A 56,316-nucleotide genomic window follows, 5' to 3' on the forward strand; every position below is an offset into this window, starting at 1 on the left:
TCCGTCGACCAATCTCCTGCTCCGAGAGCCGGCGACCGGGGCCTGGGTGCCGTTGCGTCTCACGCTCGCCGACGGCGAGCCGGATGCCGTCGCCCAGCGGAGCTTCCTGTGGCCGGCGTCGATCCTGGCGCCCCGCATCCGCGTCGCCCGCAGCCGCAGTCTCGGAACGGGGTGCTCGTCGACAGTGCTCGTGGACGACCGCGTCGCACAGGTGCGGTGGCTGTTCGCGACAACCGGGAAGTCGTTCTTCGCGACGCTGGGACCGGTGGCTCCCGCACTGCTGGCCATGGCCGCCGCACGGGTCGAGATCCTCCTGGACACCGTTCAGATCGGCGGCGCTCCCTGGGCGCCCTCGGACCACTTCGACCCCGACGCCCTCTCGCGGTCCGGTGTCGAACCGGAGTCGTTGTGGCGGATCTGACTCCTCCTCCGGCGACGGCGTACGCTCGGGCGGCCCGTACGTGGGAGCCGCTGGACTGGTGGAAGCTCGAGGCGCGTGCGCTGCACCACCTGCCCGCTCTCCGGCGCGCTCTCGCGGTCTTCGCCCCGCCGGCGGCGTGGAAGGACCTCGCCAAGAACGCCGCACCCGCATGGGGATGCCTCCTCACGCTCTCGCACATCGCGAGCTTCGTCCTGCCCGTGATCGCAGCGTTCTTGCTGGTTCCGTGGATAGGTGATCGCGAGGGGACCGCTCCGGTGGGCACAGCAGGGATCCTGGCCGGCGTGGCCGCCCTCATCGGGGGCAACGGTCTGCTGACCGAGATCCGGGAATCCCTCGGCAACGATCCCTCCATCCACCGACTCCTGGGCGCGCTGCACCTCGTGCCCTCGGCCGCGGCGACGGCTGTCGCCGGACTGGCGATCGCCGACGGTGCTGCGGCGGCGCCTCTCGGGATCGCCGGCCTCATCGCCGATGTCGTCGTCGGCATCCTCCACTTCGTCCTCTTCCGCGGCCCGGCGCATACCGGCAGTGACCGCTGGCGACGCAATCTCCTGAGGCTGGAACAGGCGGTCGAGGGCATGTCGCCGCAGGAGCGCGCGCGAGTGTACGCCGATGTGCAGGGAGCTCTGGAAGTCCTGGCGGAGCGCGGACTCATCAGCACCGCCGAGTGGGAGCGGGCCCGCGAGGTGCGCATCGGACTCCTGGGCATCTCGATGGCGCCGCGGGGAGACATCACCCCCGGCGGCGGCAAGGGCGCGGACTCCGCCTCGAGCGCCTGATCTGACGGGATGGCGGGTGGGGTTGTCAAGAGGGGAGTCCTCCCCATTGGCCTATCCGTTGGGCTTTGGTTGACTCTTCTCGTCGGCCCGGTCGGGTCGGTTTCCGGATTCTTGTGGAGGTGTGGACGATGGCCGATTTCGGTGCGTCTTATGCGGAGATGGAGCAGGTGGCGTCGTCGCTGTCGCAGGCTCGTGATGACATCCAGGGTCAGCTGGACTCGCTGAAGTCCCAGGTGGACAACCTGCTGGGTGAGGACTTCAAGACGCAGCACGCGTCGGGCAAGTTCGGTGAGGGGTACGGGGAGCTGACGACCGGTCTGAAGAACGCGGTCGACGGTATCAACGACATGTCCGAGGCTCTGCTCGGCATGATGCGCGCGATCCAGGACCTCGACCAGCAGCTCGCCGGCGGCTGAACCGCATCCGTCCTTCCGACGAGTGGGCGCCGATCCGGCGTCCACTCGTCGTCGTTCGTGCGGACATCGGACGGATGCCGCGATGACCGTCCCGGACTCGGTTGTCAAGTGGGGAGTCCTCTCCATCGACCGATCCGCGGGGGCCGGATAGCGTGACACCTGGCATCGACACGGAGCGTCTCCGGGCGCGACAGGGGAGGGATGAAGATGACGGATGCGGTCTGGATCAACTTCTCGACGCTGCAGCGGACGAGTGAACGACTGCGGAACATCGTCGGCGAGCTCGAGGACGCCGGGGACCTGGCCGAAGAGCTCGCCTCTGCCGTCGGCCGGCCCTACGGGAAGAACGCCCTCGCGAACAAGGTCGGCGACTTCGAATCCCGGTGGGATGACCGGCGCCGAGACCTGATCCGCGACGTCACGAAGATCCAGGAGCACGTCCAGGGTGTGCTCGACGGCTTCTCGGAGTGGGACGCGGAGACCGCATCCCAGATGGACATCGACGCGTCCGGCACGACCGACGCGACCCGGCCGAGTGCCGCCTGAGACGGAGGGACGACAGTGGAACACTCACCGGCGGGCCGCTCGATCGAGAACCTCGAGGGCGACCCGGAGACCATCACGCGGCGCGGACGTCGCATCGAATCCATCGGCGGGCAGATGATCGCGAGCGCGAACGTCCTCGAGCAGCTGGTCGGCGAGGGTGATGACCAACGCGGTGAGGCGATCGAGAAGATCCGCGAGATCGTCGGCGACACGCACAGCGAGCTCCGCCGTGCCGGCAACATGTATCAGCCGACGGGACCCGTGCTCGTGCGTTACGGCTCCGCGGTCGCGGACGCCAAGCCCCGCATCCGCACCGCTGTCGACGCCTGCGAGGACGCCTGGGCGCGGTACTCCGCAGCACCCGGCCAGCGGTTCGAGCGGTTCATGCCGTCGCCCGTCGAGGAGGTCGCGGAGCAGCAGGCCGAGGATGACGAGCAGAAGCGTCAGCTGTACGACGAGTTCCTCCTGCAGGCCCGCACCTTCGATTCCGAGGTCGACACCTGGGAGGACGCGTTCGACGCTGCCGTCGACGGGATCGGCGACATCCTCGACGGCGCCATAAGGGACAGCTTCTGGGACAACGTCGACGGGGCCGTCGAGGTCGTCCTCCAGGTGCTCACGGTCGTCTCGATCATCGTCGCGATCGCCGGGATCATCATCGGTGGTCCGCTCTTCGCCCTCATCGGTGCCGTCATCGGGGTGGCGACGCTGCTGCTGACCGCGTACCAGGTGCTCCGCGGCGATGCGGGCATGGAGAAACTCGTCATCGCCATCATCGGCGTGATCCCGATCGGCAAGATCGGGCTCCTCTTCCGGGGCAGACCCGGCCTCCTCTCGTTCGGCGCGGAGATGGTCACCGCCTTCCGTCCCTCCTCCTGGTCGGCCGCCGCGGGTCAGCTCGGCAACATCGGGACCGTGTACCGCCTGGCCGGGGGAGGATGGCTCGGCATCCGCTCCGGTCTCGCCGGCGCGTTCCGGCTCCAGAACCCGACGGGCATCGGCGACATCATGACCCGCTTCATGTTCGGCAAGAACACCACCCAGCTCACCGAACTGGCCGAGTCGGTCGCCGGAGGGGCGAACGGGTGGTGCAACTCCACGGTCTTCGCCGCGGGATGGGAGATGGCGTACACCACCGTCCGCGGTGCGCGTCGAGCGGTCGACAACATCGCCGGCTGGACCGGCAACCCCGACCGCAGGATCAGTTCGCAGTACCCGTGGGTGGGAGCCTTCCTGTGACCGACACGTTGAGCCCCGTCGTCGGTGACGACGAGCGGATGCCGGAGGGCTGGGGTGCCGGTTCCTGGCGGATCACCGGTCACAGCGAGGTGCCCGGATGGCTTCTCATCCCGGCCGACCCCGGCAACCGCGACGAGTGGGTCGCCGGCCGCGCGGACGAGATCCGCGCGGCGTGGGGCGAGCACTGGGACGACCGGTGGCACGAGACCGTCCCGGCGCTGCTGAGCGCGGGGCTCGACGCACGGCCCGCGGAGGCCGCGCTCGCCTTCCAGATCTGGCCGGTCCCTGCGCCGCTTCTCGCTCAGGTCAGCGTGTTCTTCGGCGAACGGCCTGCCGTGCTGCCCGAGGAACTGGCGGCCGGCGACCGCTACGTCGCAGACGGTCTCGGTGCGGGCGTCGCGCTCGTGCGGACCGTGGACGACCCGGTGACGGGGGCGACCCTCGTCGGATGGGAGCTCTCCTTCTTCGGTGAGGAGACTCTCGTGGTCGTGCGGTTCGAGCCGACGGTCGCGGAGCTGTTCGGGATGCTGGTCGGCCAGTTCCACGCCTTCGTGCACACCCTCGAGTTCCTCGACCCGGAGGGGCTGCCGGTCGTGGCATCCGTTCCGGCCGACCTCCCGGCGGCCCGCACCGACGAGGACTGGGTCGAGGGGGCGAGTGCACCGTGACCTTCCTGCACGAGAACGCGCGTGAGTGGGCGACGGACCACTCCGCGGCGGCCGATGTGAGGTTCGGGCGCCTCGAGACGATGGCGTTCCAGCGGCATCCCGAGATCTACGGCGCCTTCGGCGCGGACGGCGCGGCGACGGCGTCACGGACGCAGCGACCGGCGCCGACAGCGGGAAGGCGGGCGCTGTTCTGGGTGACGGTGGTGCTCGCGATCATCGGGGCGCTGGCTCCGATCGCGGCGATCGCGGTCATCAGCGGCGACCGGTTCGACTTCTTCCGCATCGACGCCGAGACCTCGGTCCCCGTCGCATCCGTCTTCTACGGCATCACGGTGGTCGCGCAGATCGCGGTCCTGGTGTTCTGGGTCGTGCGCGGAGCGCGCTGGGACGGTGTGATCGCCGCCGTCGTCCTGATCGCCGTGATCTTCTCGGGCTTCGGATTGGTCGCGGTGCCCAACATCTCGGCGGTGGACGGCTTCACGCAGTGGCAGCCCTGGTACCCCGCCGTCGTCGTCGCGTTCGCCGTGTCGCTCATCGCCACCGTCGCGGTCTTCGTGCGCTTCCGGGTGCGCGACGAGCCCGTCGATGTCGCAGACGAGCCCGTCGAAGCCGCGGATCCGCGCGCCGTGCGCGCGGCCGTCGATCGTCTGCCGGCGACGGAGCGGGATGCGATCCGCGCCGACCGTGACGACGCCCTTGAGATCCTGCATTCGCGAGGATTGGTCGACGAGACCACGCTGGAGCGCGCGCTCGCCCAGGAGCTCGGCACGCTGTATCTGCTGGATGACACGACCGGAGGTGCCCGATGACCGGACAGGACGGACTGCAGGCGGGATCGGAGCGGGTGAGCCTGCGTTCGCTGCTCGGCGCGTCGGCCGACCCGGGCTTCACGCTCGCCCTCCCGACAGGGTGGGTGCGGCGGGAGGCGAACGAGGCGGAGCGAGAGGCGCTCGACGATCAGGTGAGGACGCGGCTGCGCGACGCGCACCGCCCGGACCTCTACGCGATCATCCAGCCCCTCCTCTCCGACGCCTTCGCCCGGATGGCCGACGCATCGGTCCTCGCGTTCTTCGCGCCCGCCGCAGGGGACGACGACGCGCTGGCGATTCCTGCGTCGCTGGTGGCCTCGGTACGCACGCCCATGAGTCCGGGGGACACACTCGACCCGCTCGTGCAGGCGCTCATCCGACAGGAGGGGGCGACGCCGCTGCTCGGGGACAAGCGCTTCCTCCGCCTCGAGCGCGAGACGCGTCAGGAGTTCCAGGACGCGCCCGTGCGGGTCACGCAGATCGTCTACCTCACGCCGATTCCCGGGACCGGGCGTCGTCGGGGCCTGCAGTTGACGGGTGCGGTCATCCGCCCCGACGACGCGCCCGCCGATGATCGTCCCAACGTGATGATGAAGACGCTGCTGGACCTGTGCGTCTCGTCGCTCACCTGGCAGCTGGAGCCGGCCGCGGTCTGAGCCCGTCCGACCCTGCGGGGAGGCGGCGCGGACGCGGCCCACCGCCGTGTCCGATTTCCGCGAGCCGGTGTCTGCGGAGCATGTCAGGCTGGGGTCATGACGATCGCGCCGATGACCTTCGACGAGCGCTACCGCGCCATCGACGCGAGGGACGTGCGCTTCGACGGGCAGTTCGTGACCGCGGTCCACTCGACCGGGATCTACTGCCGGCCGAGCTGCCCCGCCCGCACGCCGAAGGCCGCGAACGTCAGCTTCTTCCCGACGAGTGCTGCCGCGCACGAGGCCGGCTTCCGGGCGTGCAAGCGCTGCCTCCCCGAGGCGACGCCCGGCTCGCCGCAGTGGAACCTCCGCGGCGACGCCGCGGGGCGCGCCATGCGGCTGATCGCCGACGGTGTCGTCGACCGCGAGGGCGTGCCGGGTCTCGCGCGGCGCCTCGGCTACTCGGAACGGCACCTCACACGCCTCCTCGCGAGCGAGCTGGGTGCCGGACCTCTCGCCCTCGCGCGAGCCCATCGCGCACACACCGCCCGGACCCTGCTCGTGGACACCGACCTGCCGATGGCCGATGTCGCATTCGCGGCGGGCTTCGGCAGCATCCGCCAGTTCAACGACACGATGACGGAGGTCTTCGCCCTGTCGCCGTCCGAGTTGCGCGCACGCCGACGGAGCGCGTCGTCGACCGCGGGCGGACGCATCGACCTCGTCCTGCCCGTGCGCGAGCCGTTCGACGCCGTGGGCCTTTTCGGGTGGATGCGCGCGCACGCGATCCCGGGTGTCGAGGTCGGTGAGGCGGAGGCGTTCTCGCGCACCATCCGGCTCGACGGCGGACCGGCCTGGTTCGAGGTGCGACAGGACGGCGCGGGACGGATGCGGCTGCGCGCCGAGCTCGCCTCGCTCCGCGATCTCGCCCCTCTGATCTCCCGCGTCCGCCGATTGTTCGACCTCGACGCGGACCCGGTCGCGGTCGACTCCGCTCTGGCCGAGCACGCCGAGCTGCGTCCGCTGGTCGCGCGCGTCCCCGGGGTCCGGCTGCCGGCCGCGATCGACGCCGACGAGATGCTCATCCGCGCGATGATCGGACAGCAGATCAGCGTGGCGTCGGCACGCACCATGATGGGACGCCTCGCGGCCGCCCTCGGCGAGTCCATCGAGACGCCGCGGGGACCGGCGCTGCTGTTCCCGACCCCCGAGGTCGTCGCCGAACGCGGCGTCGAAGTCCTCCGGGGGCCGGGGGCGCGGATCCGTGCGATCGTCCACGCCGCGGGAGCCCTCGCGGACGGGGCGCTCCGGTTGGGACCGGGGGACGACACCCTCGAGCAGCGCGCCGCCCTGCTCGCCCTCCCCGGGGTGGGGCCATGGACCGCGGACTACGTCCGGATGCGGGTGCTCGGCGACCCGGACGTGCTGCTCCCCGGCGACGTCGCCGCGCGCGCGGGAGCAGCGGCCGCCGGCGTCCCCTCGGACGCGGCCGGGCTCACGGCGTGGGCGACGCGGACGGCGCCCTGGCGCAGCTACCTCATGGCTCACCTCTGGTACGCCGCCCCGGTCACGCAGGCCTGGCGTGCCGCAGACATCGACCCCTCATCCCGGAAGGCCGCGTCATGACCGCGATCCTGCAGACCCTCGACACCCCCGACGGGCCGTTCACGATCCTCGAGGAGGACGGACGTGTCCTCGCTTCGGGATGGACGGACGACCCGGAGCGCATCCTCGGTCGTCTCCGCTCGGACCGGGTGCCGCCGGATGTGGCATCCGGGCGCGCATCGTCGGCGGAGCATGTCACGGCCTACTACGAGGGCGACCTGCATGCCATCGACGCCGTCCCCGTCGCGCAGTACGGCACGGCGATGCAGTCGTCGGGGTGGGAAGCTCTGCGCCGCATCCCCGCCGGTCGTCCGCTGACCTACAGCGAGTTCGCGGTGCACCTCGGATCGCCGAGCGCAGTCCGAGCCGCGGCATCCATCTGCGCGCGCAACGCGGCGGCGCTGTTCGTGCCGTGCCACCGCGTCCTGCGCACCGGGGGAGCGCTCGGCGGATTCGCGTGGGGACTGGACGTGAAGAGGAGCCTGCTGCAGCGCGAGGCGGCGGAATGATCGATCGATCCGAGTAAGCGCTTGCTTACAGCGAATTGACAGGGATATCCTGGAGGGCTCCCGCACGCCGCGGGGGCCCTGTCCGGCCCCATCAAGGAGGAAGCCATGTCCACGGAGATCGTCTACACGAAGTCCGCCGCCTTCCTCGTCGCCGGACGCCCTGTCCGTCGGGGATGACGACCGAGGTCTGACCTCGCGCGGAAGCTTCCCGCGCCCCTCATCGTTCTCCCTCGACGGGTCACCGCGCCCCTGATCGTCCGCGCCCCTGTGCGCTCCTCGCCGCTTCGGCATCCGCTCCTCACCTGTGCAGGATCATGACCTCCTCGACGCATCCCCGCTTGTCCACCGCCCGCTCCCTCGCCCGCCTGATCCCCTTCGCGAAGCCCGTGCTGCCGCGTCTGGGACTCGGTGCCCTCAGCGCGCTCATCGCGAGCCTGCTGGGTCTGACCATCCCGCTCGTCCTCGAACAGATCGTCGGCACGAACGGCCCCATCGCCTCCGGTGACCCGTGGCTCATCGCCCTCGGCGGCGGCGCCGTGCTGCTGCTCGGCCTGCTCGAGGCCCTCATGGTGTGGGCGCGTCGGTGGTTCGTCCTCTCACCCGCGACCGCCGTCGAGTACGAGCTGCGCACCGACTTCTACGCACGGTTGCAGCGACTGCCGGTCGCCTTCCACGACCGCTGGCAATCGGGCCAGCTGCTCAGCCGGATGATGCAGGACATCGGCCTCATCCGACGCTGGATGGCATTCGGTGTCGTCCTGCTCGTCGTGAACATGATCACGATCGTCGTCGGCTCGGTGATCCTGTTCAGCTGGCACTGGCTGCTGGGGACCATCTTCGTCGTGGTCTCCGCGCCGCTGTGGGTCGCCGGCTACGTCTTCGAGAACCGCTACGGCATCCTCTCCCGCCAGAGCCAGGACCAGGCGGGCGACCTGGCCACCGCCGTCGAGGAGTCGGTCCACGGCATCCGCGTCCTCAAGGCCTTCGGCCGTGGCAGTCACGCCCTGCGCAAGTTCACCCGGCAGGCCGAGACGCTCCGTCAGACCGAGATCAGCAAGGCGAAGGCGGTCGGCTGGATCTGGTTCTGGCTCGTGCTGCTGCCCGACATCGCCTTCGCGCTGTGCCTGGGCGCGGGCATCTACCTGGTCTCGACCGGGCAGATCGACACCGCCGCGCTCATCGCGTTCTTCGCGATGGCGACCATTCTGCGCTGGCCCGTCGAGTCGATCGGCTTCCTGTTCTCCTTCCTCGTCGATGCCCGCACCGCGACCGACCGCATCTTCGAGGTCTTCGACGAGCAGAACACGATCGTCGATCCGGAGAACCCGGCGACGATCAGCGAACCCCGAGGGGAGCTGGTCTTCGAGGGGGCGCGCTTCCGGTATCAGGATGCGGCGGCCACCGAGCGCGACCTGCTCGACGGCATCGACCTGTCGCTGCAGCCGGGGGAGACCATGGCGCTCGTTGGTCTGACCGGGTCGGGGAAGACGACACTCACGACGCTGCCGGGACGTCTGTACGACGTCACCGGCGGGCGCGTCCTGCTCGACGGCGTCGACGTGCGCGATCTGTCGCTCACGGAACTGCGCCGTCACGTCGGCATGGCCTTCGAGGATGCGACGCTGTTCTCGCAGACCGTGCGCGAGAACGTGCTGCTCGGCCGTGAGGACCTCGATCCGCGCAGCGCCGAGGGCGAGCGCGTCCTGCGCGAAGCCCTGCAGGTCGCGCAGGCGGCATTCGTCGACGACCTCCCCGACGGTGTCGACACCGTCATCGGCGAGGAGGGGCTCAGCCTCTCGGGTGGCCAGCGTCAGCGTCTCGCGCTCGCTCGCGCGGTCGCCGCGCGGCCCGCCGTGCTGGTGCTCGACGATCCGCTGTCGGCGCTCGACGTCGACACCGAGGCGCTCGTCGAGGACGCATTGCGTGTCGTCCTCGCCGAGACCACGGCGCTCGTCGTCGCTCACCGGCCCTCCACCGTCACGCTCGCCGACCGCGTCGCACTCCTCGAGGAGGGGCGCATCACCGCCGTCGGCACGCACTCCGAGCTCCTGCGCACCAGCGAGCACTACCGGCACGTCATCTCGAGTCTCGAGGACGAGCAGGAACGTCAGCACGAGAGGGAGGTGTCCCTGTGAGCACCGTCACGGGCACCAGCGGCGAAGACCGCTCCGATTACACCCGCGAGGAGAGTCGGCAGATCCGGCGCCGCTCGCTGCGACTGCTCGGGTCGCTGGTCACACCGCTGAAGATGCAGCTCGTCCTCGCGGGGATCGTGCTCGTGGTCTCGACGGTCCTGCGTGTCGCGGGCCCCGCGCTGGTCGGCTGGGGCATCGCCAACGCCCTGCCCGCCGTCCAGAAGGAAGCCGACTGGATGCCGACGATCGCCGTCGTGGCGGTCTTCCTCGTCTCGGCGGTCGGCGGTGCCGCGCTCATCGGCTGGTACGCCGTCGTGGTGGCCCGGCTGACGCAGGCCGTGATGCTCGACCTCCGCAAGCGCATCTTCCTGCACACGCAGAAGCTCAGCCTCGAGTTCCACGAGTCGTACACGTCGGGGCGCATCATCTCGCGGCAGACGAGCGACCTCGACACGATCCGCGAGCTCCTCGACGGCGGACTCAACGAGCTCGTCTCGGGCCTGCTCTACGGCGGTTTCACCCTCGTCGCACTGATCCTGCTCGACTGGCAGTCCGGCCTCCTGCTCGCGTTCATGGGCATCCCGCTGTTCTTCCTCATGCGGTGGTTCTACCTGCGCTCGCAGGTCGTCTACCGCGAGTCCCGCGTCGTGAGCGCGAAGGTGATCGTCAAATTCGTCGAGACCATGACCGGCATCCGTGCCGTCAAGGCGTTCCGCAAGGAGCCCGCCAACGACGGCGAGTTCGGTGGTCTCGCGAGCGACTACCGCGACATCAACATGCGCTCGATCCGCCTGTTCGGCACCTTCGAGCCCGCGATGATGGCGCTCGCGTCGTTCGCGCTGGCCGCGGTCGTCCTGTGGGGCGGTCTCCGCGTCGTCAGCGGCGCGCTGGAGCTCGGCTTCCTGCTGTCGGCCGTCCTGTACGTGCGCAACTTCTTCGCGCCCATGCAGGAGGTCGCGTTCTTCCTGAACTCCTACCAGTCGGCAACCGCCGCGCTGGAGAAGGTGTCGGGCGTGCTGGAAGAGGACCCGACGGTCCCCGACCCGACGAAGCCGGTCGACCTCCGTCAGGCGACGGGGCATCTGCGCTTCGAGGACGTGACGTTCGGATACTCCGAGTCCAAGACGATCCTGCCGCACTTCCAGCTCGACATCCCGGCGGGCCAGACGATCGCCCTCGTGGGCACCACCGGTGCCGGCAAATCCACGCTCGCCAAGCTCGTCGCGCGGTTCTACGACCCGACGAAGGGTGCCGTGACCCTCGACGGCGTCGATCTGCGGGAGCTGCACCCCAAGGATCTGCGTCGCGCGATCGTGATGGTGACGCAGGAGGCCTACCTGTTCAGCGGGACGGTCGCCGACAACATCGCCCTCGGCAAACCGGACGCGACGATGGACGAGATCCGCGCCGCGGCGCGCGCGGTCGGTGCGGACGGCTTCATCGAGAAGCTGCCTGACGGCTACGACACCGACGTGAACAAGCGTGGCGGGCGCGTCTCGGCCGGTCAGCGTCAGCTGATCTCGTTCGCGCGCGCCTTCCTGGCCGACCCGGCGGTGCTGATCCTCGACGAGGCGACGGCGTCGCTCGACATCCCGAGCGAGCGGCAGATCCAGGAGGCCCTCAGCACCCTGCTCGCCGATCGGACGGCGATCATCATCGCGCACCGTCTGTCGACGGTGGCGATCGCCGACCGGGTGCTCGTCATGGAGCACGGCCGCATCATCGAGGACGACACCCCCGATGCCCTCATCGCGGGCACGGGCAAGTTCGCCCAGCTACACCGCGCATGGCGGGAGTCGCTCGTCTGACCGCCGACGACGTGACGGATGCCGGGGCCTTCGGGTCCCGGCATCCGTCGTTCCGGCGCGAGCCGCCGCGGGACTCGATGAAAGCGTGGGGGTCCATCCGGACAGCGTGCCTGGCGGGCGCCGCGGGTCAGCGCGGTGAGGAGCGGTGCAGGGCGGGACTGAGCGGATGCGTCGCCGCCAGGTCGGCGAGGGCGAGAGCGCCGTCGATCCCGGCGCCGCGCGGAGGCACCAGGGTGAGAGCGCGGTCGTCGGCGAGTGCGACGGTGAACGCCTCGCGCAGCGTCGACGACGCGAACACGCCGCCGATCGCGCACACCGGCAGTACTCCGGCCTCGTCCCGCACGCGGTCCGCTCCGGTGCGGACGCTGTGCGCGAGTTCACGCGCCGCGCGTTCGGAGATGTCCCGTGCGACGGCGTCTCCGGCGTCGGCGGCTTCCGCCACGGCCCGGGCGAACGAGGCGACGATCCGCACGCGGTCGGGGTCGGCCTGCAGCAGCATGTAGGCCTGCGTCAGGTCCGGCCAGCGTCCCTGCACGACGTCGGTGAGCGTCGTCGCCGGACCGCGGCCGTCGACGGCGCGCATGACGGCGTCCAACGCCGCGCGACCGAGCCAGTAGCCGCTGCCGGCATCGCCCATGATCCAGCCCCACCCGTCGACACGCGCGGTGCGGGTCGGGCCCACGGCGAGCGTGACGACTCCCGTCCCCGCGGCGACGACCACCCCGGACCCCTCGCCGAGAGCCCCGAGGAACGACGTCGTGGAGTCGTGCGCGAGGATGACGGTGGACACACCGGTCCCGTCGAGCAGATCGAGCAGCGCGTCGGCGTCGGCGTTGTCGTCGGTCAGCCCCGACACTCCTGCCGCGACGACGTCGACGGCCTGGACGGCGACACTCGCGCGGACGACCTCGGCGAGTTGGGGGATGAGCGCCCTGCCGGTCTGAATGCCGGGGAACGTCAGATCAGCGGTGCCGTCGCCGGAGCGCACCTTGATGCCGCTCTGACCGGCATCGATCGCGAGGACGCGGCTCACCGGCCGCCGACCCGCGCCGCGAGGAACTCCGCCTGTCGCAGCCACTGATGAGCCTGCCCGCCCTCGTGCTCGTTGAAGGGGAACACCTCGATCTGCTTGTCGGTACCCGCCCAGGCGTTGAAGGCGGCGAAGACGGTCGACGGCGGGCAGATCGGGTCGAGCAGGGCGACGGAGAAGAGGGATGCCGCATCCGCCCGGGCCGCGAAGCTCACGCCGTCGAAGTACGACAGCGTCTCGAACACGCGCTCCTCGGCGCCGCGGTGCACGGCGAGGTACCGCGCGATCTCCTCGTAGGGGTCGCGTCCGGTCATGCCGACGGCGCGCTCGAAGTGGCAGAGGAACGGCACGTCGGGCATGGCGGCGACAAGGCCGTCGCTGAGGGCTGCGGCGGCGATCGCGATCCCGCCGCCCTGGCTGCCGCCGGTCACGGCGACCTGCGCGGCATCCACCTCGGGCAGCGACCGGACCGCGTCGACCGCGCGCACCGCGTCGGTGAACACACGCCGGTAGTAGTAGGTCTCGGGGTCGTCGATACCGCGCGTCATGAAGCCGGGGAAAGCGGGTCCCGATCCGTGCGGATCGGGGGTCGCACCGCCCGAGCCCCAGGCGCTGCCCTGGCCGCGGGTGTCCATGAAGAAGTGCGCGTACCCGGATGCCGCCCACCCGAGCCGCTCCACGGGAAGACCGCGACCGCCGCCGTATCCGTTGAACTCGACGACGGCGGGGAGGACGCCTTCACGGTGGGTCGGGAGCAGCAGCCAGCCTTTCACCGGGTCGCCGGCGAAGCCGGGGAAGGTGATGTCGAACGCCTCGATGCCGCGCAGGGGCGTCGACACGGGCGTGACGACGGGTGCGCCGCCTGCGTCGCGGGCGCCTGCGACGGTCGTCGACCAGAAGTCGTCGAAGTCGGCAGGGACGCGGACCTCCGGGCGGTAGTCGCGAAGGTCGGGCAGGGCGAGATCGAAGCGCGGCACGCGCTCACCCTAGCGGTCCTCGGCCCGACGCCGCAGGGTGGTGGTCAGCCCCGCAGAGATATCTCGACATCGAGAGAAACGGAGGTGGTGCGATACGCTGAGACCGATCCGCGACGCCCTTTTCTTGGAGACGACACGTGCCCGATTCCACCATCATCTACACCTACACCGACGAGGCGCCGGCGCTGGCGACGGCGTCCTTCCTGCCGATCGTCGAAGCGTTCGCCGGCAAGGCGGGCGTCGGCATCGAGACGCGCGACATCTCGCTCGCTGGCCGCATCCTGGCGGCCTTCCCGCAGAACCTGACGCCCGAGCAGCAGGTGGGCGACGCGCTGGCCGAGCTCGGCGGTCTCGCGACCCTCCCCGAGGCGAACATCATCAAGCTGCCGAACATCTCAGCATCCATTCCGCAGCTCAAGGCGGCCATCGCCGAGCTCCAGGCCGCGGGCTGCGACATCCCGGACTATCCGGACGAGCCGAAGGACGTCGCCGAGAAGGACGTCCGCGCCCGCTACGACCGCATCAAGGGGTCCGCGGTGAACCCGGTCCTCCGTGAGGGCAACAGCGACCGCCGTGCGCCGCTGTCGGTCAAGAACTACGCGCGCAAGCACCCGCACCGCAACAAGGCGTTCGCGGACGGCTCGAAGACCCGCGTCGCCACGCTCGGTCACGACGACTTCAAATCCAACGAGACCTCGACGGTCATCGAGAACGACGACGTCCTGACCATCCGCTTCACGGGCGAGGACGGCACCGTGACCGAGCTGAAGTCGGGCCTGAAGGTCCTGCCCGGCGAGGTCGTCGACGCGACGTTCCTCTCGGCGAAGGCCCTCGACGCCTTCCTCGCCGACACGATCGCGCAGGCTGCGGCCGACGACGTGCTCTACTCCGTGCACCTGAAGGCCACGATGATGAAGGTCAGCGACCCGATCATCTTCGGCCACGTCGTGCGCGCGTTCTTCGCGGACGTCTTCTCGCGCTTCGGCGACCAGCTCGCCGCGGCCGGTCTCACCCCCAACGACGGCCTCGGCGCGATCCTCGCCGGTCTCGGCGGCGTCGAGGGCGGCGACGAGATCCGCTCCGCGTTCGAGGCGGCCATCGCGAACGGCCCGCGCCTGTCGTACGTCAACTCCGACAAGGGCATCACGAACCTGCACGTCCCCTCCGACGTGATCGTGGACGCCTCGATGCCGGCTCTCATCCGCAACGGCGGCAAGCTGTGGGGTGCCGACGGCGGCGAGGACGACACGATCGCCGTCATCCCCGACTCGTCCTACGCGGGGGTCTACCAGGCCACGATCGACGACGTCATCGCCCACGGCCCGCTCGACCCCGCCACGATCGGCTCGGTGCCGAACGTCGGCCTCATGGCGCAGGCCGCCGAGGAGTACGGCTCGCACGACAAGACGTTCGAGATCGCCGCGGCCGGCACGGTCGAGGTCGTGAACTCGGCGGGGGAGACCCTCCTCTCGCACGACGTGCAGCCGGGCGACATCTGGCGTGCCACGCAGACCAAGGACATCGCGATCCGCGACTGGGTGAAGCTCGCCGTCACGCGCGCCCGTGCGACGGGTGTGCCGGCCGTCTTCTGGCTCGACGAGAACCGCGCCCACGACGCGAACCTCATCGCGAAGGTGAAGACCTACCTCGCCGACCACGACACGGACGGCCTCACGATCGAGATCCTCGCCCCGGCCGACGCGACGCGCTACTCGCTCGAGCGCATCCGCCGCGGCGAGGACACCATCTCGGTCACCGGCAACGTGCTGCGCGACTATCTCACGGACCTGTTCCCGATCCTCGAGGTCGGCACGAGCGCCAAGATGCTCTCGATCGTCCCGCTGCTCGCCGGTGGCGGACTGTTCGAGACCGGCGCGGGCGGTTCGGCCCCCAAGCACGTGCAGCAGCTCGTCGCGGAGAACTACCTCCGCTGGGACTCGCTGGGCGAGTTCTTCGCTCTCGCCGCCTCGTTCGAGCACCTCGCCGACTACACCGGCAACCCCCACGCCAAGGTCTTGGCCGACACGCTGGATGCAGCGACCGGGACCTTCCTCGAGGAGGACAAGTCGCCCGGTCGTGCCCTCGGCACGATCGACAACCGCGGCAGCCACTTCTACCTCGCCACCTACTGGGCGCAGGAACTGGCCGGCCAGAGCGTCGACCCGGAGCTGGCGGCCGCGTTCGCACCCGTCGCCGAGGCGCTGCGTGCGAACGAGGAGGCCATCGTCGCCGAGCTGGTCGCCGTGCAGGGTTCGCCCGCCGAGATCGGTGGCTACTACCGCCCCGACCCCGCTCTGGTCGAGAAGGTCATGCGCCCGTCGGCGACGCTGAACGGCATCATCGACGGACTCTGATCCGCGCAGACGGATGCCCCGGCCGCATGAGCGGGCCGGGGCATCCGTGCGTTCGGGGGAGCGTCAGACCCGGATCTGTGCGACGACCTCGCCGTACTCGGTCTCGTCGACGGGAGTGAATCCGACGCGGCGGAAGAATGCGTCCGGGCCGCCCTCGCCGGCCTCGTAGATGACGTTGACGTGGTCGAACCCTCGCGCGCGTGCCTCGGTCGTGAGCTGTTCGACGGCGTAGCGTCCGACACCGCGACCCTGATCGTCGGCATCCACGTTGATCCGCCACAGCACCGAGCGGAAGTGCTCATGCGGGGCGTCGGCGTCGAAGCCGGCGCTGACGAAGCCGACCACCTCGTCACCGTCGAGGATCACCCGCTGCCACGAGGTGGCAGGGTCGACGACGGTCGCGGCGATCGCATAGCTCTCGGGGGCGATGAAGCGTTCTTGGCCCGGCTTGAGCGAGAGGGTGTTCACGGCGACGATCGTCGACGCCGACAGTTCTTCCACGCGGAGGTCAGCCATGAGCACAGGCTAACGGTGATCCGTGCCCGTCGCACTTGGACGACGGATGCCGAGCGTCAGATGACGTTCAGGAGTGGATCCAGACGTCGCCGCCGTTCGGCATCCAGTCGTACAGCTGCTTGGCGAGGGCGGGCGGCATGTTCACGCAGCCGGCGCTCATCTGGTTGCCGAAGTTGTTGTGCCAGTAGGCGCCGTGGAAGGCTTGGTTGCCGTTGAAGTACATCACCCACGGGACGTCGGGCTGCGTGTACTTCGTCCCGGTGTCGCGCGAGGTTCCGGTCATGTCCTGCAGCGGCGTGCGCCACCCGATGGAGTACCGACCGGTGAAGGTCACAGCGCCGTCGCGACCGCTCGAGATGAGCCAGGTGTCGACGACCTTGCCGTTCTCCTTGAGATACAGCCGCTGCTCGCTGAGGTCGACCTCCGCCAGGCGCACCGTGCTGACCGTCTCGCGCGGTGTCACGTCGACCGGGAGGGCGTACGACGCGTCGCCCGTGGCGAGCTGATCGGCGAAGTCGCGCGCGACACCGGAGGTGTCGCCGAGGACGCGGCCGTCCTGCCCCTCGACGATCGTCTTCAGGACCTCGCCGGCCTCGCTCGTCAGGACCTCGGCCGTCGCCGGATCCTGGTTGACGACCTCCGGCAGCTTGTCGACGGCGAGCTGGATCGCTGCCGCGTCCGCGGTCATCGTGAAGGCACCGGAGGCGTCCGGCTGGACGGTCATCCAGGACGCCAGCTCGGATGCGGGGATCGGGACGGCGCGGTCGTCACCGGCGTAGAAACCGGCCTCGGCGATCATCCCGTTCAGGCTCTCGACTGCCGCCTCCGCGGCAGCGGTCGTGACGGTGGCCGGCACCGCTTCCGGCGTCGCCGGCACGGTCACCGTCGATTCGCCGGCGACGAGGGCCGACGCGAGGGCGGAGCTGACGGCGTCGAGCGAGATGCCCGAGCCGTCGACGGCCGGGGTGCTCACGTAGGCGCCGTCCTGGAACGTCACGGTCGCGGGGGTCGGGTCGACGTACGCCTCGGGCAGGGCGGCGCGCAGCGTCGTCGCGGCGCGCTCGGTGTTCAGACCGACCGTCGGTTCGCCGTATTCGGCGAACCAGGAGGTCACGTTCCACAGGGGGCTGCCCGCGAAGGCTTCGTCAGCCAGAGCGGATGCGTCGACGGAGGCGCCCAGGTCAGCGGCGGACACCGTGGGCCCGCCCTCGCCGAGACTGACCTGGATGGAGGAGAGGCGCGAGGAGATCGAATCCGCGGCCATGCCGGTGGTCTGGCCTCCGACGGGCACACCGGCGGCGGTCGTCCCCGGCGCGATCAGGATGAGCGAGCACACCGTCGTGGCCGTCACGACCGCCGCGACGGGCAGCCCGATCTTCAGCCAGAGGCGGCGGGGACGTGGTGCCGGCTCGGCCGGTGCCCAGCGGATGTCGAGGTGCTCGCCCGAAGCGGGCGCGTCGCCGGCGTCCTGGCGTGTGATGATCTCCGACATCGGTCTCCCCCGAGCTGCGGCCCGGCGTTCCGGACGCCACGGGGATGCGGGGTCTCGTCGTCAGGCGAATGTCGCTCAGGAAATGGTACGTGACGAGGGCGTATCGCCGGTCATCCGCTGCACAGATCGTGATACTCGGCGACGCCCGTCCGGATGCGGTCGGTGGCGTCGGTTAGACCCGTGGCGCCCGAGATGTCTCCCTCTGCGGCCGCCGCCGTCGCGTCGGCGAGGACGTCGAAACCAGCCCTCAGGTCGGCGGCGACCGCCTCGACGCGGGCGTTGTCGAGCGTGGCGGCGACCTCCTCGAGGTGGTCCCGCACGTCAGCGGTCGCTGCCGCGGTGATGGACGGATCAGCGGCATCCGCCTCCGCGAAGGCCGCCATCGCCGCGTCGACCGCATCGGCGAGGACCGCGCACGCGGCGGTCACAGTCTGCCCGTCGGCGACCTCATCGGGCTGCGCGGAACACGCGACGCCGAGCGCGGCGATGACCCCGGCGAGGCCCAGGGACACGGTCACGCGGAGACGGCGGGATGCGGGCACGGCGGACCTCCTCGGGGCTCGGTACCGTTCGAGACTGCCACGCTCGTCCTGAGGAACGTTGGAGAGGGTCTGTCCGCCGGATGACACCACCGGGGCCCCACCCGTATGGTGTGGCCATGCAGCGCACAACGGTGTGGTCGTGGCTCATCGGCGGTCTCCTCCTCGTGACCCACAGCGTCCTCGCGGTCCTGGCGGCGCTCGCCGTGAGCGCAGGGGACCCGGTGTCGGTGCTGATCGAGCTCCTGGCCGCCCTCCTGGTGGCGGCGACCTGCGCGGTCTACGCGTTCGGGCTGCGGCCGGAGGAGAGCGTCGTGGCACGTCGGCCCGCCGGTGTGGCGGTCCTCCTGGTCCTGGCCGCCTTCGTGGTCGCGCACGCCGTGTGGTGGGCCGGTCCCACCGGTTACGCGGCCGGTGCCGGCGCCGGGCCCACTGCGGCGCTCGGCGACGTCGTGAGCTTCGTCCTGGCGATCGGGGGCGCCGTCGCGATCCAGCGGGTCGGCGTCATCCCTCGGCCGTGGAGCCGGATCCCCCTCGCCGCGCTCGTGCTCGGACTCCTGCTCGCGGTGATGTTCGCCGTCGTCCCGGTCGTCGCGCCCGGTTCGGGCGGTCCGGTCGGAGTCCTGCCCGCGACCATTCCCGGCGTCGTGGGGATCGTCTCCATGGTGCTCGCGGTGACGACGCGACCGGCGTCGCCCCGGATCACGACGGCGCCGGCGGGGGCCGCCGTCCGTCAGGGCTGAGCCGCGAACACCTTCCCCGGGTTGAGGATGCCGGCCGGGTCGAACACGCCCTTGATACCGCGCTGCAGCGACCACTGATCGGGGCCGAGCTCGTCGGCCAGCCAGCGGCTCTTGAGCACACCGATGCCGTGCTCGCCGGTGAGCGTTCCGCCGAGGGCGATCGCCGCCCGGAAGAGCGCATCGGCGGCGCGCCACACGCGGTCGGGGACCTCGTCGCCGTCGAAGATGAAATTGGGGTGCAGGTTGCCGTCGCCGGCATGGCAGACGGTGGGGATCGTCAGCCCGAACTCCGCCTCGATGCGCGCGATCTCGTCGAACATCGCAGGAAGAGCGCTGCGAGGGACCGAGACATCCTCGATGAGCGCGGTGCCCAGGCTCTCCATCGCCGGATGCATCGCCCGCCGCACCGCCCACAGCTGCGCGGCCTCGGCGTCGTCGGCGGCCAGCCGCACGGACCCGCCCGCCGCCGTCAGGATCTCGGCGACATCGGCCTGCTCCGCGGCGGCGGCGACTCCATCGGTCTGCACGGTGAGCTGGGTCGCGCCCGGTGTGGGGCTCGGCAGTCCGAGCAGTGCGTGCGCGGCCGCCAGGCTCACGGCATCCATGAGCTCCATGATCGACGGCTGCACCCCCGCGGCGGTGACCGCGGCAGCCCCGGCGGCGGCTGCGCGAACGTCGGCGAACTGCGCCGTGAGCGTCCGCGTCGACCCCGGCACCAGGCGCCGGAGCTTGAGGGTCGCGCCGACCACGACGCCGAGCGTCCCCTCCGAGCCGATCATGAGGGCGGTCAGGTCGTAGCCGGTCACGCCCTTGACGCTGCGGTGGCCGGTGCTGATCAGTCGTCCGTCGGCGAGGACGACGTCGAGGGCGAGCACGGCGTCCCGGACGACGCCGTACTTCGCGCACAGGAGACCGCCCGCACCGGTGGCGATGTTGCCGCCGACGGTGGAGATCTCCCGGCTGGCGGGGTCGGGCGCCCACCACAGTCCATGCGGGGCGAGCGCGCGGCCGAGGTCCGCGTTGAGGATGCCGGGCTCGACGACCGCGAGCAGGTCGTCGGGGCGCACCTCGAGGATCCGGTCCATGCCGCGCACCGAGAGCGAGATCTCACCCGTGCCGGTGTTCGCCCCGCCGGCGAGGCCGGTGCCGGCGCCGCGGGTGACGACGGGGGTGCCGGTGGCGGACGCGATCCGCATGGTGGTCTGCACATCCGCGACGGATGCCGCCTGCACGAGGGCGAGCGGTCGCCCCGCAGCGCGGTGTCCCGATTTGTCGGCACGGACCGCTTCGAGGGCGGCCGCGTCCGTGTCGACGCGCTCGCCGAGCGCATCGCGGAGCTGAGCGACGACGTCGCTCACGACAGGCGTCGGCGACCCGCCAGCACGCCGACCACGACGGCGACGACCGCGAAGCCGAGGCCGATCCACGTCTGTCCGGCGCTCCACCAGGCGATCGTCGCGGAGAGGTAGATGAGCAGTTCCACGAGTCCGCGCACGAAGGGGTGGACCCGGACGACCGCGCGAGGCGACGCGAACAGGCCCCAGACCACGAGTGTGGCGAGGGGCGTCGCGATGCCGAGGATGACGTTCCACGGAGCGTCCCACGCCGTGAATCCCCAGATCGCGAGCGTCACGACGGCGAACATCGCGCAGAGGAAGCTGAGCAGGTCGAGCGCCGACAGCCGCACCGGGGCGGTCTCGGCGGTGGCGGGCTCCGCGGGTCGTTCGGGACGGACGTGGGGGAGCTCGGACATGCCTCGATCCTACGCGGGACGGGAAGTGTAACGAGTTTGTTAAGAGTGCTCGCAAACGCAGAGGAACGCTTGTGCCGCTCGTATTCGTAAGGTCTACTAACAAACATGTCGACCCCGACGAGACCCGCTCCCGCGACCCGCAGCCGCCGCACCGCGGGCAAGATCCTCCCCGAGCACGCCCGTGCTCACAACCGGGCGCTCGTGCTGCAGTCCCTGTTCTCGCAGGGGGCCATGAGTCGTGCTGATCTCGCCCGCGAGACAGGGCTCACCCGTGTCACCATCTCCGACCTCGTCGGCGGTCTCATCGACGACGGCTACGTGGTGGAGCAGGGGGTGCGCGAAGCCTCTGGACCCGGCAAGCCCGCGATCCTCGTCGACATCGACCGCGGCGGTCACCGCATCGCCGGACTCGACCTCTCGGGGAGCGAGAGCTTCGTCGGCGCCGTCCTCACCCTTGACGGTGAGATCGTCGCGCGCCACAGCGTCGCCGTGCCCACCGATCGTCGCTACGTCTTCGACGCGATCGCGGAGCTCGCGCGAGCCGTCATCGCCGACGCGCACGCGCCGGTCCTCGGCCTCGGCGTCGGAACCCCCGGGGTCGTGGACGATCGGGGCGTCGTCCTCGCGGCGCCCGGATTCGGGTGGACCGAGGTCGATCTGGCCGGGCGTCTCGAGGCCGAGCTCGACCTCCCCGTGCTCGTCGCGAACGACGCGAACGCGGCCGTCCTCGCTGAGCACACCTTCGGGGGCGCCGGCGATGACGTCATCCTCATCCGTGTCGGTCGAGGTGTCGGTGCGGGACTGCTCACCGGCGGCGAGCCCCTCGCCGGCGCTCGCTTCGCCGCGGGTGAGATCGGCCACGTCACCGTCGGGACCGACGGTGGTCCCGCCTGCGCCTGCGGGAAGATCGGATGCCTCGAAGCGTGGCTCGCCGTCCCCGCCCTGACCGAGCGCCTCGCCGCCGCCGACGACCCGCAGGGCGTGCTCCGCGACGCCGGCGAGCGTCTCGGCATCGCCCTCGCGCCCATCGTCGGCGCCCTCGACCTGTCGGAGATCACCCTCTCCGGCCCCGCCGACCTGCTCGGTGGCACCCTCGCCGAGGCTGCCGCCGAGACGGTACGCACCCGGACCCTCGCCACGTTCCACGACGGGCTCCAGGTGCGCATGTCGGCCCACAGCGAGGACATCGTCCTCCGCGGTGCGGCCGTCATGGTCCTGTCCGGCCGCCTCGGCGTGTCCTGACCCCGCACCACCCGCCCTCCGCGGCGACCCGCCCGGGCCGCCGCATCCCACACAGTGAAGGAACCGCTATGAAGAAGACCCTCGGGGCACTGTCGCTCCTCGGCGCGTCAGCCCTCGTCCTGTCCGGCTGCGCCGGATCCGCCACACCTGCCGCCGGCAGCGCCGAGACCGGTGACCTGACCGTCTGGCTCGTCGGCACCGACACGCCCCAGGACGCCCGCGACTACCTCAAGAAGACCTTCGAGGAGCAGAACGACGGGTGGACCCTCACGATCGAGGAGAAGACCTGGGCCGACACCGCCGAGGGGTATGTCGCGGCCCTGTCGTCCAACGACGCGCCCGACATCGTCGAGGTCGGCAACACGCAGGCGCCCGGCTTCATCTCGCAGGGCCTGTTCGCCGACCTCTCCGGCATCCAGGACGACCTCGGCGGCGACGACATGCTGCAGAGCTTCGTCGACCTCGGCTCGGAGGACGGCACGCTCTACGCGGCGCCCTACTACGCCGGGTCGCGCGTCGTGTTCTACTCGCCGTCGACCTACTCGGGCGAGGTCCCCGCCACCCTCGAGGACTACGTCAAGGACGGTGTCGCGGCCACCACCGCCACGAAGTCCGGCATCTACGCGCCGGGCAAGGACTGGTACAACGCACTGCCCTATGTCTGGGCGAACGGTGGCGAGATCGCCACGCTCGAGGGCGACAAGTGGGTCGGCGGCTTCTCCAGCGAGGGCGGCGTTGCCGGTCTGACGATGCTGCAGGACGTCTACGAGAACGCGACGATCGCTCCCGCCGACGCCGACGAGGCCGACCCTCAGGTCCCCTTCTGCGCCGACGAGGTCGGGTTCCTCTCCGCTCCGGCGTGGGTGAAGTGGTCGATTCTCGCACCGGCAGACGCCGAAGCACCCGGATGCCCGGACGGTGCCGGCAAGGACCTCGCCGCCTTCGCGCTGCCCGGCATGACCGCTGGTGAGGTCGCGCCCGTGTTCGCCGGTGGGTCGAACGTGGCGATCGCCGCGAAGTCGGACGCGCAGGAGAAGGCGCAGGCGGCGCTCGAGATCATCCTCTCCGAGGGCTACCAGAAGATCCTCGCCGAGAACGGGCTCATCCCGGCGCGCACAGCGTTCGCGCAGTACCTGCCCGACGATGAGATCACCGCCGAGGCGGCGAAGGCCGCAGCATCCTCCAAGGCGGTTCCGGCCAGCCCGAAGTGGGCCGAGGTCGAGTCCGCCGGCATCATCAAGGACGCGCTCGTGAAGATCGCCCAGGGTGGCGACGTCACGCAGATCGCGACCGAGCTCGACGGCCAGATCGAGTCGATCCTCAACTCCTGACCCTCAGGCGCAGGGGGCGGCGACGCCCCCTGCGCCCCGTCTTCGGAGGATGCCGATGACCGACACCCTGACACGGCCCGCACCCGCGCGGGCCCCTCGCGACCGTCTCGCCGTCGCCGCGCGCGATCGGGCGCGTCGCCGGAAGGACGGTGCGGCGGCGCTGACGCTGCTCGGCCCCTCCCTCGTGATCCTCGCCGTGATGGTCGGCTATCCGGCCGTCCTCATGGTCGTCCAGTCGTTCACCGACTACTCGATCCGCAACAAGGTGCAGGGCACTCTGCCGGACGTGGTCGGGTTCGCGAACTACCTCGAGGTGTTCACGGCCTCGGACTTCCCGGCCGTCCTCGTGCGCAGCCTCGGGCTCATGCTCGTGATGACGGTGCTCATCGTGGGCTTGGGTGCGCTCGTCGCCGTCCTGATGACCCGTCTGACCCGGGGGTGGCGGCTCCTCGTCTCGATCGGGCTACTCCTGGCCTGGGCGATGCCGCCCCTGGCGGCGACCACGGTCTGGGGGTGGATCTTCGACGCCCAGTACGGACTCGTGAATTGGCTGTTCAACACCGTCACCGGCTCCTCGGACTTCACGAACCATTCGTGGCTGCTCGATCCGTGGTCGTTCTTCGTCGTGCTGACGATCATCGTCGTCTGGCAGGGCGTGCCCTTCGCCGCCTTCACGCTCTACGCCGCGCTCGGACAGGTGCCCGGCGAGGTGCTCGAAGCGGCCTCGCTCGACGGGGCGACCGGTTTCCAGCGGTTCCGTCTGGTCGTCTACCCGTACCTCCGCAACGTCGTCACCGTCGTCGTCGTCCTCCAGGTCATCTGGAACCTGCGCATCTTCACTCAGGTCTACACGCTGCAGCAGCGCGGCGGTCTCGTGTCCGAGACGAACGTCCTCGGCACCTACATCTTCCGGCAGGGGGTGGGGGAGTTCGGCGTCACGAGCGCGATCGGCGTGCTGACCGTCATCCTCCTGCTCGCCCTGTCCTGGGGCTACGTCCGCACGACCCTCAAGGAGGAGGAGCTGTGAGCACGCAGATCACGCCTGCCGCTCAGCTGGCGACCGTCGGCGTCGACGAGGTCGCCGGGCCCGTCGGTCACGCGAAGACGCCCGTCCCGGGATCGCTCGCCGTCCGTCGTCGGCGGCGCTCGCCGCTCGGGCGTCTGCTCCTGAACCTGGCCGCGCTGGTCGTGTTCGTCTGCTCGGTCTTCCCGGTCTACTGGATGCTGAACATGTCGTTCACGAGCGGCGAGTCGATCATCAGCCGCACCCCGAGCTTCCTTCCGCTGGACTTCACGCTCCGCAATTACGAGACGGCGTGGAACCGTCCGGCGGCGCCGGGGCAGACCGACTTCGTCCACGGACTGCTCAGTTCGGCGGGGGTGACCGTCGGGGTGCTCATCGTCACGCTGCTCGTCGCGTTCCTCGCCTCGATCGCGGTCGCGCGCATCCGCTTCCGGGGTCGGCGATCGTTCATCGTCGCGGTCCTCATCGTGCAGATGATCCCCGGCGAGGCGATGATGTTCACGATCTACGGGATGATCGACGACTGGCGACTCATGAACACCCTCGTCGGTCTCGGCATCGTCTACGTCGCGGCCGTCGTCCCCTTCACGATCTGGACCCTCCGCGGATTCGTCGCCGGCGTGCCGGTCGACCTCGAGGAAGCGGCCATGATCGACGGCTGCACGCGCTCGCAGGCGTTCTGGAAGGTGACCTTCCCTCTGCTGGCGCCCGGACTCGTCGCCACCGGCGTCTTCGCCTTCATCCAGTCGTGGAACGAGTTCACGATGGCGCTCCTCCTGCTGCGCGGACAGAACCTGACCCTGCCGCCGTGGCTGCTGTCGTTCCAGTCCGCGACCGAGGCGACGAACTGGGGTGCGGTGATGGCGGCATCCACCCTCATCTCGATCCCGGTCGTGGTCTTCTTCCTCATCGTTCAGGGCCGGATGTCGGGCGGGCTCGTCTCCGGCGCCGTGAAGGGCTGACGTGCGCATCGGAGTGGATGTCGGTGGCACGAAGACCCTCGCCGTCGCCGTGGACGACACCGGCCGCGTCGTCGCCGAGGAGCGACGGCCGACGGGCTGGGGCGGCCGCGCGGTCGTCGACGGGATCGTCGCGGTCGTCGCAGCGGTCTCGCACGGCGTCCGACCGGACGCGCTCGGCGTCGGCCTGCCGGGACAGGTCTCAGCCGGAGGAGTCGTCCGCCACGCCCTCAACCTCGGTATCGACACCCTGGATCTCGCGGAGGCGGTGAGCGCCGGGGTCGGGGTCCGTCCCCTCGTCGAGAACGACGTGCGCGCGGGCGCCGTGGGCGCGGCATCCCTCCTTCCGGGAGCGGGGTCGATCGCCTACCTGAACCTCGGTACCGGCATCGCCGCCGGCATCGTCCGGGACGGGATGCCGTGGCGCGGCGCCCGCGGTGCCGCCGGAGAGATCGGTCACATCAGCGTGGACCCCGCCGGCGCCGCCTGCACCTGCGGGCAGCGCGGATGCATCGAGGCGCTCGCGGGCGGCGCGGCGGTCGCCGCCCGATGGGCGAGACCCGCCGCCCTGCCTGTGGCCGACGTGTTCGACGCCGCGCACGCGGGCGACCCGCTCGCCGCCGCCCTGCGCGCGGACGTCGTGCGCGGCGTCGCCGCGGCCGCCCACCTGCTCGTGCTGACCGCCGACGTGGACCTCGTCGTGCTGGGCGGCGGGGTGTCGCACCTCGGCGAGCGGCTGCGTGAGCCGGTGCGTGCGGCCCTGGCGGCAGCGGCGTCCGAGTCGGCCTTCCTCGGCTCGCTGGAGCTGGCCGATCGCGTGGTGCCGACGCCCCGGGGAGCGCCGGTCGGCGCGCTGGGTGCGGCTCTGCTGGCGGGTGCGACTGCGGTGACCGGGGTCTGAGACGGGCCGGGCGTTCCGGATTCGGTCTCGGCAGGCCCCTCACCGGTCGCCTGATCCGGGACGACGGCGCGTCCCCGGGGACGGAGGGCGCGCCGCGCCGCACCATGGGGCGGATGCCGCGTCAGACCGTCCCGGTGAACACCTGTCGCGCCTGCAGATCGGCGTCGAGCAGCACCGCGTCGGCCACGGCGCCGACGGCGAGCGAGCCGAGCTCCGGCCGGCCGATCGTGCGCGCGGGGGTGGAGGTCAGGGCCGCGACCGCAGCCGGAAGCGCGACGCCCGCCGCGACGGCGGTGCGCAGGGCGGCATCCTGCGTGAGCGTCGACCCGGCGATCGTGCCGTCTGCCAGGCGCGCCACGCCGGCCTCCACCGTGACGGCGAGGGACCCGAGACGGTAGGTCCCGTCGGCCGCGCCTGCGGCGGCCATCGCGTCGGTCACGAGGGCGACGCGGCCGGGCGCCGCGGCGAAGAGGATGCGGATGACGTCGCGGTGCACGTGGACACCGTCCGCGATGACCTCGACCGTGACCCGAGGGTCGCCGGTTGCCGCTCCCACCGGGCCGGGGGCGCGATGGTGCAGGCCGGGCATCGCGTTGAACGCGTGCGTGAGCAGGGTGGCGCCGGCGTCGAACGCCTCGCGGGTGAGATCGGCATCGGCGGAGGTGTGTCCCACGGCGACGACCACCCCGGCGCGCGTCATGCGCGCGATCGCCTCGATCGCACCGGGCAGTTCGGGCGCGAGCGTGACCTGCACGAGCGCCCCTCGGGCGGCGGCGATCAGGGCGTCCACGGCGTCGGGCGTCGGGGCGATCAGGAGGTCGGGGTCGTGGGCGCCGTGGTGCCCCCGGTCGAGGAAGGGGCCCTCCAGATGCGCGCCGAGGACCGAGGCATCCGCGTGCGTCAGGTCGGCGATGATGCCGAGGCGTGCCTGCAGATCCGTCAGGGACCCGGCGACGAGGGAGATGACCGCGCGCGTCGTGCCGTGGGCGAGGTGCAGGGCGCGCGCTGCGCGGATCGCGTCCGCTCCCTCCTCGTGTGCCCGTCCGCCGCCGCCGTGCCCGTGCAGATCGATGAAGCCGGGCGTCAGCAGGGCGCCCTCGCCGGCGACCTCCTGGGCGTCGACGATCTCGTCCGCAGGGAGCGCGCGCCACTCGTCACCCGCGCCGGACGCCGTGACGCGACCCCTCTCGGAGCGGATCCACGCGCCCGGGGTCTCGGTGCCCCCGTCGACGAGCCGTGCCGAGTGGATGATGCGGCTCACGCCGTCCACGGCACCTCCTCGAGGGCGGGGAAGCGGATGCCGAGGGTCGTCCACAGCGGACCGAGGCCGCCGACGCGGCCACGGAACGACTCCCACGACCGCTCAGCCCCGCTCGCGGGCGACCAGGCGATCTCGGCCGCGGCGGCGATGCGAGGGAAGGCGAGGGCGTCGATGTCCTCGAGGGTCGCGACGGTCTCGGTCCACAGCGGCGCCTCGACACCCAGGATCGCCTCCTCGCCGATTCCCTCGACGACGCCAGTCGGCTCCCAGCCGTAGGCCCGGGCGAGGCTGGTCGGGCCGTTGGCCCAGGTGAGTCCGAGGGGGGAGTCCGCGGTCGGCTTCATGTCGAGGTAGACCGCGTCCGCGGGCGAGAGGACGAGCCGGCCGCCGCGCTCGGCGAAGGCGCGCGCATGGCGGGCGGCGGCATCCGTCGGCGAGACGAAGCCCCAGAACTGGCCGATCGTGCCCGGGGCGAGGTCCGCCGCCGCGCCGGCCTCGTGCCAGGCGACGGGGGTCTTCCCGAGGGCGGTGATGACGGCGCTCGTCTGCGCGACGAAGCGCGCGAAGTCCTCGGGGTCGGTGCCCAGCGACTCGTCCCCGCCGAAGTGCAGCCACGGGCCGGGGGTGAGTTCCGCGAGTTCGGTGTAGACGTCGCGCACGAAGGCGTCCGTCGCCTCGTCGCCGATGCGGAGGGATGAGAACCCCACGCCGATCCCGGTGTAGGGCTCGCCGGCGACGGGGACCGAGCCCTCCGTGATCACCTCGACGACCGGCGCCGCGGCTATCTCGGGATACGCCAGCCCCACCGCGTGCGTGTGGCCGGGCATGTCGAACTCGGGCACGACCGTCATGTGGCGGGAGGCGGCGTAGGCGACGATCTGTTGGTACTCGTCCTGCGCGTAGAAGCCGCCCGCCGCGCCGTCGACGGCCGTGGCCGATGCCTTCGCGGTGAGCTCGGGGCGCGAGCGCAGCTCGAGACGCCAGCCCTGGTCGTCCGACAGGTGCAGGTGCAGGACGTTGAGCTTGAGGGATGCCGCCCGGTCGATGTACGCCCGCACTGTGGCGACGTCGTGGAAGTGGCGCGCGACGTCGAGCATCACGCCGCGATACGCGAATCGCGGGGCGTCGAAGATGCGCAGCGACGGCACGACCCATGCGTCGCCGTCGCGGTGGACGAGCTGGCCGAGCGTCTGCACCCCGTAGAAGAGGCCCGCGGCATCCGCTCCCGCGATCCGGATGCCGGTGGCCGACACCTCGAGTCGGTACGACTCGGCCGGGCCCGCGCCGTCGACCGTCAGTGCGATGCCGCCGCCCGTGCCGAGGTCGACGCCGGTGCGGGTCCGGACGAGCGCGCGCAGGTGCTCGGCGGCATCCGGGTCCCCCCTCACGGTTGCGCCGTCCAGCGCGAAGGGCGCGTCGCCGGTGCGGGCGACGTCTGCGGGAAAGGGCACGAGGGGGAGGGGGAGCAACCGCCACCACCGTTCTGTAAGGCGTCCTAACAAAACCGATCGGGCCAGCCTATCAGCGGCGGCATCCGTTATGCTCGCAGTGTCGCGACTGGCGTTGAGGTGGGCTACCACCGGGGAGCGATTGACACGGCATTCGACCGCGCGCCTGGGCCGATGCGAGATTACCCATCCCGAAAGCCGTCGTCAGGAGATCGCATGACCGATTCGCTGTTCAACGCCCCGCTGTCCGAGGTCGATCCCGAGATCGCCGATGTGCTCGAGCGCGAGCTCGACCGTCAGCGCGGGTTCCTCGAGATGATCGCCTCCGAGAACTTCGTTCCCGTCTCGGTGCTGCAGTCGCAGGGCTCCGTCCTCACCAACAAGTACGCCGAGGGCTACCCCGGCCGCCGGTACTACGGCGGCTGCGAGGTCGTCGACGTCGCCGAAGAGCTCGCCATCGAGCGCGCCAAGTCACTGTTCGGCGCCGAGTTCGCCAACGTTCAGCCCCACTCCGGCGCATCCGCCAACGCCGCCGTCCTGCACGCCATCGCCCGTCCCGGCGACACGCTGCTCGGCCTGTCACTCGACCACGGCGGTCACCTGACGCACGGCATGAAGATCAACTTCTCGGGCCGCCTGTACAACATCGTCGCCTACGGGGTCGATGCCGAGACCTCGCTCGTCGACATGGACGAGGTCCGCCGCCTCGCCGTCGAGCACAAGCCGAAGGTCATCATCGCGGGCTGGTCGGCCTACCCGCGCCAGCTCGATTTCGCCGCCTTCCGCGCGATCGCCGACGAGGTCGGCGCGCTCCTCTGGGTCGACATGGCGCACTTCGCCGGTCTCGTCGCGGCGGGCCTGCACCCCTCTCCCGTGCCGCACGCGCACGTCGTCAGCTCGACGGTGCACAAGACGATCGGCGGCCCCCGTTCGGGCTTCATCCTCACCAACGACGCCGACATCGCGAAGAAGATCAATTCGGCGGTCTTCCCGGGTCAGCAGGGCGGCCCGCTCATGCACGTGATCGCCGCCAAGGCGACCGCGTTCAAGCTCGCGGCATCCGATGACTTCAAGGAGCGTCAGCAGCGCACCGTCTCGGGCGCGGCCATCCTCGCCGACCGGCTCTCGCAGCAGGACGTGAAGGACGCCGGCATCTCGGTCCGCTCCGGCGGCACCGACGTGCACCTCGTCCTGGTCGACCTGCGCGACGCGGCGATCGACGGCAAGCAGGCCGAGGACCTGCTGCACGAGATCCGGATCACGGTCAACCGCAACGCGGTGCCGAACGACCCGCGCCCCCCGATGGTGACCTCGGGCCTGCGCATCGGCACCCCCGCGCTCGCGACCCGCGGCTTCGGCGACGCCGAGTTCGCCGAGGTGGCCGACGTCATCGCGCTCGCGCTGCAGCCCGGCGCCGACCTCGAGGCGCTCCGCGCGCGCGTCGCGACCCTCGCCGACGCGTTCCCGCTGTACCCCGGCCTCCAGCAGTGAGCCGCGGCATCCGCCCCCTCTTCCGATCGCGAGACTGCGCCCACGCCCCGAGACAGCGGTCTTGGACCGCAGTCTCGAGCTCCCGGTGCAGTCTCGCGGTCGAGGGGCGACGACAGGAGACACCGTGACCGCACAGATCCTCGACGGCAAGGCGGCGGCGGCCGCGATCAAGACCGAGCTCGCGGAGCGGGTGGCCGCCCTCAAGGAGCGCGGCGTGACGCCCGGCATCGCCACCGTGCTCGTGGGGGCCGACCCGGCATCCCAGCTCTACGTCGGTATGAAGCACCGGCAGTCCGAGGCGATCGGGATGAACTCGATCCAGCGCGAGCTGCCCGCCGATGCGACGCAGGAGCAGGTCGAGGCGCTGATCGACGAGCTCAACGCCGACCCGGCGTGCCACGGCTACATCGTCCAGCTGCCGTTGCCGAAGCACCTCGACACCGACCGCATCCTCGAGCGGATCGACCCGGAGAAGGATGCCGACGGCCTCCACCCGACGAACCTCGGTCGCCTGGTGCTCAACGTCAACACGCCGATCACGTCGCCGCTGCCGTGCACGCCGCGCGGCGTCATCGAGCTGCTCATCCGCAACGGCTACGACCTGAACGGCACGCACGTCGTCGTCGTCGGCCGCGGTGTCACGATCGGCCGCTCGATCGGCCTGCTGCTCACGCGCCGCGAGTACAACGCGACCGTGACGCTCACCCACACCGGGACGACCGACCTCGGCGCGCACCTGCGCGAGGCCGACGTCATCGTCGCCGCGGCGGGGGTGAAGCACATCGTCACCGCCGAGCATGTCAAGCCCGGCGCCGCGGTGCTCGACGTGGGCGTCACCCGCGAGGACGACCCCGAGACCGGCAGGAGCCGCGTCTACGGCGACGTTCATCCCGACGTCGCGCAGGTCGCGGGCTGGCTCTCGCCGAACCCCGGCGGCGTCGGTCCCATGACCGTCGCCCTGCTGATGACGAACGTCGTCGAGGTCGCCGAGCGCGCCGCGGGTCTGCGCGACTGACGCGCCGCCCGTTCACGGATGCGACAGCGTCCGCGACACGCCGGTGAGGCGCACGCGGATGCCGGGTGTCGCCCGGCATCCGTTGCATCCGTGAACGGAACGCCGAGAGCCGCCGCGCGCCGGCGCTCGGGCGCCGGCGTCAGGCGGTGAAGCGGGCGAGGAAGGCGCGGGTGCGCTCCTCGCGCGGATGCCGCAGCACCTCCGACGGCGGGCCCTGCTCGACGATCGTGCCGGCGTCGAGGAACACGACGCGATCGGCGACGTCGCGCGCGAACGCCATCTCGTGCGTGGCCATCAGGATGGTCGCGCCCTCGGACGCCAGGTCGCGGACGAGTTCCAGGACCTCGCCGACCAGCTCCGGGTCGAGGGCGGACGTGATCTCGTCCAGCAGCAGCACCTCGGGGTCGGTCGCGATGGCACGTGCGATGGCGACACGCTGCTGCTGACCGCCCGAGAGGCGGTCGGGGTGATCCTTCGCCTTGTCGGCGAGCCCGACCCGGGCCAGCAGGTCGACCGCGCGGGCTTCGGCCTCGCGGCGCGGCATCCGGTGGACCACGCGGGACGCGAGCGTCACGTTGTCGAGCACGGACAGGTGCGGGAAGAGGTTGAAGCTCTGGAACACCGCGCCCAGCCGCGCACGGATGCGGTTGCCGTCGACGCGGGGATCGGAGATGTCCTCGTCGCCGAGGAAGATCTGTCCGTCGTCGATCGGCTCGAGCAGTCCCAGGCAGCGCAGCAGGGTCGATTTGCCCGAGCCGCTCGCGCCGATGAGCGCGACGACCTCGTGCGCGGCGAGCGAGACGTCGACCCCGCGCAGGACCTCCCGGTCCCCGAAGGACTTGTGGATGCCGGTGGCCCGCAGCACGTCGCTCACAGCACCGATCCCGTCTGCTCGCGCTCGCGGAGCCGCGCCGTGTACCAGTCCGTGAGGCGGATGGTGGGGATCGCGAGCAGGATGAAGAGGATGCCGGCGACGACGTACGGCGTGAAGTTGTACGTCGTGGCCGTCACCGAGCGAGCGGCGGCGATCGCGTCGATGCCCGCGATGATGGAGATGAGCCCGACGTCCTTCTGCATCGAGATGAAGTCGTTCATGAGCGCGGGGGTCATCTTCCGCAGGGCCTGCGGCAGGACGACGCGTCGGAGCGTCTGGACGTGGCTGAGCCCGAGTGCGCGGGCCGCGAGACGCTGCGACGGGTGGACGGACTCGATGCCCGCGCGGATGACCTCCGCGACGTACGACGAGTAGGTCAGCGTCACGGCGAGCACGCCGAGGAAGAGCTCGTCGATCCGTTCGCCGACGATCGTCGGCAGCCCGAACCCGACGAGGTACAGCACGATGATGAACGGCAGCCCGCGGAAGAGATCCGTGTAGCCCGCGGCCAGCATCCGCACGGGGAAGAAGACCGGGCCCCGCAGCGTCCGCAGCAGGGCGACGAGCAGTGCGACACCGCCGACGGTGAAGACCGAGATCCCGAGCACGGTGAGGTTGACGAGGAAGCCGTCCCACACCTTCGGCAGCGCCTGCAGGGCAATGGCCGGGTCGAAGAAGCTCTGCTGGACCTTCGACCAGCCCTCGGTGTTGATCACCGTCGCCCACACCACGACGGCGAAGACGAGGGTCGACGCGATCGCGATCAGGACGGATCGCCGCTCGCGGCCCCGCCGGTAGGCGCGACGGTCGAGCTCGAGCTCGCTCGGGATGCGGGTGGTCACGGATCGACGCTAGCGCGCCCTCACTGGAGCTCGGTGACGCCCTCGGTCAGGCCCGAGAGCCATTTCTCCTCGAGGTCGGCGAGGGTGCCGTCCTCGCGGAGCTCGTCGACGGCGGCACTGACGGCCGGGGTCAGCGGCGAGTCCTTCGCGAGCAGCAGGCCCCACTGGTCCTCGATGCCCGACTGGGGCAGCTCGCCGACGAAGAACGAGTTCTCGATGTAGAAGTTCACGGCGACGTAGGCGGTCGGGGTGTCGAGGACGACGGCGTCGACCTGTCCTGCGCTGAGAGCCGCGGTGGCGTCCTCGTTGGAGTTGTAGAGCTTCGGCTCGAGCCCGAGGTCGAGCGCGTCGAGGGTGAGGGCGCTCGTCGAGTTCGCCATGGCACCGATCGTGATGTCCTTCAGGCCCGCCAGGTCGGTGACGCCGTCGGCCTTACCGCCCTTGAGAGCGATGAGGGACTGGCTGGCGGCGTAGTAGGGCGACGAGAAATCGACGCCCTGCTTGCGCTCGTCGGTGATCGTGTACTGCTGCACGTTGAAGTCGAAGCTCTTCGGCCCCGGGGCGATCGCCGCGTCGAAGCTGGTCCGGACCCACTCGACGTCGTCCTTCGCGAATCCGAGCTTGTCGGCGACGGCGTAGGCCACGGCGGCCTCGAAGCCCTCGCCGGACTCCGGGTCGTCGTCGATGACGTAGGGCTCGTAGGCGGTCTCGCCGGTCGCGATCGTGAGCTTGCCGGGGGTGACGTAGTCGTCGGGGGAGGGGCCGGCATCCGAGGACGACGACACGCTCGGTGCGGCGCTGGTCGCGCAGCCTCCGAGGAGCAGGGCGAGGGCGGCGGCGGACGCGGCGAGTGCGGTGCGCAGGGCGGGACGACGGGACATGAGGGCCTCCGGAGGCGCCGAGCAGGCTCGGTGAAGGGGTTCGGGTGGCGCTCCGCGCGCAATCGGGCGGGTGCCGACCCTCATTCTCGCGCGAGGAGGGATGCCGCAGGCCATGCGGCGTCGCTTTGTTACACGCCCGTCATCGTCGTTCGCTTGAGAGGATGACGGGATGACTCCCTCTCGCACGCTCGTGGTCGGTTCCGGTCGGATCGGCACTCGGGTCGCAGCGGCGCTGCGCGGTGCCGGCGGTGAGGTCTGGACGCTGCGGCGGTCCCCGGCATCCGAGCCCGACGATCACCGCATCGCGGCGGATCTCTCCCAGCCGCTGGCCCGCCCGCTCCCCGCGGTGGACGCGGTCGTCGTCACACTGCCGCCGGGGGAGGATGCCGCGTTCCTGGCGGACGCGGCGGCGCACCTCGCGGCCGCGCTGCCCGGGGTGCCGTCGCGGACGGTGTGGGTATCGTCGACGCGCGTGTTCGAGGGGTACGGCGATGAGCGACCGCTGACGGAAGCCGATGAGCCGCGTCCCGCGAGCGCGCGTGCGCAGCAGCTGGTCGACGGCGAGGTGCGCGCAGTCGAGTTGCTGGACTCCCTCATCCTGCGACCGGCCGGCATCTACGGGCCGGGCCGCGACCGCCTCATCCGACAGGTCCGGGCCGGCACTCCGGTCGACCATGCGCGTCGGACCAACCGCATCCACGAGACCGACGTCGCGCGAGCGATTCTCGCGCTCCTCGACGCCGCCGTTCCGCCCCGCGTGCTGCACGGTTCCGACGAACGACCCGCCACGCTCGGCGAGGTCGTGACCTTCCTCGCCGGGCGTCTCGGGGTGCCGGTGCCGCCGCGCGGCGAGCCGGGCGATCGGCGCGGCACGGTGCTGGACGGTGCGCTGCTGCGGTCGGTCGTCGGCTCGCTCGCCTACCCGACGTTCGAGGAGGGCTACGGCGAGATGCTCGCGGGGTCGGCCTGATCCTGGTGCGTGTCGGCGGCGCGGGGCAGGATGACCGCATGAGCGTCGAACCCCGGATCCTGGACTGGCTGCGCGACTCCGACCCGTCGCTGCGATGGCAGGTCGAGCGCGACCTCGCGGGTGAGCCCGCGGACGTGTGGCGGGCGACGCGCGCCCGCGTGGCGACCGAGGGGTTCGGTGCGGCGCTGCTCGCGCAGCAGGGCGCGGACGGGCAGTGGGAGGGCGGCGCGTACTTCCCGGCCGGCTTCTTCGGCAGCCCGGAATCCGAGATGCCCGGGCAGCCGTGGACGGCGACGACGTGGACGCTGAAGGACCTGCGCGAGTGGGGCGTCCCGGCATCCGCTCTCGGGGACACCGCCGAGAGGCTCGACCGCAACAGCCGGTGGGAGTACGACGACCTGCCCTACTGGGGCGGCGAGGTCGACGTCTGCATCAACGCGTTCACCCTCGGAACCGGGGCGTGGCTGGGGGCCGACGTCTCCCGGCTGGCGAGGTGGTTCCCCGAGCATCAGCTCGCCGACGGCGGATGGAACTGCGAGGCCGAGGAGGGCGACTCCGTGCGCTCCTCGTTCCACTCCACGCTCAACGCTGTGCGGGGCATGCTCGCGTACGAGCGGTTCACGGGGGACACCGCCCTCCGTGAGAGCCGCCTGCGGGGGCAGGAGTATCTGCTCGAACGCCGCCTCGCGTACCGCCTGTCGACGGGCGAACTCGTCGGTCCGTTCGTCACCGAGTTCGTCTATCCCAACCGGCACCGCTACAGCGCGCTCGCCGCGCTCGACCATTTCCGTGACGCGTCGCTGAACGACGACGTCGTGCCCGACGAGCGGCTCGCCGACGCCGTCGAGATGGTCCGCGCAGCGCAACGGCCGGACGGCACGTGGCACCAGGGACGCGTGCTCGAGGGACGGCGCTGGTTCGACCTCGACGCTCCCGAGGGGCAACCGTCGCGATGGCTCACGTTCCTCGCCCTCCGGGTCCTCCAGTGGTGGGATGCTGCGCGGTGACCGGATCGCGTAGGTTCGGGGACGTGATCGTCAACCCGCTGCTGCCGAGCCTGTACGACGTGGTCTGGTCGCTCGTCGCGCTGATCGTGATCGGGCTCGCCGTCGTCGCACTCGTGTCGCTCGCCCGCTCCGCGCGCGGCCTCACATCGGTGCAGGCGCTCGCCTGGGCGATCGTGATCCTGTTCGTCCCGGTCCTCGGCCCCGTCGCGTGGCTCGCGGTCGGGCGGCGCGCCGGCCTCGCAGGCCGGAACGAATCCCGCCTCTGACGGTCCGTGCCCCTCAGCGGCGCAGGTTCACCTGCAGGATCTCCTCCTGGTACGGGGCGCGCACGGCGCCGGCGATGCGCAGGTCGAGCAGCAGGAACGGACGCTCCTCCGCCGGGCGGTCTCGCCACCGCACGAGCGCGTCGAGGTCGTCGAGCGTGCGCACGACGACGCCCTCCGCGCCGACGGCGCGGGCCAGGCCGGCGAAGTCGACCTCGGGGATCTCCATCGGACCGCGCGCGAGCCCCATGACGCCGTAGAGATGCACCTCGGCTCCGTACGCTCCGTCGTTCCACACGATCGCCAGTCCCCGCCCGCGCGCGACCCGCACGGCGGACTCGAGATCGGCGATCGCCATGAGCCCACCCCCGTCGCCGGTCGTGAGGACGATCGTGGACTCCGGCCGGGCCATCGCCGCCCCGGGGACCGAGGGGAAACCGAGGCCGATGGATTGGTACGCGGTGCCGACCATCATCATCCGGTCGGGTGAGGCGACCGGCCAGAACATGTTCGCCCATCCGATGAAGTGTCCGCCGTCCGACACCACGACGCGGTCCTCGGGCAGCATGCGAGCGATCGCCGCCGCGGCGCTGCGCGGATCGAGCCGCCCGTCCGGAGCGAGCCCGTCGCCCTCCTCCCGCCCCCGCAGCGCAGTGACGTCCACCCGGTCGCGCCAGCGTGACGCGGTGCGGCCGAGCCGTTCGAGCTCGTCGGCGATCGCACGGGCGGCGAGCGCGGCATCCGCCCGCAGGTACCGGCCGACCTGCGGGTGCGTCGCCGCGGGTGCCACGTCGACCTGCACGATCATCGTGTCGGGGGCGAAGAGGCTGCCGAAGCGCATCGTGAACTGGTTGAGCGACGCGCCGAAGACGACCGCGACATCGGCCTCACGGATCGTCGCCATGGCCGCCTCGGCGCCGAAGCCGCCGGTGACCCCGAGGTCGAACTCGGCACGCGGGAAGATTCCCCGGCCGAGAGCGGTCGATGCCGTGAGCGCGCCGGCCGCGTCGGCGAGACGCCCGAGCTCGTCGCCGGCCCCCGCGGCCCATGCACCCCGCCCGGCGAGCAGCAGCGGACGTTCGGCCCCGGTCAGTGCGCGGGCGATCGCGCGGACGGTCGCCTCGGCGTGTGCCCCGGTGGGGGCGAGGGGCGCCGGCAGCACCGGATCAGGCGTCGCCGGGATCCCGCCGGCGTCCCGGCCGCCGACGTCGTACGGGATCGCGAGGACGACGGGCACGCGGAACGAGAGCGCGTGCTCGATCGCGATGACCGTGGTGGCCGCAGCATCCGTGCGCCCCACCGTGTAGGTGCGCACGCCCACAGCCGACGCCAGCGAGAGCTGGTCGACGTCCCACGGTCGCGGGCCCGACGTCGGTTCGTCGCCGACGACGAGGACGAGCGGCACACGCGCCTGCGCGGCCTCCGCGAGCGCGGTGAGGGTGTTCGTGAAGCCCGCGCCGTACGTCGCCGTCGCGGCGGCCAGTCCGCCCCCGGCGCGGTGATGGGCGTCGGCGGCGACGACCCCGCCGGCCTCGTGACGGACGGCGGTGAACGTGACGTCCTCGCGACGCTCGAGCGCGTCGAGGACGAGGGCGTTGCCGTTGCCCATCACGCCGAAGACATGGTCGATGTGGGCGGCGAGCGCGGAGGCGACGTGGGCGGCGACGGTGGGCATGGGAGCTCCTGGAGACGATGACGACGGATGCCGTATGTGTCTCGCTCCCGCGGCGTCGCGGGTGGCTGCGTGCCCCTTTTCCGAGCACCAGGGCCTGTCTCGGCACTGGACGGCACTCAGTGTAGTCACGACGCGTGCGCCACGCACGCCAGCGTGTCACACTGCGGACATGCTGCAGACGATGACGATCAGCCTCGCTCCCTTCGACGCGGCACGCATCGTCCTCGACCACGTGCAGTCGTCGGGGATGACGGTCGAGTGCGTCGGACAGCATGCGACGGCGACCGAGGCGGGTCATCAGATGGCGCTGCTGATCTTCGAGAAGTACTACATGCGCACCAGCAGTCGCGCGTCGCTGACCGTCGCGATCGAGAACCTCGCGGGTCCGACGACCGCGGTCTTCCGCGGCTCCGGGGGAGGAGAGGGCGCGCTCTTCCGCTTCGACTGGGGCGCGAGCGCCGACTTCGCATCGACCGTGGTCGACGCCCTCGAACCGTACGAGACGGTCTGACGAGCGGATGCCGGGGCCCACCGACATCGCAGCGGTGCGGGCGCACCGCCTCCGGTCGCACCTGCTCGCGTCTCCGGCCGCCCACGTCGGCGACGTGGTGCGGGATCTGCACGCGGTGCAGGCGCAGGACTTCGGCGCAGGGCGCTGGGCTCTCGGCATCCGGACCGCAGGCGATCTCACCGTCGCTGACGTCGACCGTGCGTTCGACGACGGCGAGATCGTCCGCGCCTGGACCCAGCGCGGCACCCTGCACATCGTCGCGCCGTCGTCGGTTCCCGGCATCCTCGCCGTCACCGGCGAGCGGCAGCTGCGAGCGCTCGGTGCGGACGCCGCTCTGGTCGAGAAGGCCGAGCGGGTCTTCCGAGCCGCGGTGGCCGTCGAGGGTCGAGTGACGCGAGCGGAGTTCGCGGCCGTGCTCGAGCGCGAAGGCCTCTCGGGGTCTGCGAGGCAGACGAACGGCATCCTGCTCGCCTTGTCCTTCCGCGGTGTGCTGGCACTCGGGCCCGTCGTCCCGCGCGAGGACGGTGTCACCCGCGAGCAGTACCTCGTGCTGCTCCCCGTCGGTGGCGCCGTGGGAGAGGATCCGGCCGCCGACCTCCTCCTCTCCTATCTGCGCGGGCACGGGCCGGCGTCGTCGGCCGACTTCGCCTGGTGGGCCGGGATCCCTGCCGGAGCAGCCCGCGCCGCCGTCGAGCGCGCCGGTCACCGGGTGGCCGCCGTCGGCGGCGGCCTCCTCGCAGCGCCGGATGACACCCCCGGGTCGCGCCTCGCAGCTCGTTCGGAGACCCTGGCTCTTCCCGCGTTCGACGAGTACACGCTGTCCTACGCCGATCGCTCCATCGCTCTGGGCGCGGGAGACCGGGTGAGCGTCGGTCCGACGGCGAACGGCATGATGCGCGCCGTCCTCCTGCGCGAGGGCGTCGCCATCGGCACGTGGCGGCTCTCGCTGGCGAAGGGGTCCACCGGGGAGGCGGAGGCGGTGCTGTTCCCCGGCGAGTCGCGCCGCGGCGTCGACACCGCTCTCGCCCGGGCCCAGGGATTCTTCGCCTTCGTCTAGCGAGTCGTGAACGGATGCGCAAGAAGTTCTTGCGGTGATACGCGCCCGGTTAGTTTCTCCTCACGTGGCCCTCCCGAAGAGGCCGCATCCGGAGGGAGCGCGTCATGGTCTCTCCGCTGCACGACGTCCCCGACCGCATCCTCGTCCAACGTGCGGTCGACGGAGACACCGCTGCGTTCGGTGAGATCCTGCGACGGCACTCGTCGCTGGTGCGTGCGTACGTCTACCGCATCGTGAAGTCCGTGGCCGACACCGATGACGTCGTCCAGGACGCCTTCGTGACGGCCTGGAAGCAGCTCCCCACTCTCCGCGACCCGTCCGCCGTGAAGTCGTGGCTGATGCGGATCGCCGGGCGCGAGGCGCTCGCCCTCGCGACCCGCAGGTCGCGAGAGGATGCTCTCGACGAGGCGACCTTGCCCCCGTCGTCACAGGCGCAGCCGGAGCGCGCAGCCATCCAGAACGATCGACTCGCTGCGCTGTCCCGCGCGCTGGATCGACTCAAAGAGGATCAACGGCGATGCTGGTTGCTCCGTGAAGTGGCGGAGCTCAGCTACGCCGAGATCGCAGAAGAGATGAACATGACCGACAGCACCGTCCGAGGACTGCTCGCACGTGCGCGGGCGAGCATCGCGATCGAGATGGAGGGGTGGCGATGAGCGACGACGACCCCTCGACCCTCGACTGCGGTCGCACCATCGACGAGCTCAGCAGCTACGTCGAAGCCGGCCGCCTGCCGCGTGATCCGCACATCGAGTCCTGCCCGGACTGCCTCAACGCCGTCGAAGCGCTCGAGCGCGTGGGACAGCTCTCGCGCGACCTCGTCGCCGACGATGCCGAACGGATGCCGCGGCCGCCCGAGAGCTGGTTCGAAGGCATCCTCTCCGTCATCCACTCCGAGCTGCGGGCCGGCCGGAGCTTCCCGATCCACCACCCGGACCCGCGCGTGACGATCACTGTGACCGAGGGTGCCGTGCGCTCCCTCGTGCGTTCACGCGCGGACTCCCTCGACGGGATCTACCTCGGGCGCACGGAGATCATCGGGGATGCCGAGACGCCAGGCGCACCCGTCCGGATCGACCTGACCGCGTCCGTGGCGTGGGGGCGGTCGATCCCCGAGCTGACCGCTTCGCTCCGCGAACTCGTCTACCGCGTGCTCGCCGAGCACACCGAGCTCAACGTCACCGCTGTCAACGTCGCCGTCGAGGAGCTCCACGGCACAGAAGGGGAGGAGTGAGCATGTCCGAGCCGCTCGCCGACCAGCCCGACCTCGTCGCCCGCGTCCGTGCGGTCGACGGCGTGACCGATGTCTACTCGCCGCGATCTGCGGTCGGCCGCATCCCGGGCCTCATCGCCGCCGCGGCAGGCAGAGCCGACGACCGGATGGCGGAGGTCGCGGTGACGGTCCGCGACGGGGTGCCGCTGGTCGCCGCACGCATCGCGACCGCGTCTCAGGACAGCACCCCCGACGCCGCCCGTCGGGTCGCGGACGCGCTCCTGGCGAACACTCCCGACGACGCCCGCATCAGCATCCAGATCGCCCGTATCCACTGACCGCGGAACCCGTTCGAAGATTTTCCGAACTTTTTTGTGACGAATCGGGACGCCCGGCCCTCTTATGTACGAGGCCGACGACAGCGGCCCACGACGCACCGCGAGGGCGTCGCCAGATCGTTTGAGAAAGAGGAGAATCATGGCCACCGAGACCACCAAGACCACCGCTCCCGTCACCCCGGGTGCCGGTCGTGTGGACCGCACGACGCCCGCGATCGACGAGACCTCGTCCGCCACGAACGGCACCACGGTCATCGCCGACGGCGTCGTCGCCAAGGTCGCCGGCATCGCCGCCCGTGAGATCCCCGGAGTCCACGCCCTCGGCGGCGGCGGAGCCCGTGCGATCGGCGCGATCCGCAACGCCATCAACGCGACCGACCTCGGTCAGGGCGTGAAGGTGGAGGTCGGCGAGACGCAGGCGGCCGTCGACCTCACCATCGTCGTGGAGTACCCGACGCCGGTCCACCAGGTCGCCGCTCAGGTCCGCGACGCGGTCGCCGGCGCCATCACCCGCCTCGTCGGACTCGAGGTCGTCGAGGTCAACGTGACCGTCGACGACGTCCACATCCCGGGTGACGAGGACGAGGAGCACGAGGAGTCCCGCGTCTCATGAGTGCCACGATGAAGGGCGCCGTCCTGGGCGCCGTACTCGCTGTCGCTGCTCTCATTTTCGGGTTCTGGGGCTTCCTGCTCGTGGGCCTGTTCATGGCGATCGGCGCCGTGATCGGACGCGTCGCGTCCGGCCAGCTCGATCTGCGGGCCGTGACGGACGCCTTCACGGGACGGCGTACGTCCTGATGCGCATCGACACCGACGGAACCGCGGTCGGCGGGTCCTCGCGACCCGCCGCCGCGGAGCCCGGCGTCGCCGGCCGTACAGATGTCGCCGAGCGTGTGCTCGTCGGCATCGCACGGGCGGTGTCCGCCGATGTCATCGGCGTCCCGCGGGGCAAGGTTTCCGTGGGTGTCGCCGATCGACGGGACGGCATGGCTCTGAAGGTCTCGAGTCCGCTGCCGGTCCCCGACCTCGATGACGTCGACGCGGTGCGCAGCACCGTCCCCGTCCTCGAGCGCGCCGCGCAGATGCAGGAGCAGCTGCGCGACCGACTGACCCACCTCCTCGGGCGTGACGTCGCCCGGGTGGACATCACCGTGACAGGTGCCCTGACACCGGAAAGGAAGCGTGTGCGATGACCACTCCTGTGCTGCGTCGCGTCGTACGCCGCGAGACCCACTCGCCGCGCAGCGTCGCCTTCGCACTCGTCGTCCTGCTGGCCGTCCTGGCGTCCCTGTACGTCGCGGTCGAACTGATCCTCGCGCTCGCCGCGCTGCCGCCCCTCCTGGTCCGGCCCATGGTGGCGCTGGAATGGGTCGCCGCCGTGCCGACCGACGTCCCCGTCGCTGCCGCCGTGGCAGGCGGACTGGTCGTCGCCGCGCTGGGTGTGTGGCTGCTCGTCCTCGCTCTCGCACCGGGACGACTGTCCAAGCACGAAGTGGATGCCGGGGGCCGTGCCGCGGTCATCGACAACGGTGTGCTCGCGTCCTCGCTCGCCCAGCGGGTGAGCGACGAGACCGGCCTCGCCCGCGACCGCGTGACGGTCGGCGTGGCCCACCGCAGCATCGACGTCACCGTCCGGCCGGGAGCCGGCATCCCGATCGACAAGGGCCACCTGGAGTCGGTCACCGCAGCGGAGATCGCCGCGGTGAAGCTCGCCCGTCCCGTCCGCACCCGCGTTCGCATCGAACGCTCCGACGAAGAGGAGAAGTCGGCATGAACGACACCAATCGTGCGCTGAACCGCACCCTGCTCTTCCTCGTCGGGCTCGTGCTCCTCATCGCCGGGGGTGCCGCGGCCACCGCCGCCGCGATTCCCGCAGTCGGCGGGGTCTGGACATCGTCCGGCTCCACCGTGGCCGCTGCGTTGCGCTCGTCGGGCGACGCGACCGCGATCGGCGGGACGACCCTCAGCTGGGCGGTCATCGGCGCGACCGCAGTCGCCGTGCTCGTCGCGGTGATCCTGATCGCCGCGATGACCACCCTCGTCAGCCGCCGCTCGAAGACGGTGCTCCGCTCGAGCGGGGCGCAGAACCCGCTCGGCCGGGTGACGGTCACCGAGTCGTTCGCCGCCGACGCGGTGAAGAACTCGCTGAGCCGGCAGGACGACGTGGTGGCTGCGTCGGTCACGGCGCACACGGTCAAGGACGAACCGGTCCTCCACGTGAGCGTCACCGCGCGTCAGGGCGCCGACCCCCGCCGCATCGTCGATCACGTCGACCGTCTCGTCGATGGCCTCGCCGCCGTCACGGGCACCGACACCCCCGCCTTCGTCTCCGTCCACGGCGGTCTGCGCAGCAGGCTCGCCTCGGACGCACCTCGGGTCAGCTGACCCCCATCCACACCTCGAACCAGGCACCGGTTCACCCACCCACACAGAAGGGAGACCCTCATGGGACTCGACGACAAGATCAAGAACGCGGCTCAGGACATCGCCGGCAAGGCGAAGGAAGCCATCGGCAAGGCCACTGATAACGACAAGCTCGTTGCGGAGGGCAAGGCCGACCAGACGAAGGCCGACGCCAAGAAGGCCGGAGAGAACGTGAAGGACGCCTTCAAGAAGGACTGACCTTCACCGGCCTCGCGCGATTCGGGCAGCGCGAGTCTGCGGGGAGCACGTGGGGGCGTGCTCCTCGCCCTACCGTGTGCGGAGCTGTTCTCCTCGATCAGGCGAACAGCTCCGCACCGGCGTATGACCCCGCGCCCACGCCGCGGGGGATCGCCCAGACCCCCGATGCGACGTGACGCACGTACTCGTTCATGAGATCCGTCGACAGTGCCCGCTGCAGTGCGATGAACTGCTCCGGGGAGCGCTGGTACGACAGGAAGAAGAGCCCCGCGTCCAACCGGCCGAGGTCGGTGTTGCCGTCGACGTAGTTGTAGCCCCGCCGCAGGATCCGGACGCCGCCGTTCATATCCGGATGCGCAAGGCGCACGTGGGATGTCGCGTCGATGGCGGGGGAGCCGGCGGCATCCCGCTTTCTGAAGTCGGGCGCCGTCGTCTCGGTGCCGCCGGAGAGCGGGGCCCCCTCGGACTTGTCGCGCCCGATGATCCGCTGCTGCTCCGAGAGGCGCACGCGGTCCCACGTCTCGATGAGCATCGCGATCTTCCGCGCCACGAGATACGACCCACCGGCGAGCCAGGCGGGTTCGTCCTCGTCTCCGACCCAGACGTGCTCGGCGAGAGCCTCCGTGTCGTCCGCGAGGATGTTCGCGGTGCCGTCCTTGAACCCGAAGAGGTTCCGCGGTGTCGTCTGCGCAGCGGTCGTCTTCGACGTCTTGCCGAACCCCAGCTGCGACCAACGCAGGCGGGCGCGGCCGAACGCGATGCGACTGAGGTTCCGGACCGCGTGGACGGCGACCTGCGGATCGTCGGCGCACGCCTGGACACACAGGTCGCCGTTCGACCGCGCCGGGTCCAGGTCGTCGCCGAGGAACGCGGGCAGCTTCGCGAGCCCCGTCGGGCGCAGCGACGCGAGGCCGTACCGGTCGGCCCCGTCCGCGGCCTCGAAGAGGGTGGGGCCGAATCCGAAGGTGATGGTGAGAGCGGATGCGGGCAGCCCCAGCGCCTCGCCGGTGTCATCGGGCGGCGCCTCGGGGGATCCGCCGACTGCCCCGGTCGCGCTGACCTCGAGTCCCTGCGTCATCCGGGCCGCCGCGTAGCTCCAGTCCTGCAGCAGGGACTGCAGGTCGGCTCGATCTGCGCCTTCCATCATGTCGAAGGACGCGAAGTGCAGGTGATCCTGCACGGGGGTCGTGATGCCGGCCTGATGCTCCCCGAAGAAGGGGTGGACAGGACCTCCGGCTGCGCCGGCGCGCGCGATCGAGTTCGCGGCCCACGCTCCGCCGCCGGCGCCCAGGGCGAGGCCCGCAGCGCCGACGCCCGCGGCGAGGCCGAACAGCCCCCGGCGGCTGAGTCCGGGGCGCACCGCGTCTTCGGACCCCGTCTCCTCTGCGGTCACTGCAGGACGGTGGCGGTCAGCCGCGACAGCGGTTCGGCGAGCGCGTTGAGAAGGTCCGTCAGCGTGCGCTTGTCGTCGTCGGTCAGTGTGCGATAGGCGACGAACCCCTTCGTCAGGGAGCCGTGTTCGGCCAGAGCCGCCTCGAGGTCGTCGTAGCGGCCGGTGATCTCCGTCGCGAGCGCTGCGCCGTCCGAGCCGGTGGCGGCAGTGAGCTCCTCGACGAGCGAGAAGGCCATCTTCGAGCCCTCGACGTTGGCCGCGAAGTCCGACAGGTCGGTGCCCGACCACCAGTCCTCCTCACCCGTGATCTTGCCGGTCGCGACCTCGTCCAAGAGGGCGATGGCTCCGTTGGAGATCCCCGCCACACCCTGTGCGTCGAGCGCCTGCTGGAACGCGTCGGAGTGCACGTAGTCGTTCAGCTCGGCCACGTCGGCGATGAGCTGGTCGCCGAACGCAGCGCGCTGCGCGTCCGTCGAGGGGGCCCAGTCCTGCCAGGCGGGGGTCTCGCCGTCGGCGTTCAGCGCATCCTTCTCCGGCACCCAGAGGTCCTTCTCGATGCGGTGGAAGCCGGTCCAGTCGAGGCCCTCCGCGACGGCGTCGACCTCGCGGTAATCGATCCGGGGGTCGAGGTCTCCGAGCGATTCCGCGACGGGCTCGATGCGCTCGTAGTACGCGCGGACCGCCGGGAACTGCGCGCGGGCCTCACCATCCTCGCCGGACTCGTAGGCGGTCACGAAGGTGTCGACGGCCGGCACGAGCTGCTCGACCTGGTCCTTGACGAAGGCCGCATAGAGGTCGACGGCCTTCGTCTTCTGCTCGGCGTCGTCGCCGGTGGCCGCGATCGCATCGCCGGTGACCGTGAAGTCCGCCCGGCCGATGCCCTCGCCGACCATCCCCGGCTTGCAGAGGGTCTTGTACTCACCCGGCTGGGCGACCACCGTGAGCGTCCGCTCCGCCCCCGGAGCGATGTTCTCCACCTCGCCGATGATCCGCAGGCCGTCCTCGGCGAGCAGGTAGAACTCGGTCACCTGCGAGCTCTTGTTCGAGACGGTGAACGTCAGCGTGCCGCTGGTCGCCGTCGACGTCGAGATGTCGCACGACGAGTCGGTGGAGGTGACGGTGAGCGCGTCAGCGCTCGCGACCTCGGTTTTGGCCACGCATCCCGACAGGACGACGGCGGCGAGGGCGGCGAGGGCGACGGCGGGCGCGCAGCGGGTGCGGGTCATGATGCTCCTTGAGGTGCGGGGGTGAGGGGGCGGGCGGATGCCGCTGCCTCCGGACGACGGCGGCCTCCGACGCCGCGGACGAAGAAAGAGCCGACGACGGCCAGGTACAGCGCCCAGGCGATCACCTGCAGCCAGGTCATCTCGGGCATGAAGCCGACGGTCGCCTGCAGGATCGCGGCGAGGGTGCCTCCGGGGGCGACCTGAGCGCTCAGGTCGAACGCCCAGCCGAAGGGGAACCCGGCCCATCCGACGCCGACGCCGCCGGTCGCGGGGTCGATCGTCGCCGAGGCGCCGAAGGGACCGGGGAGGGCGCCCGCCTCCTGCAGGTCGTGGAACGCGTAGGCGAGCACCCCGGCGGCGACGACCACGAGGAAGCCGCCCGTCCAGGCGAAGAAGCGGCGGAGGTTCAGGCGTACCATCCCGCGGGCGAGCAGCCAGCCGAGCAGAGCGGCGACGGCGAGGCCGAGGAGCGCGCCGAGGAGGGCGGACGGTGCATCGCCGAAGGACTGCACCATCGACCACAGCAGGAGCGTCGTCTCGATGCCTTCGCGGGCGACCGACACGAACCCGATCGCGACGATGCCCCAGAAACCGCTCATGGCCAGGGCGCGGTCGACACCGCCCTCGAGATGTGCCTTCATCGTCCGCGCGGTGCGCAGCATCCAGAAGATCATCCAGGTGACCATCGCGACGGCCACGAGCGACAGGCCGCCCCCGATGAGCTCCTGAGCTTCGAAGGTGAGCGCGTACGCGCCGAAGGTGAGGACGGCGCCGATGGCGAGGGCGAGCGCGACCGCCAGCCCGACACCCGCCCAGAGTCGGGGGAGGACGTCGCGACGGCCGATCCGGGTGAGGTAGGCGACGAGGATGCCGACGACGAGGGCGGCTTCGAGGCCTTCGCGGAGGCCCATGAGGAAGGTGGCGAGCACGGGTTCTCTTCGGGTGTACGGAAGTGAGGCCGGTGCCCGCTGCCCCGTCGCAGCCCTCGCAGAGCCGCCCGGAGGCGAATGCGACTTAGGTTAGGCGAACCTCACCGCGTGAGCGTATACCCGAGATGCTCGGCCCTCCAAGACGGCGCTCACGCGTGACGGTCGAGGAACGCGTAGACCTCGCCGTCGTCCACCCCGGGGAACATCCCGCGCGGAAGCGGGGAGAACATCTGCATGTGCACGCGGGCACTCGGCCACGCCTTGCCCTGCCACCGCCCCGTGAGCTCCGCGTCGGGACGACGGCAGCAGGCCTCGTCGGGGCAGGTCGACGTGGCGCGCTTCTGTGTCTCACGCCCACGGAACCACCGGGCGTCGTCGAAGGGCACGCCCACCGTGATCGAGAACTCGCCTTCGGTCGTCGTCCCTGTCTGGCTCGAGCACCAGAACGTGCCGCCGGGGGTGTCGGTGTACTGGTAATGCTCGGTCGTGCGGTTCTGCTCGGCGAACGCCGACCGCGCGGCGAACTTCCGGCAGACGACCTGGCCCTCCACCGAGCCGGTCACATCCATCGGCAGGGGGAGTCCGTCGTTCTCGTAGACGCGGTTGATCGCTCCCGCCCCGTCCACACGCAGGAAGTGCAGCGGGATGTCGAGGTGCTGTGTCAGGAGGTTCGTCAGCCGCATCCCCGCCGCCTCGTGGGTGACGCCGAAGGCGTCGCGGAAGTCCTCGACGGCGAGATTGCGATCCTTCTTCGCCTGGGACAGGAAGGCGACCGACGCCGTCTCGGGCATGAGGCAGCAGGCGGCGTAGTAGTTGATCTCCAGTCGTTGCTGCAGGAAATCGGCGTAGTCGGTGGGCGGGGCGTGGCCGAGCAGCCGGTGGGCCATGGCCTGCAGGGCCATCGACCGCAGGCCGTGTCCGCCGGGGATGGATGCCGGGGGCAGATAGATCCGGCCGTTCTCCAGATCCGTGACCGATCGTGCCGAGTGCGGGAGGTCGTTCGCGTAGATCAGCTCGAAACCGAGCTGCTCGGCCATGATGCTCACCGTCCGGTGCGTGAGGGCCCCGGTCGTGTGCCCGGCCGCCTTGAGCTTCTTCTCCGCCAGCTTCTCGATGTCGGGGAGGTAGTTGTTCTGCTCCCGCATCCGCAGTCGCAGTTCGGTGTTGGCGCGACGCGCCTCTTCGGGGGTCGCGATCGACTCCCGCTCGCGGCGCTCGAGCTCGCGGTGCAGCGCCAGGATCCCCTCGATCGTCTCGTCGGACATGGTCTTGGTGACCTTGACCGGGGGCACGCCCAGGCGGCGGAAGACCGGGCTCTGCTGTGCCCGCTCCAGCTCCAGCTCGAGGGCGGCGCGACGATTGGGCGGTTCATTCGACAGCAGATCGGTGACATCGGTGCCCGTCGCGGTCGCGACGGCCTGCAGCACCGACAGTTTCGGCTCGCGCTTGCCGTTCTCGATGAGACTCAGCTGGCTGCCCGCGATGCCGACGATCGCGCCGAGCTCGTCGAGTGTGTAGCCGTGCGCCTGTCGATGGTGGCGGATGCGATGACCGAGCGTCGAGAGCTGGATGGGGGTCGCCATGATCTTGATGTTAGCGAAAGAATCGCAGATTTTTACCTCACGAATCCCGAAAAGTAGCGCTCAGGGACGCGCACAGTGGGATCACGACCACCCCGACCGAGGAGCGCCGAATGGCCATCGCAGACCTGTTCACCCGCCCCACCCGCACCGCCTCCGCGCCCGCAGCCCCCGCAGCGACGGCGGCCCCCACCGGCATCCGTCCCACCGTCACCGGCCGGGGGATGGCGGCGCTGGAGGCGTGGGTCGACGAGATCGCCGCTCTCACCCAGCCCGCCCGCATCCACTGGGTCGACGGTTCCGCGGCCGAGAACGACGCGCTCCTGCGTCAGCAGGTGGACGAGGGCAAGCTCATCAAGTTGAACCCCGAGTGGCGGCCCGGTTCCTACCTCGCCCGCTCGCACCCGAGCGATGTGGCCCGCACCGAGGCTCGCACCTTCATCGCGTCGGAGCGCGAAGAGGATGCCGGGCCCACCAACAACTGGATCGCCCCCGACGAGATCCGCGCCACCATCACCCCCCTGTTCGAGGGCAGCATGCGCGGTCGCACCATGTTCGTCGTGCCGTTCTCGATGGGCGCCGTGGGCGGTCCCCTGTCGCACATCGGCGTGCAGATCACCGACAGCGCCTACGCCGTCACCTCGATCGGCATCATGACGCGTGTCGGCCTCGAGGTGCTGCAGCAGATCGCCGACGGCAAGCCCTGGGTCAAGACGGTGCACTCGGTGGGCGCTCCGCTGGCTCCGGGACAGGAGGACGTCCCGTGGCCCTGCAACGACGAGAAGTACATCGTCCACTTCCCCGAGACGCTCGAGGTGTGGTCGTTCGGCTCGGGCTACGGCGGCAATGCGATCCTCGCCAAGAAGTGCTTCGCCTTGCGCATCGCCTCCGTCATCGGACGCGACGAGGGCTGGCTCGCCGAGCACATGCTGCTCATCCGCGTCATCGACCCGGCAGGCAAGGCGTACCACGTCGCCGCCGCGTTCCCCTCGGCCTGCGGCAAGACCAACCTCGCCATGCTGCGCCCGACGATCCCGGGCTGGCGCGTCGAGACGCTCGGTGACGACATCGCGTGGCTCCGTCCGGGGGAGGACGGCCGCCTGTGGGCCATCAACCCGGAGGCGGGCTTCTTCGGCGTCGCCCCCGGCACCGGTGAATCGACCAACGTGACGGCGGTCGACACGCTCTGGGGGAACACCATCTTCACGAACGTGGCGCTCCGTCCCGATGGGGACGTGTGGTGGGAGGGGCTGACCGACGAGGCGCCCGCCGAGCTCACCGACTGGGAGGGCAAGCCGTGGACCCCGGCGTCCGGTCGTCCCGCCGCCCACCCGAACTCCCGCTTCACGGTGAGCGCGGGGCAGTGCCCGCAGATCGCCGACGACTGGGATGCGCCCGAGGGCGTGCCGCTCGATGCGATCCTCTTCGGCGGCCGTCGCGCGACCAACGTCCCGCTCGTGGTCGAGGCGACCGACTGGACCCACGGCGTCTTCATGGGCTCGAACATCTCGTCCGAGCGCACGGCCGCCGCCGAGGGACTCGTCGGCGAGCTGCGGCGAGACCCCTTCGCGATGCTGCCCTTCTGCGGCTACAACATGGCGGACTACTTCGCCCACTGGCTCAAGGTCGGTCAGAAGCTGCGCTTCGACCGGGCGCCGCGGATCTTCCAGGTCAACTGGTTCCGCAAGGGATCGGACGGGCGCTTCCTGTGGCCCGGCTTCGGCGACAACGCCCGTGTCATCGACTGGATCATCCGACGCATCGACGGGTCCGTCGGTGCCGTCGACAGCCCGGTGGGGCGTCTGCCGCGCACCGAGGACCTGAATCTCGCCGGCATCGAGGTGCCGCAGGAGGATCTCGACGAGCTGTTCGCGGTGGACCCGGCATCCTGGCTCGCCGAGGCGGACCTCACCGAGGAGTTCTACCGCACGTTCGGCGGCACGGTGCCCGCTGCGCTCTACGCCGAGCTCGCCGCGCTGCGCTACCGCCTGCACCGCACGCAGCAAGAGGTCTGACCCGCCTCGCACCGTCCAGACGTCGCAGATGGTCGCCTTCCCTCCCGGGGGGCGTCCATCTGCGACGCCTCGCGTCAGACCAGGAGCTGGCGGGCGGCGAGGTCGCGGTAGAGCGGCACGTCGCGGATGAGCTCCTCGTGGGTGCCCTGGCCCACGACACGGCCGTGGTCGAGGACCACGATGAGATCGCTGTCCACGACCGTCGACAGCCGGTGCGCGATGACGACGAGGGTGCGTCCGGCCGCGACGGCGTCGATCGCCTCGCGCATGCGCTGCTCGTTGAGGCCGTCGAGCGATGAGGTGGACTCGTCGAGCAGGAGGATCGGCGGCGCGGCGAGAAGGGCGCGGGCGATCGCGAGGCGCTGGCGTTCGCCGCCGGACAGCATGACGCCCGCCTCGCCGACCGGGGCCCGCAGCCGGAGGGGGGACCGCTCGAGGACGTCCGTCAGGTTGACGGCGGCGAGCACCCGCTCGCAGTCCTCGTCCGACGCGTCCGGTGATGCGAGCCGGAGGTTGTCGGCGATCGTGCCGGCGAGGGTCGGGGCATCCTGCTCGACGTAGCCGAGCCGGGCGCGCAGCGACAGCCGGTCGAGGGCGCGGGCGTCGACACCGTCGATGAGCACGGCGCCGGTGGTCGGATCGTAGAACCGCTCGATGAGGGCGAGGGTGGTCGACTTGCCGGCGCCCGACGGGCCCACCAGCGCAACGCGCGATCCGCGCGGCACGTGGAACGAGACCCCGCGCAGGACCGTGGCCTCGGGCGCGGGCTCGAACTCGGACTCCTCGGGCAGCGGCGCGCGGGCGTCGGCGAGGGTCTTCAGCGCCTCGTCCTGCGCGCTCCGCCGGGCGCGCACCACCGCGTCGGGGTAGGAGAAGTGCACGTCGCGGAACTCGATCGCGGCGGCGGCGTCGCTCTCCGACGCGACGGCGGATGCGGCGATCTCCGCATCCGCCGCGGTCTCGTCCGGCAGGTCCAGGACCTCCTGGATGCGGCCGAGGGCGCCCAGGGCCTGATTGACCGACGTGATCGCGCCGAAGAACGAGGCGAGGGGCTGCACGAGGAAGAAGAGGAACATCACGAAGACGACGAGCTGGGCGATCTCGATCGCGCCCGACGCGACGCGGAATCCGCCGACACCTAGGACGACGAGCAGCGACACCTGCAGTGCGATGCCGGCGACGGGGACGACGACCGCCGACGCCTTCGCGACACTCACGCCGGCGTCGTACGCCTCGCTCGCGGTCGCCGAGATGCTCTCCTGCTCGCGGGCTTCGGCACCCGACGCGCGGATGGTGCGGATCGAGCCGATCGCCCGCTCGACCCCCGAGGCGAGCTCGCCGACCTTCTCCTGCTGCACGGACGTCGCCCGACGGATGCGGCCGCTCAGGACGCCGACCACCGCGGCCGACGCTCCGATGACGACGACGATGAGCAGCAGGAGCACGGGATCGATCACGAGCATCGCGATGATCGCGCCCACGAAGATGAGGGCGTTGCCGATCGAGTCCGCGAAACCCTGCGTGAGGACGGCGTAGAGCAGGGTCGTGTCGGTCCCGACGCGCGAGACCAGATCGCCGGTGCGCCGGGCGTCGTACTCCTGGACCGGCAGGTGGAGGAGCTTCGCGATGAGGCGTCGGCGGCTCGAGTACACGACGGCAGTGCCGGTGCGCTGCAGCAGGTAGTGCTGGAACCCGCCGATCAGCGAGGAGAGGACGACGAGACCCACGAGGACCCAGACCAGGATGCCGAGGGCATCACCGGCCTGCACCCGTCCGATGACATCGCCCACCAGCAGCGGCTGGACGAGCGTGGCGACCGCTTCGAGGACGCTCAGGACGGCGACGACGACGAGGACGCCCTTGTGCTCGAGGAGGAAGGGGAGGAGCTGACGAAGGCTGGCGCGGGGCCCGTCGTCCTTCGCGGGACGACGCAGACCGCGGCGAGGCGTGGACATCCCTCTATCTTCTCCTGCGACGGCTGAGCGGTGTCCGATCTCGTCGGTAGGGTGGTCCGGTGCCAGAACCCGTGATCCGCGCCGACCAGCTCGTGAAGGCCTACAAGAGCAAGGGCAAGCCCGACTTCCTCGCCGTCGACGGTCTCTCCTTCGAGGTCGCCCCGGGTGAGTCGTTCGGCCTGCTCGGTCCCAACGGTGCGGGCAAGTCGACGACGATGAAGATGATCGGCGCCGTGTCCACGCGCACGAGCGGCGATCTCTCCATCCTCGGTCTCGACCCGGACCGCTACGGACCGGAGATCCGCTCGCGACTCGGTGTCGTGCCGCAGCAGGACAACCTCGACGGAGAGCTCAACGCCCGCGAGAACCTCTACATCTACGGGCGGTACTTCGGTCTGCCGGGCAAGGTGTGCGCGCAGAAGGCCGACGAGCTGCTCGCCTTCGCGCAGCTCGAGGACAAGGCGAAGAACAAGGTCGATCAGCTCTCGGGCGGCATGAAGCGCCGCCTGACCATCGCCCGCGGGCTCATCAACGACCCGCGCATCCTCCTCCTCGACGAGCCGACGACGGGCCTCGACCCGCAGGCGCGGCACGTCCTCTGGGACCGACTGTTCCGCCTCAAGGAGCGCGGCACGACACTCGTCCTCACGACGCACTACATGGACGAGGCGGAGCAGCTGTGCGACCGCCTCATCGTCGTCGACAAGGGGCGCATCATGGCCGAGGGGAGCCCCGCCTCCCTCATCCGGGAGCACTCCAGCCGGGAGGTGCTCGAGGTGCGCTTCGGCTCGGATCGCAACGAGCACGTCGCCGCCCAGCTCCAGGGCATCGGCGACCGCGTCGAGGTGCTGCCCGACCGCATCCTCGTCTACGCGCACGACGGCGAGGCCGCACTCGAGCGTGTCACGGCGTCGGGCCTGCAGCCGATGACGAGCCTCGTCCGCCGCTCCAGTCTCGAGGACGTCTTCCTCCGCCTCACCGGACGGTCGCTGATCGAATGAGTGACACGACGCAAGCGGCGCAGCCGACGCTCGACGAGCTGCGCGCCGAGGCGCTGGAATGGGGCCGCAAGCCTCGGCGCCGGGGCAGCTGGTACGTCACCGAGCACATGGTGCGTGCGATGCGCGCGTACGGGTGGACGATCGTCGTCGGCGCGCTCGGGCAGCCGGTCCTCTACCTGCTCGGCCTCGCGGCGGGACTCGCCGCTTTGATCCAGGCGCCGATCACGGACCGCGGTGTGCAGGTCGATTACCTCGTCTTCGTCGCGCCGGCCCTTCTCGTGACCGCCGCGATCTCGGTCGCGTCCGAGGAGATGACCTACCCCGTCATGGCGGGCTTCAAATGGCGCCGCTACTTCTTCGGCTTCAACGCCTCCGCCCTCTCGAGCCCCCAGATCGCGAACGGCGTCATCGTCGGCGCCGCGGCGCGGATGCTCTTCGCCGTCGCGGCCTACTACCTGTTCATCTGGCTCCTCGGCGCCCTCGGTATCGGATGGACGACCGTGCCGAACCCTGAGACGGGGTGGCTCGCGATCCCGGCTGGCCTGCTCGCGGGGCTCGCCTTCGGCATCCCGCTCATGGCGTACGCCGGATCGATCGAGGACGACAAGGGGCAGTTCGCCCTCGTGCAGCGGTTCGTCTTCATGCCGATGTTCCTGTTCTCGGGCACGTTCTATCCGCTCGAGACGCTGCCCGTGTGGCTGCAGTGGATCGGGTGGATCTCGCCGCTGTGGCACGGCGCCGAACTCGGCCGGCTCGCCACCTACGGCGCCGCGGTCCCGCCGCTCATGATCGCGGTCCACCTCGCGTATCTGGTGATCTTCGCCGGGGTCGGATACCTCTGGGGCCGGAAGGTCTTCATCGAGAGGCTCGCGAAGTGAGCGCCGTCGTCGCCGACACCACCGCCCGCCGCGGGGGAGTGCGGGCCCTGTGGGCGGGGAACCCCGGCGCGGTCGTGCAGCGCGGGCTCATCGCCGCCCGCTCGTCGAGCTGGGTCGTCGTCCTCTCGGGCTTCTTCGAGCCGGTCTTCTACCTGCTGTCGATGGGTCTCGGCCTCGGCGCGCTCATCGGCACCGTCCAGACCTCGCAGGGCGTCGACGTCCCCTACGAGGCGTTCATCGCGCCGGCGCTGCTCGCGGTCTCGGCCATGAACGGCGCGATCTACGACTCGACCTGGAACGTCTTCTTCAAGCTCAACTACGGCAAGCTCTACGAGGGGATGCTCGCGACCTCGCTCGGTCCGCTCGATGTGGCCCTCGGCGAGATCCTCTATGCGCTCCTGCGCGGCCTGCTCTACGCGACCGGCTTCATGATCGTCATGCAGATCCTCGGGCTGAACCTCGCCTGGACGGCGATTCTCGCCATCCCCGCGGTGCTCCTCATCGCGTTCGGCTTCGCGAGCCTCGGCATGGCGATCACGAGCTACATGAAGACCTTCCAGCACATGGACTGGATCAACTTCGTCCTTCTGCCGATGTTCCTGTTCTCCGCCACGTTCTACCCGATCACCGTCTACCCCGAGTGGGTGCAGTCGATCGTCATGGCGCTGCCGCTGTGGCACGGCGTCGAGCTCATCCGCGGCCTGACCCTCGGCATCCTGTCGGTCGACATGCTGTGGCACGTCCTCTACTACGCCGTGATGATCGCGGTCGGGTTGGTCTTCACGACGAAGCGTCTGCGAGCCCTGTTCCTCGACTGAGGTCAGCGGCTGGACTCCATGACCTCGCGCGCCTTGCGGATGCGGCGGGGGTTCACGGGATGCGTGGCGAGCACGACCTTGCCGCGGGAATGCAGTTTCTGCAGGTCGTCGTACGCCTCGGCGACGTCGGCGAGCGGATAGAAGCCCGAGACGAGGACGTTCACGGCTCGCTTCTCGGCGAGACCGACGACCTTGCGCAGCTGGTCGGTGCCATGGGCGACGGCGTCCGGCTGGTCCGAGAGGAGGGCGACCTCGCGTTCGCGGCGGTCCGCGCTCGAGCGGAATTTGCCGGCCGGTACCCCCAGCGCCTCCGCGATGTCCTGTCCGTCCTGTCCGAAGTTGTCGATGTACGCGCTCACGCCGTCGGGGGCGAGGGCTCGGATGCGCTCGACGATGCCGTCGCCGTAGCGCACCGGCTTGACACCGAGCTGGCGCAGGTAATCGAAGTTGCGGTCGCCGCACGTGCCGATGACGCGGGCGCCGCGGTGCAGGGCGATCTGCGCTTCCACGCTGCCGACGCCGCCCGCGGCGGCGGAGATGACCACGGTGTCGCCCGCCCCGACCTTGAGTTCGTCGAGGATGTCGAGAGCAGTCGTCCCGG

58 protein-coding genes and 1 riboswitch (2 of these 59 running past the window's edge) are annotated in these 56,316 nt (G+C 70.8%); of the genes, 39 read left to right on the forward strand and 19 right to left on the reverse strand.

Translation table 11 applies throughout. The features are described from left to right. From M3190_RS13885 to M3190_RS13940, 12 genes are all read left to right on the forward strand, one after another. Positions 1-421: the 3' portion of a hypothetical protein gene (locus M3190_RS13885; RefSeq protein WP_251582929.1), read on the forward strand. Its footprint begins 185 nt before the window's first position; the window shows 421 of its 606 coding nt (coding positions 186-606); its start codon lies off the left edge, out of view; it ends in the stop codon at positions 419-421. Further along, positions 409-1,221 (forward strand): hypothetical protein, encoded by an 813-nt coding sequence (locus tag M3190_RS13890; protein ID WP_251582931.1) that lies wholly within the window; start codon positions 409-411, stop codon positions 1,219-1,221. The genes M3190_RS13885 and M3190_RS13890 overlap by 13 nt, the downstream gene beginning before the upstream one ends. 128 nt (positions 1,222-1,349) lie before the next feature. Then, positions 1,350-1,637, forward strand: a complete 288-nt coding sequence (locus M3190_RS13895; protein ID WP_251582933.1) for a WXG100 family type VII secretion target — start codon at positions 1,350-1,352, stop codon at positions 1,635-1,637. 207 nt (positions 1,638-1,844) lie between these two features. Next, positions 1,845-2,183 (forward strand): hypothetical protein, encoded by a 339-nt coding sequence (locus tag M3190_RS13900; protein ID WP_251582935.1) that lies wholly within the window; start codon positions 1,845-1,847, stop codon positions 2,181-2,183. A gap of 15 nt (positions 2,184-2,198) precedes the next feature. Further along, a complete protein-coding gene (locus M3190_RS13905; RefSeq protein ID WP_251582937.1) occupies positions 2,199-3,422 on the forward strand; it encodes a hypothetical protein in 1,224 nt (407 codons plus the stop codon). Then, the gene (locus M3190_RS13910; protein ID WP_251582939.1) at positions 3,419-4,090 is read left to right on the forward strand and encodes a hypothetical protein; all 672 of its coding nucleotides are present in this window, start codon (positions 3,419-3,421) and stop codon (positions 4,088-4,090) included. Before M3190_RS13905 ends, M3190_RS13910 begins: the two co-directional genes overlap by 4 nt. Further along, positions 4,087-4,899, forward strand: coding sequence for a hypothetical protein (locus M3190_RS13915; protein ID WP_251582941.1), 813 nt, complete (start codon positions 4,087-4,089; stop codon positions 4,897-4,899). Before M3190_RS13910 ends, M3190_RS13915 begins: the two co-directional genes overlap by 4 nt. After that, positions 4,896-5,555 carry a hypothetical protein gene (locus M3190_RS13920; RefSeq protein WP_251582943.1) on the forward strand — a complete coding sequence of 220 codons (660 nt, stop codon included), beginning with the start codon at positions 4,896-4,898 and terminating at the stop codon, positions 5,553-5,555. Before M3190_RS13915 ends, M3190_RS13920 begins: the two co-directional genes overlap by 4 nt. 96 nt (positions 5,556-5,651) lie before the next feature. After that, complete coding sequence (locus tag M3190_RS13925; protein WP_251582952.1) at positions 5,652-7,160, forward strand: AlkA N-terminal domain-containing protein; 1,509 nt, start codon at positions 5,652-5,654, stop codon at positions 7,158-7,160. Next, a complete protein-coding gene (locus M3190_RS13930) occupies positions 7,157-7,648 on the forward strand; it encodes a methylated-DNA--[protein]-cysteine S-methyltransferase (RefSeq protein ID WP_251582954.1) in 492 nt (163 codons plus the stop codon). Before M3190_RS13925 ends, M3190_RS13930 begins: the two co-directional genes overlap by 4 nt. A 314-nt stretch (positions 7,649-7,962) precedes the next feature. After that, complete coding sequence (locus M3190_RS13935; protein WP_251582956.1) at positions 7,963-9,783, forward strand: ABC transporter ATP-binding protein; 1,821 nt, start codon at positions 7,963-7,965, stop codon at positions 9,781-9,783. Then, positions 9,780-11,591: an ABC transporter ATP-binding protein gene (locus M3190_RS13940; protein WP_251582958.1), complete on the forward strand. Its 1,812-nt coding sequence runs from the start codon at positions 9,780-9,782 to the stop codon at positions 11,589-11,591. Before M3190_RS13935 ends, M3190_RS13940 begins: the two co-directional genes overlap by 4 nt. Positions 11,592-11,718: 127 nt before the next feature. Here the strand turns inward: M3190_RS13940 and M3190_RS13945 are convergent, their stop codons facing one another. Both M3190_RS13945 and M3190_RS13950 read right to left on the reverse strand, forming a co-directional pair. Next, on the reverse strand, positions 11,719-12,624 hold the full coding sequence (locus M3190_RS13945; protein ID WP_251582960.1) for a BadF/BadG/BcrA/BcrD ATPase family protein: 906 nt from the start codon (positions 12,622-12,624) through the stop codon (positions 11,719-11,721). Next, the gene (locus M3190_RS13950; protein ID WP_251582962.1) at positions 12,621-13,598 is read right to left on the reverse strand and encodes an acetylxylan esterase; all 978 of its coding nucleotides are present in this window, start codon (positions 13,596-13,598) and stop codon (positions 12,621-12,623) included. The genes M3190_RS13945 and M3190_RS13950 overlap by 4 nt, the downstream gene beginning before the upstream one ends. Positions 13,599-13,735: 137 nt before the next feature. Between M3190_RS13950 and M3190_RS13955 the strand changes: the two genes are divergently transcribed. Further along, positions 13,736-15,952, forward strand: coding sequence for an NADP-dependent isocitrate dehydrogenase (locus tag M3190_RS13955; protein ID WP_251582964.1), 2,217 nt, complete (start codon positions 13,736-13,738; stop codon positions 15,950-15,952). Positions 15,953-16,015: 63 nt separating this feature from the next. Here M3190_RS13955 and M3190_RS13960 read toward each other — a convergent pair whose 3' ends face one another. From M3190_RS13960 to M3190_RS13970, 3 genes are all read right to left on the reverse strand, one after another. Then, a complete protein-coding gene (locus M3190_RS13960) occupies positions 16,016-16,468 on the reverse strand; it encodes a GNAT family N-acetyltransferase (protein WP_251582966.1) in 453 nt (150 codons plus the stop codon). A gap of 67 nt (positions 16,469-16,535) precedes the next feature. Beyond that, positions 16,536-17,960, reverse strand: a complete 1,425-nt coding sequence (locus M3190_RS13965; protein ID WP_251582968.1) for a L,D-transpeptidase family protein — start codon at positions 17,958-17,960, stop codon at positions 16,536-16,538. 110 nt (positions 17,961-18,070) lie between these two features. Then, positions 18,071-18,502, reverse strand: coding sequence for a hypothetical protein (locus tag M3190_RS13970; RefSeq protein WP_251582969.1), 432 nt, complete (start codon positions 18,500-18,502; stop codon positions 18,071-18,073). A gap of 116 nt (positions 18,503-18,618) precedes the next feature. On the opposite strand from M3190_RS13970, the gene M3190_RS13975 reads away from it, so the two are divergent. Continuing rightward, positions 18,619-19,242 (forward strand): hypothetical protein, encoded by a 624-nt coding sequence (locus M3190_RS13975; RefSeq protein ID WP_251582971.1) that lies wholly within the window; start codon positions 18,619-18,621, stop codon positions 19,240-19,242. On the opposite strand, the gene M3190_RS13980 is transcribed toward M3190_RS13975, so the two are convergent. Then, positions 19,233-20,600, reverse strand: a complete 1,368-nt coding sequence (locus M3190_RS13980; RefSeq protein ID WP_251582980.1) for an FAD-binding oxidoreductase — start codon at positions 20,598-20,600, stop codon at positions 19,233-19,235. The genes M3190_RS13975 and M3190_RS13980 overlap by 10 nt on opposite strands. Further along, entirely contained in the window at positions 20,597-20,995 is a 399-nt protein-coding gene (locus tag M3190_RS13985; protein ID WP_251582982.1) for a YrdB family protein, read from the reverse strand. Before M3190_RS13985 ends, M3190_RS13980 begins: the two co-directional genes overlap by 4 nt. Before the next feature lie 105 nt (positions 20,996-21,100). On the opposite strand from M3190_RS13985, the gene M3190_RS13990 reads away from it, so the two are divergent. From M3190_RS13990 to M3190_RS14010, 5 genes are all read left to right on the forward strand, one after another. After that, positions 21,101-22,237, forward strand: coding sequence for an ROK family transcriptional regulator (locus M3190_RS13990; RefSeq protein ID WP_251582984.1), 1,137 nt, complete (start codon positions 21,101-21,103; stop codon positions 22,235-22,237). A gap of 68 nt (positions 22,238-22,305) precedes the next feature. After that, complete coding sequence (locus tag M3190_RS13995) at positions 22,306-23,568, forward strand: sugar ABC transporter substrate-binding protein (RefSeq protein ID WP_251582992.1); 1,263 nt, start codon at positions 22,306-22,308, stop codon at positions 23,566-23,568. Between the two features lie 55 nt (positions 23,569-23,623). Further along, the gene (locus tag M3190_RS14000; protein ID WP_251582994.1) at positions 23,624-24,595 is read left to right on the forward strand and encodes a carbohydrate ABC transporter permease; all 972 of its coding nucleotides are present in this window, start codon (positions 23,624-23,626) and stop codon (positions 24,593-24,595) included. Continuing rightward, positions 24,592-25,554, forward strand: a complete 963-nt coding sequence (locus M3190_RS14005) for a carbohydrate ABC transporter permease (protein ID WP_251582996.1) — start codon at positions 24,592-24,594, stop codon at positions 25,552-25,554. Before M3190_RS14000 ends, M3190_RS14005 begins: the two co-directional genes overlap by 4 nt. A gap of 1 nt (position 25,555) precedes the next feature. Beyond that, positions 25,556-26,452: an ROK family protein gene (locus M3190_RS14010; protein ID WP_251582998.1), complete on the forward strand. Its 897-nt coding sequence runs from the start codon at positions 25,556-25,558 to the stop codon at positions 26,450-26,452. A 121-nt stretch (positions 26,453-26,573) separates the two neighbouring features. On the opposite strand, the gene M3190_RS14015 is transcribed toward M3190_RS14010, so the two are convergent. Together M3190_RS14015 and M3190_RS14020 are read right to left on the reverse strand one after the other, a co-directional pair. Next, positions 26,574-27,722: an N-acetylglucosamine-6-phosphate deacetylase gene (locus tag M3190_RS14015; protein WP_251583008.1), complete on the reverse strand. Its 1,149-nt coding sequence runs from the start codon at positions 27,720-27,722 to the stop codon at positions 26,574-26,576. After that, entirely contained in the window at positions 27,710-29,164 is a 1,455-nt protein-coding gene (locus tag M3190_RS14020) for a family 20 glycosylhydrolase (protein WP_251583010.1), read from the reverse strand. Before M3190_RS14020 ends, M3190_RS14015 begins: the two co-directional genes overlap by 13 nt. A 92-nt stretch (positions 29,165-29,256) precedes the next feature. Next, positions 29,257-29,340, forward strand: a riboswitch (ZMP/ZTP riboswitch). A 37-nt stretch (positions 29,341-29,377) separates the two neighbouring features. Between M3190_RS14020 and glyA the strand changes: the two genes are divergently transcribed. After that, the gene (gene glyA / locus M3190_RS14025) at positions 29,378-30,652 is read left to right on the forward strand and encodes a serine hydroxymethyltransferase (protein WP_251583012.1); all 1,275 of its coding nucleotides are present in this window, start codon (positions 29,378-29,380) and stop codon (positions 30,650-30,652) included. A 124-nt stretch (positions 30,653-30,776) separates the two neighbouring features. Further along, positions 30,777-31,667 carry a bifunctional methylenetetrahydrofolate dehydrogenase/methenyltetrahydrofolate cyclohydrolase gene (locus M3190_RS14030; protein ID WP_251583014.1) on the forward strand — a complete coding sequence of 297 codons (891 nt, stop codon included), beginning with the start codon at positions 30,777-30,779 and terminating at the stop codon, positions 31,665-31,667. 139 nt (positions 31,668-31,806) lie between these two features. Here the strand turns inward: M3190_RS14030 and M3190_RS14035 are convergent, their stop codons facing one another. From M3190_RS14035 to M3190_RS14045, 3 genes are read right to left on the reverse strand one after another with little or no spacing between them, the layout of a single operon-like run. Then, a complete protein-coding gene (locus tag M3190_RS14035; protein WP_251583017.1) occupies positions 31,807-32,541 on the reverse strand; it encodes an amino acid ABC transporter ATP-binding protein in 735 nt (244 codons plus the stop codon). Further along, positions 32,538-33,383, reverse strand: coding sequence for an amino acid ABC transporter permease (locus M3190_RS14040; protein WP_251583019.1), 846 nt, complete (start codon positions 33,381-33,383; stop codon positions 32,538-32,540). Before M3190_RS14040 ends, M3190_RS14035 begins: the two co-directional genes overlap by 4 nt. Positions 33,384-33,403: 20 nt before the next feature. After that, positions 33,404-34,264, reverse strand: coding sequence for an ABC transporter substrate-binding protein (locus M3190_RS14045; RefSeq protein WP_251583021.1), 861 nt, complete (start codon positions 34,262-34,264; stop codon positions 33,404-33,406). A gap of 169 nt (positions 34,265-34,433) precedes the next feature. On the opposite strand from M3190_RS14045, the gene M3190_RS14050 reads away from it, so the two are divergent. The 3 genes from M3190_RS14050 to M3190_RS14060 are packed head-to-tail and all read left to right on the forward strand — an operon-like array spanning position 34,434 to position 36,507. Continuing rightward, positions 34,434-35,234 carry an NAD(P)H-binding protein gene (locus M3190_RS14050; RefSeq protein ID WP_251583023.1) on the forward strand — a complete coding sequence of 267 codons (801 nt, stop codon included), beginning with the start codon at positions 34,434-34,436 and terminating at the stop codon, positions 35,232-35,234. A 38-nt stretch (positions 35,235-35,272) separates the two neighbouring features. Then, positions 35,273-36,241 (forward strand): squalene cyclase, encoded by a 969-nt coding sequence (locus M3190_RS14055; RefSeq protein ID WP_251583025.1) that lies wholly within the window; start codon positions 35,273-35,275, stop codon positions 36,239-36,241. A 23-nt stretch (positions 36,242-36,264) separates the two neighbouring features. After that, positions 36,265-36,507 (forward strand): PLDc N-terminal domain-containing protein, encoded by a 243-nt coding sequence (locus M3190_RS14060; protein ID WP_251583027.1) that lies wholly within the window; start codon positions 36,265-36,267, stop codon positions 36,505-36,507. A 13-nt stretch (positions 36,508-36,520) separates the two neighbouring features. Here the strand turns inward: M3190_RS14060 and M3190_RS14065 are convergent, their stop codons facing one another. Further along, the gene (locus M3190_RS14065; protein ID WP_251583029.1) at positions 36,521-38,179 is read right to left on the reverse strand and encodes a thiamine pyrophosphate-binding protein; all 1,659 of its coding nucleotides are present in this window, start codon (positions 38,177-38,179) and stop codon (positions 36,521-36,523) included. Between the two features lie 169 nt (positions 38,180-38,348). On the opposite strand from M3190_RS14065, the gene M3190_RS14070 reads away from it, so the two are divergent. The 11 genes from M3190_RS14070 to M3190_RS14120 all read left to right on the forward strand — a co-directional run bounded on the left by M3190_RS14070 (position 38,349) and on the right by M3190_RS14120 (position 43,920). After that, entirely contained in the window at positions 38,349-38,690 is a 342-nt protein-coding gene (locus M3190_RS14070) for a DUF6054 family protein (protein WP_251583031.1), read from the forward strand. A gap of 7 nt (positions 38,691-38,697) precedes the next feature. Next, positions 38,698-39,747, forward strand: a complete 1,050-nt coding sequence (locus M3190_RS14075; RefSeq protein ID WP_251583033.1) for a winged helix DNA-binding domain-containing protein — start codon at positions 38,698-38,700, stop codon at positions 39,745-39,747. A 104-nt stretch (positions 39,748-39,851) separates the two neighbouring features. Further along, the gene (locus M3190_RS14080) at positions 39,852-40,403 is read left to right on the forward strand and encodes an RNA polymerase sigma factor (RefSeq protein WP_251583035.1); all 552 of its coding nucleotides are present in this window, start codon (positions 39,852-39,854) and stop codon (positions 40,401-40,403) included. Continuing rightward, positions 40,400-40,981 (forward strand): Asp23/Gls24 family envelope stress response protein, encoded by a 582-nt coding sequence (locus tag M3190_RS14085; RefSeq protein ID WP_251583037.1) that lies wholly within the window; start codon positions 40,400-40,402, stop codon positions 40,979-40,981. Before M3190_RS14080 ends, M3190_RS14085 begins: the two co-directional genes overlap by 4 nt. Positions 40,982-40,983: 2 nt before the next feature. Then, on the forward strand, positions 40,984-41,298 hold the full coding sequence (locus tag M3190_RS14090; RefSeq protein WP_251583060.1) for a hypothetical protein: 315 nt from the start codon (positions 40,984-40,986) through the stop codon (positions 41,296-41,298). Between the two features lie 139 nt (positions 41,299-41,437). Continuing rightward, positions 41,438-41,911 carry an Asp23/Gls24 family envelope stress response protein gene (locus M3190_RS14095; protein ID WP_251583062.1) on the forward strand — a complete coding sequence of 158 codons (474 nt, stop codon included), beginning with the start codon at positions 41,438-41,440 and terminating at the stop codon, positions 41,909-41,911. Further along, entirely contained in the window at positions 41,908-42,096 is a 189-nt protein-coding gene (locus tag M3190_RS14100) for a DUF2273 domain-containing protein (RefSeq protein WP_251583064.1), read from the forward strand. Before M3190_RS14095 ends, M3190_RS14100 begins: the two co-directional genes overlap by 4 nt. Next, positions 42,096-42,491, forward strand: coding sequence for an alkaline shock response membrane anchor protein AmaP (locus M3190_RS14105; protein WP_251583066.1), 396 nt, complete (start codon positions 42,096-42,098; stop codon positions 42,489-42,491). The genes M3190_RS14100 and M3190_RS14105 overlap by 1 nt, the downstream gene beginning before the upstream one ends. Beyond that, entirely contained in the window at positions 42,488-43,072 is a 585-nt protein-coding gene (locus M3190_RS14110; RefSeq protein ID WP_251583068.1) for a DUF6286 domain-containing protein, read from the forward strand. The genes M3190_RS14105 and M3190_RS14110 overlap by 4 nt, the downstream gene beginning before the upstream one ends. After that, positions 43,069-43,683 carry a hypothetical protein gene (locus tag M3190_RS14115; RefSeq protein WP_251583070.1) on the forward strand — a complete coding sequence of 205 codons (615 nt, stop codon included), beginning with the start codon at positions 43,069-43,071 and terminating at the stop codon, positions 43,681-43,683. The genes M3190_RS14110 and M3190_RS14115 overlap by 4 nt, the downstream gene beginning before the upstream one ends. A gap of 60 nt (positions 43,684-43,743) precedes the next feature. Beyond that, positions 43,744-43,920, forward strand: a complete 177-nt coding sequence (locus M3190_RS14120) for a CsbD family protein (protein ID WP_018188814.1) — start codon at positions 43,744-43,746, stop codon at positions 43,918-43,920. A gap of 97 nt (positions 43,921-44,017) precedes the next feature. On the opposite strand, the gene efeB is transcribed toward M3190_RS14120, so the two are convergent. The 4 genes from efeB to M3190_RS14140 all read right to left on the reverse strand — a co-directional run bounded on the left by efeB (position 44,018) and on the right by M3190_RS14140 (position 49,051). Continuing rightward, positions 44,018-45,313, reverse strand: coding sequence for an iron uptake transporter deferrochelatase/peroxidase subunit (gene efeB / locus M3190_RS14125; RefSeq protein ID WP_251583081.1), 1,296 nt, complete (start codon positions 45,311-45,313; stop codon positions 44,018-44,020). Then, positions 45,310-46,539, reverse strand: coding sequence for an iron uptake system protein EfeO (gene efeO, locus M3190_RS14130; RefSeq protein WP_251583084.1), 1,230 nt, complete (start codon positions 46,537-46,539; stop codon positions 45,310-45,312). Before efeO ends, efeB begins: the two co-directional genes overlap by 4 nt. Beyond that, the gene (efeU, locus tag M3190_RS14135) at positions 46,536-47,468 is read right to left on the reverse strand and encodes an iron uptake transporter permease EfeU (RefSeq protein ID WP_251583086.1); all 933 of its coding nucleotides are present in this window, start codon (positions 47,466-47,468) and stop codon (positions 46,536-46,538) included. The genes efeO and efeU overlap by 4 nt, the downstream gene beginning before the upstream one ends. Before the next feature lie 149 nt (positions 47,469-47,617). Further along, positions 47,618-49,051, reverse strand: a complete 1,434-nt coding sequence (locus M3190_RS14140; protein ID WP_251583094.1) for a helix-turn-helix transcriptional regulator — start codon at positions 49,049-49,051, stop codon at positions 47,618-47,620. 110 nt (positions 49,052-49,161) lie between these two features. Between M3190_RS14140 and M3190_RS14145 the strand changes: the two genes are divergently transcribed. Beyond that, the gene (locus tag M3190_RS14145; RefSeq protein WP_251583096.1) at positions 49,162-51,063 is read left to right on the forward strand and encodes a phosphoenolpyruvate carboxykinase (GTP); all 1,902 of its coding nucleotides are present in this window, start codon (positions 49,162-49,164) and stop codon (positions 51,061-51,063) included. Between the two features lie 74 nt (positions 51,064-51,137). Here the strand turns inward: M3190_RS14145 and M3190_RS14150 are convergent, their stop codons facing one another. Beyond that, on the reverse strand, positions 51,138-53,018 hold the full coding sequence (locus tag M3190_RS14150; protein ID WP_251583098.1) for an ABC transporter ATP-binding protein: 1,881 nt from the start codon (positions 53,016-53,018) through the stop codon (positions 51,138-51,140). A 59-nt stretch (positions 53,019-53,077) separates the two neighbouring features. Here M3190_RS14150 and M3190_RS14155 point away from each other — a divergent pair, with 59 nt between their 5' ends. From M3190_RS14155 to M3190_RS14165, 3 genes are read left to right on the forward strand one after another with little or no spacing between them, the layout of a single operon-like run. Then, complete coding sequence (locus M3190_RS14155) at positions 53,078-54,019, forward strand: ABC transporter ATP-binding protein (protein ID WP_251583100.1); 942 nt, start codon at positions 53,078-53,080, stop codon at positions 54,017-54,019. Next, a complete protein-coding gene (locus M3190_RS14160) occupies positions 54,016-54,897 on the forward strand; it encodes an ABC transporter permease (protein ID WP_251583102.1) in 882 nt (293 codons plus the stop codon). The genes M3190_RS14155 and M3190_RS14160 overlap by 4 nt, the downstream gene beginning before the upstream one ends. After that, entirely contained in the window at positions 54,894-55,715 is an 822-nt protein-coding gene (locus M3190_RS14165) for an ABC transporter permease (protein WP_251583104.1), read from the forward strand. The genes M3190_RS14160 and M3190_RS14165 overlap by 4 nt, the downstream gene beginning before the upstream one ends. A 2-nt stretch (positions 55,716-55,717) precedes the next feature. On the opposite strand, the gene M3190_RS14170 is transcribed toward M3190_RS14165, so the two are convergent. Beyond that, a protein-coding gene (locus M3190_RS14170; RefSeq protein WP_251583106.1) for an NADP-dependent oxidoreductase crosses the window boundary here: on the reverse strand, positions 55,718-56,316 show its 3' portion. It continues 394 nt past the right edge of the window; the window shows 599 of its 993 coding nt (coding positions 395-993); its start codon lies beyond the right edge, outside the window — the gene reads right to left on this strand; its stop codon occupies positions 55,718-55,720.

The organism is Microbacterium oleivorans (assembly GCF_023715745.1).
Taxonomy (GTDB): Bacteria; Actinomycetota; Actinomycetes; order Actinomycetales; family Microbacteriaceae; genus Microbacterium; species Microbacterium oleivorans_D.

Bases quoted from the DNA above. Each gene is read 5' to 3' on its own strand.
- M3190_RS14150 (WP_251583098.1), bottom strand. From the start codon at position 53,018: ATGTCCACGCCTCGCCGCGGTCTGCGTCGTCCCGCGAAGGACGACGGG.
- M3190_RS14085 (WP_251583037.1), top strand. From the start codon at position 40,400: ATGAGCGACGACGACCCCTCGACCCTCGACTGCGGTCGCACCATCGAC.
- M3190_RS14070 (WP_251583031.1), top strand. From the start codon at position 38,349: ATGCTGCAGACGATGACGATCAGCCTCGCTCCCTTCGACGCGGCACGC.
- M3190_RS14045 (WP_251583021.1), bottom strand. From the start codon at position 34,264: ATGTCCCGTCGTCCCGCCCTGCGCACCGCACTCGCCGCGTCCGCCGCC.
- M3190_RS14145 (WP_251583096.1), top strand. From the start codon at position 49,162: ATGGCCATCGCAGACCTGTTCACCCGCCCCACCCGCACCGCCTCCGCG.
- M3190_RS14105 (WP_251583066.1), top strand. From the start codon at position 42,096: ATGCGCATCGACACCGACGGAACCGCGGTCGGCGGGTCCTCGCGACCC.
- M3190_RS13960 (WP_251582966.1), bottom strand. From the start codon at position 16,468: ATGGCTGACCTCCGCGTGGAAGAACTGTCGGCGTCGACGATCGTCGCC.
- M3190_RS14115 (WP_251583070.1), top strand. From the start codon at position 43,069: ATGAACGACACCAATCGTGCGCTGAACCGCACCCTGCTCTTCCTCGTC.
- M3190_RS14160 (WP_251583102.1), top strand. From the start codon at position 54,016: ATGAGTGACACGACGCAAGCGGCGCAGCCGACGCTCGACGAGCTGCGC.
- M3190_RS13935 (WP_251582956.1), top strand. From the start codon at position 7,963: ATGACCTCCTCGACGCATCCCCGCTTGTCCACCGCCCGCTCCCTCGCC.
- M3190_RS14140 (WP_251583094.1), bottom strand. From the start codon at position 49,051: ATGGCGACCCCCATCCAGCTCTCGACGCTCGGTCATCGCATCCGCCAC.
- glyA (WP_251583012.1), top strand. From the start codon at position 29,378: ATGACCGATTCGCTGTTCAACGCCCCGCTGTCCGAGGTCGATCCCGAG.
- M3190_RS14080 (WP_251583035.1), top strand. From the start codon at position 39,852: ATGGTCTCTCCGCTGCACGACGTCCCCGACCGCATCCTCGTCCAACGT.
- M3190_RS14090 (WP_251583060.1), top strand. From the start codon at position 40,984: ATGTCCGAGCCGCTCGCCGACCAGCCCGACCTCGTCGCCCGCGTCCGT.
- M3190_RS14120 (WP_018188814.1), top strand. From the start codon at position 43,744: ATGGGACTCGACGACAAGATCAAGAACGCGGCTCAGGACATCGCCGGC.
- M3190_RS14055 (WP_251583025.1), top strand. From the start codon at position 35,273: ATGAGCGTCGAACCCCGGATCCTGGACTGGCTGCGCGACTCCGACCCG.
- M3190_RS13975 (WP_251582971.1), top strand. From the start codon at position 18,619: ATGCAGCGCACAACGGTGTGGTCGTGGCTCATCGGCGGTCTCCTCCTC.
- M3190_RS14050 (WP_251583023.1), top strand. From the start codon at position 34,434: ATGACTCCCTCTCGCACGCTCGTGGTCGGTTCCGGTCGGATCGGCACT.
- M3190_RS14075 (WP_251583033.1), top strand. From the start codon at position 38,698: ATGCCGGGGCCCACCGACATCGCAGCGGTGCGGGCGCACCGCCTCCGG.
- M3190_RS13995 (WP_251582992.1), top strand. From the start codon at position 22,306: ATGAAGAAGACCCTCGGGGCACTGTCGCTCCTCGGCGCGTCAGCCCTC.
- M3190_RS13925 (WP_251582952.1), top strand. From the start codon at position 5,652: ATGACGATCGCGCCGATGACCTTCGACGAGCGCTACCGCGCCATCGAC.
- M3190_RS13895 (WP_251582933.1), top strand. From the start codon at position 1,350: ATGGCCGATTTCGGTGCGTCTTATGCGGAGATGGAGCAGGTGGCGTCG.
- M3190_RS13920 (WP_251582943.1), top strand. From the start codon at position 4,896: ATGACCGGACAGGACGGACTGCAGGCGGGATCGGAGCGGGTGAGCCTG.
- M3190_RS14100 (WP_251583064.1), top strand. From the start codon at position 41,908: ATGAGTGCCACGATGAAGGGCGCCGTCCTGGGCGCCGTACTCGCTGTC.
- M3190_RS14110 (WP_251583068.1), top strand. From the start codon at position 42,488: ATGACCACTCCTGTGCTGCGTCGCGTCGTACGCCGCGAGACCCACTCG.
- M3190_RS14095 (WP_251583062.1), top strand. From the start codon at position 41,438: ATGGCCACCGAGACCACCAAGACCACCGCTCCCGTCACCCCGGGTGCC.
- M3190_RS13965 (WP_251582968.1), bottom strand. From the start codon at position 17,960: ATGTCGGAGATCATCACACGCCAGGACGCCGGCGACGCGCCCGCTTCG.
- M3190_RS14065 (WP_251583029.1), bottom strand. From the start codon at position 38,179: ATGCCCACCGTCGCCGCCCACGTCGCCTCCGCGCTCGCCGCCCACATC.
- M3190_RS13990 (WP_251582984.1), top strand. From the start codon at position 21,101: ATGTCGACCCCGACGAGACCCGCTCCCGCGACCCGCAGCCGCCGCACC.
- M3190_RS13900 (WP_251582935.1), top strand. From the start codon at position 1,845: ATGACGGATGCGGTCTGGATCAACTTCTCGACGCTGCAGCGGACGAGT.
- M3190_RS13985 (WP_251582982.1), bottom strand. From the start codon at position 20,995: ATGTCCGAGCTCCCCCACGTCCGTCCCGAACGACCCGCGGAGCCCGCC.
- M3190_RS14000 (WP_251582994.1), top strand. From the start codon at position 23,624: ATGACCGACACCCTGACACGGCCCGCACCCGCGCGGGCCCCTCGCGAC.
- M3190_RS13930 (WP_251582954.1), top strand. From the start codon at position 7,157: ATGACCGCGATCCTGCAGACCCTCGACACCCCCGACGGGCCGTTCACG.
- efeO (WP_251583084.1), bottom strand. From the start codon at position 46,539: ATGACCCGCACCCGCTGCGCGCCCGCCGTCGCCCTCGCCGCCCTCGCC.